General features: G+C 67.1%; 55 protein-coding genes, 1 tRNA gene and 1 pseudogene. 27 read left to right on the forward strand and 30 right to left on the reverse strand.

Going from position 1 to position 54,931, the window contains the following annotated elements; genetic code table 11:
- The 4 genes from AB2U09_RS03480 to AB2U09_RS03495 form a co-directional block, all read left to right on the forward strand.
- Positions 1-168 (forward strand): Fe-Mn family superoxide dismutase (locus AB2U09_RS03480; RefSeq protein WP_459191486.1); only part of this gene is annotated, 168 nt, incomplete at its 5' end.
- A 127-nt stretch (positions 169-295) separates the two neighbouring features.
- Positions 296-592: a DUF5827 family protein gene (locus AB2U09_RS03485; RefSeq protein WP_459191303.1), complete on the forward strand. Its 297-nt coding sequence runs from the start codon at positions 296-298 to the stop codon at positions 590-592.
- Complete coding sequence (locus AB2U09_RS03490) at positions 589-1,392, forward strand: ATPase (RefSeq protein ID WP_459191304.1); 804 nt, start codon at positions 589-591, stop codon at positions 1,390-1,392. Before AB2U09_RS03485 ends, AB2U09_RS03490 begins: the two co-directional genes overlap by 4 nt.
- Positions 1,393-1,889: 497 nt before the next feature.
- Positions 1,890-2,417, forward strand: a complete 528-nt coding sequence (locus AB2U09_RS03495) for a hypothetical protein (RefSeq protein ID WP_459191305.1) — start codon at positions 1,890-1,892, stop codon at positions 2,415-2,417.
- A gap of 22 nt (positions 2,418-2,439) precedes the next feature.
- Here AB2U09_RS03495 and AB2U09_RS03500 read toward each other — a convergent pair whose 3' ends face one another.
- Positions 2,440-3,015, reverse strand: coding sequence for an MBL fold metallo-hydrolase (locus tag AB2U09_RS03500; RefSeq protein ID WP_459191306.1), 576 nt, complete (start codon positions 3,013-3,015; stop codon positions 2,440-2,442).
- 223 nt (positions 3,016-3,238) lie between these two features.
- Here AB2U09_RS03500 and AB2U09_RS03505 point away from each other — a divergent pair, with 223 nt between their 5' ends.
- The 7 genes from AB2U09_RS03505 to AB2U09_RS03535 all read left to right on the forward strand — a co-directional run bounded on the left by AB2U09_RS03505 (position 3,239) and on the right by AB2U09_RS03535 (position 9,430).
- Positions 3,239-3,820 carry a HalX domain-containing protein gene (locus AB2U09_RS03505; RefSeq protein WP_459191307.1) on the forward strand — a complete coding sequence of 194 codons (582 nt, stop codon included), beginning with the start codon at positions 3,239-3,241 and terminating at the stop codon, positions 3,818-3,820.
- Positions 3,807-4,493, forward strand: coding sequence for an RAD55 family ATPase (locus tag AB2U09_RS03510; RefSeq protein ID WP_459191308.1), 687 nt, complete (start codon positions 3,807-3,809; stop codon positions 4,491-4,493). Before AB2U09_RS03505 ends, AB2U09_RS03510 begins: the two co-directional genes overlap by 14 nt.
- 523 nt (positions 4,494-5,016) lie before the next feature.
- On the forward strand, positions 5,017-8,172 hold the full coding sequence (locus tag AB2U09_RS03515) for an FAD-binding and (Fe-S)-binding domain-containing protein (RefSeq protein WP_459191309.1): 3,156 nt from the start codon (positions 5,017-5,019) through the stop codon (positions 8,170-8,172).
- Positions 8,173-8,235: 63 nt separating this feature from the next.
- On the forward strand, positions 8,236-8,430 hold the full coding sequence (locus tag AB2U09_RS03520) for a cold-shock protein (protein WP_006883802.1): 195 nt from the start codon (positions 8,236-8,238) through the stop codon (positions 8,428-8,430).
- Positions 8,431-8,432: 2 nt separating this feature from the next.
- Positions 8,433-8,627 carry a cold-shock protein gene (locus AB2U09_RS03525; RefSeq protein ID WP_123537499.1) on the forward strand — a complete coding sequence of 65 codons (195 nt, stop codon included), beginning with the start codon at positions 8,433-8,435 and terminating at the stop codon, positions 8,625-8,627.
- 2 nt (positions 8,628-8,629) lie between these two features.
- Complete coding sequence (locus AB2U09_RS03530) at positions 8,630-8,824, forward strand: cold-shock protein (RefSeq protein ID WP_123537499.1); 195 nt, start codon at positions 8,630-8,632, stop codon at positions 8,822-8,824.
- Between the two features lie 192 nt (positions 8,825-9,016).
- Positions 9,017-9,430 carry a DUF5778 family protein gene (locus AB2U09_RS03535; protein ID WP_459191310.1) on the forward strand — a complete coding sequence of 138 codons (414 nt, stop codon included), beginning with the start codon at positions 9,017-9,019 and terminating at the stop codon, positions 9,428-9,430.
- 44 nt (positions 9,431-9,474) lie between these two features.
- Here the strand turns inward: AB2U09_RS03535 and AB2U09_RS03540 are convergent, their stop codons facing one another.
- From AB2U09_RS03540 to AB2U09_RS03550, 3 genes are all read right to left on the reverse strand, one after another.
- Complete coding sequence (locus tag AB2U09_RS03540) at positions 9,475-9,771, reverse strand: hypothetical protein (RefSeq protein ID WP_459191311.1); 297 nt, start codon at positions 9,769-9,771, stop codon at positions 9,475-9,477.
- Between the two features lie 81 nt (positions 9,772-9,852).
- Positions 9,853-12,039, reverse strand: coding sequence for a ribosome rescue protein RqcH (gene rqcH, locus AB2U09_RS03545; protein ID WP_459191312.1), 2,187 nt, complete (start codon positions 12,037-12,039; stop codon positions 9,853-9,855).
- Positions 12,040-12,551: 512 nt separating this feature from the next.
- Positions 12,552-13,241: an MBL fold metallo-hydrolase gene (locus AB2U09_RS03550; protein ID WP_459191313.1), complete on the reverse strand. Its 690-nt coding sequence runs from the start codon at positions 13,239-13,241 to the stop codon at positions 12,552-12,554.
- Positions 13,242-13,400: 159 nt separating this feature from the next.
- On the opposite strand from AB2U09_RS03550, the gene AB2U09_RS03555 reads away from it, so the two are divergent.
- Complete coding sequence (locus AB2U09_RS03555) at positions 13,401-14,294, forward strand: hypothetical protein (protein ID WP_459191314.1); 894 nt, start codon at positions 13,401-13,403, stop codon at positions 14,292-14,294.
- Between the two features lie 33 nt (positions 14,295-14,327).
- On the opposite strand, the gene AB2U09_RS03560 is transcribed toward AB2U09_RS03555, so the two are convergent.
- Entirely contained in the window at positions 14,328-16,004 is a 1,677-nt protein-coding gene (locus tag AB2U09_RS03560; RefSeq protein WP_459191315.1) for a tRNA uridine(34) 5-carboxymethylaminomethyl modification radical SAM/GNAT enzyme Elp3, read from the reverse strand.
- A gap of 138 nt (positions 16,005-16,142) precedes the next feature.
- On the opposite strand from AB2U09_RS03560, the gene AB2U09_RS03565 reads away from it, so the two are divergent.
- Positions 16,143-16,538, forward strand: a complete 396-nt coding sequence (locus tag AB2U09_RS03565) for a cupin domain-containing protein (protein ID WP_459191316.1) — start codon at positions 16,143-16,145, stop codon at positions 16,536-16,538.
- 3 nt (positions 16,539-16,541) lie between these two features.
- On the opposite strand, the gene AB2U09_RS03570 is transcribed toward AB2U09_RS03565, so the two are convergent.
- The 5 genes from AB2U09_RS03570 to AB2U09_RS03590 all read right to left on the reverse strand — a co-directional run bounded on the left by AB2U09_RS03570 (position 16,542) and on the right by AB2U09_RS03590 (position 21,103).
- Positions 16,542-16,982, reverse strand: coding sequence for a cupin domain-containing protein (locus tag AB2U09_RS03570; RefSeq protein ID WP_459191487.1), 441 nt, complete (start codon positions 16,980-16,982; stop codon positions 16,542-16,544).
- Between the two features lie 197 nt (positions 16,983-17,179).
- Positions 17,180-17,737: a hypothetical protein gene (locus tag AB2U09_RS03575; RefSeq protein WP_459191317.1), complete on the reverse strand. Its 558-nt coding sequence runs from the start codon at positions 17,735-17,737 to the stop codon at positions 17,180-17,182.
- A gap of 67 nt (positions 17,738-17,804) precedes the next feature.
- Complete coding sequence (locus AB2U09_RS03580) at positions 17,805-20,015, reverse strand: DHH family phosphoesterase (RefSeq protein WP_459191318.1); 2,211 nt, start codon at positions 20,013-20,015, stop codon at positions 17,805-17,807.
- A 130-nt stretch (positions 20,016-20,145) separates the two neighbouring features.
- Positions 20,146-20,409, reverse strand: a complete 264-nt coding sequence (locus AB2U09_RS03585) for a hypothetical protein (RefSeq protein WP_459191319.1) — start codon at positions 20,407-20,409, stop codon at positions 20,146-20,148.
- Positions 20,410-20,482: 73 nt separating this feature from the next.
- The gene (locus tag AB2U09_RS03590) at positions 20,483-21,103 is read right to left on the reverse strand and encodes a YIP1 family protein (RefSeq protein ID WP_459191320.1); all 621 of its coding nucleotides are present in this window, start codon (positions 21,101-21,103) and stop codon (positions 20,483-20,485) included.
- A 104-nt stretch (positions 21,104-21,207) separates the two neighbouring features.
- On the opposite strand from AB2U09_RS03590, the gene AB2U09_RS03595 reads away from it, so the two are divergent.
- Positions 21,208-21,516: a transcription initiation factor IIB family protein gene (locus AB2U09_RS03595; protein WP_459191321.1), complete on the forward strand. Its 309-nt coding sequence runs from the start codon at positions 21,208-21,210 to the stop codon at positions 21,514-21,516.
- A 126-nt stretch (positions 21,517-21,642) separates the two neighbouring features.
- Here AB2U09_RS03595 and AB2U09_RS03600 read toward each other — a convergent pair.
- The 3 genes and pseudogenes from AB2U09_RS03600 to AB2U09_RS03610 form a co-directional block, all read right to left on the reverse strand.
- Positions 21,643-22,122 (reverse strand): annotated as a pseudogene (locus AB2U09_RS03600) (phosphopantetheine adenylyltransferase); the annotation flags it as partial.
- Between the two features lie 101 nt (positions 22,123-22,223).
- On the reverse strand, positions 22,224-22,910 hold the full coding sequence (locus tag AB2U09_RS03605) for a winged helix-turn-helix transcriptional regulator (RefSeq protein WP_459191322.1): 687 nt from the start codon (positions 22,908-22,910) through the stop codon (positions 22,224-22,226).
- A gap of 152 nt (positions 22,911-23,062) precedes the next feature.
- Positions 23,063-24,148 carry a glutamate--cysteine ligase gene (locus tag AB2U09_RS03610; protein ID WP_459191323.1) on the reverse strand — a complete coding sequence of 362 codons (1,086 nt, stop codon included), beginning with the start codon at positions 24,146-24,148 and terminating at the stop codon, positions 23,063-23,065.
- Between the two features lie 163 nt (positions 24,149-24,311).
- On the opposite strand from AB2U09_RS03610, the gene AB2U09_RS03615 reads away from it, so the two are divergent.
- Entirely contained in the window at positions 24,312-24,530 is a 219-nt protein-coding gene (locus tag AB2U09_RS03615) for a PLDc N-terminal domain-containing protein (RefSeq protein ID WP_459191324.1), read from the forward strand.
- A gap of 275 nt (positions 24,531-24,805) precedes the next feature.
- Here the strand turns inward: AB2U09_RS03615 and AB2U09_RS03620 are convergent, their stop codons facing one another.
- Together AB2U09_RS03620 and AB2U09_RS03625 are read right to left on the reverse strand one after the other, a co-directional pair.
- The gene (locus AB2U09_RS03620) at positions 24,806-25,435 is read right to left on the reverse strand and encodes a fibrillarin-like rRNA/tRNA 2'-O-methyltransferase (protein ID WP_459191325.1); all 630 of its coding nucleotides are present in this window, start codon (positions 25,433-25,435) and stop codon (positions 24,806-24,808) included.
- Positions 25,432-26,316, reverse strand: a complete 885-nt coding sequence (locus tag AB2U09_RS03625; protein ID WP_459191326.1) for an NOP5/NOP56 family protein — start codon at positions 26,314-26,316, stop codon at positions 25,432-25,434. Before AB2U09_RS03625 ends, AB2U09_RS03620 begins: the two co-directional genes overlap by 4 nt.
- Before the next feature lie 311 nt (positions 26,317-26,627).
- On the opposite strand from AB2U09_RS03625, the gene AB2U09_RS03630 reads away from it, so the two are divergent.
- The 3 genes from AB2U09_RS03630 to AB2U09_RS03640 all read left to right on the forward strand — a co-directional run bounded on the left by AB2U09_RS03630 (position 26,628) and on the right by AB2U09_RS03640 (position 30,827).
- Positions 26,628-28,619, forward strand: coding sequence for an AMP-dependent synthetase/ligase (locus AB2U09_RS03630; protein WP_459191327.1), 1,992 nt, complete (start codon positions 26,628-26,630; stop codon positions 28,617-28,619).
- 76 nt (positions 28,620-28,695) lie between these two features.
- Complete coding sequence (gene solA / locus AB2U09_RS03635) at positions 28,696-29,829, forward strand: N-methyl-L-tryptophan oxidase (RefSeq protein WP_459191328.1); 1,134 nt, start codon at positions 28,696-28,698, stop codon at positions 29,827-29,829.
- 401 nt (positions 29,830-30,230) lie between these two features.
- Positions 30,231-30,827 carry a hypothetical protein gene (locus AB2U09_RS03640; RefSeq protein ID WP_459191329.1) on the forward strand — a complete coding sequence of 199 codons (597 nt, stop codon included), beginning with the start codon at positions 30,231-30,233 and terminating at the stop codon, positions 30,825-30,827.
- 1 nt (position 30,828) lies between these two features.
- Here the strand turns inward: AB2U09_RS03640 and AB2U09_RS03645 are convergent, their stop codons facing one another.
- From AB2U09_RS03645 to AB2U09_RS03680, 8 genes are all read right to left on the reverse strand, one after another.
- Positions 30,829-31,194 (reverse strand): DUF5658 family protein, encoded by a 366-nt coding sequence (locus tag AB2U09_RS03645; RefSeq protein WP_459191330.1) that lies wholly within the window; start codon positions 31,192-31,194, stop codon positions 30,829-30,831.
- Between the two features lie 178 nt (positions 31,195-31,372).
- A complete protein-coding gene (locus AB2U09_RS03650; protein ID WP_459191331.1) occupies positions 31,373-32,323 on the reverse strand; it encodes a SipW-dependent-type signal peptide-containing protein in 951 nt (316 codons plus the stop codon).
- A complete protein-coding gene (locus AB2U09_RS03655) occupies positions 32,320-32,883 on the reverse strand; it encodes a signal peptidase I (RefSeq protein ID WP_459191332.1) in 564 nt (187 codons plus the stop codon). Before AB2U09_RS03655 ends, AB2U09_RS03650 begins: the two co-directional genes overlap by 4 nt.
- Positions 32,884-32,986: 103 nt before the next feature.
- Positions 32,987-33,553, reverse strand: coding sequence for a TasA family protein (locus AB2U09_RS03660; RefSeq protein WP_459191333.1), 567 nt, complete (start codon positions 33,551-33,553; stop codon positions 32,987-32,989).
- A 207-nt stretch (positions 33,554-33,760) separates the two neighbouring features.
- Complete coding sequence (locus tag AB2U09_RS03665) at positions 33,761-35,749, reverse strand: SpoVR family protein (RefSeq protein ID WP_459191488.1); 1,989 nt, start codon at positions 35,747-35,749, stop codon at positions 33,761-33,763.
- A 37-nt stretch (positions 35,750-35,786) separates the two neighbouring features.
- The gene (locus AB2U09_RS03670; RefSeq protein ID WP_459191334.1) at positions 35,787-37,097 is read right to left on the reverse strand and encodes a YeaH/YhbH family protein; all 1,311 of its coding nucleotides are present in this window, start codon (positions 37,095-37,097) and stop codon (positions 35,787-35,789) included.
- A gap of 16 nt (positions 37,098-37,113) precedes the next feature.
- Positions 37,114-39,396: a PrkA family serine protein kinase gene (locus tag AB2U09_RS03675; protein WP_459191335.1), complete on the reverse strand. Its 2,283-nt coding sequence runs from the start codon at positions 39,394-39,396 to the stop codon at positions 37,114-37,116.
- 1 nt (position 39,397) lies between these two features.
- Positions 39,398-41,464 (reverse strand): PrkA family serine protein kinase, encoded by a 2,067-nt coding sequence (locus tag AB2U09_RS03680; RefSeq protein ID WP_459191336.1) that lies wholly within the window; start codon positions 41,462-41,464, stop codon positions 39,398-39,400.
- A gap of 646 nt (positions 41,465-42,110) precedes the next feature.
- Here AB2U09_RS03680 and AB2U09_RS03685 point away from each other — a divergent pair.
- The 3 genes from AB2U09_RS03685 to AB2U09_RS03695 all read left to right on the forward strand — a co-directional run bounded on the left by AB2U09_RS03685 (position 42,111) and on the right by AB2U09_RS03695 (position 43,664).
- Positions 42,111-42,494: a DUF5820 family protein gene (locus tag AB2U09_RS03685; protein ID WP_459191337.1), complete on the forward strand. Its 384-nt coding sequence runs from the start codon at positions 42,111-42,113 to the stop codon at positions 42,492-42,494.
- A gap of 62 nt (positions 42,495-42,556) precedes the next feature.
- Positions 42,557-43,006, forward strand: a complete 450-nt coding sequence (locus tag AB2U09_RS03690) for a UPF0179 family protein (protein ID WP_459191338.1) — start codon at positions 42,557-42,559, stop codon at positions 43,004-43,006.
- A 10-nt stretch (positions 43,007-43,016) separates the two neighbouring features.
- Positions 43,017-43,664: a cupin domain-containing protein gene (locus tag AB2U09_RS03695; protein WP_459191339.1), complete on the forward strand. Its 648-nt coding sequence runs from the start codon at positions 43,017-43,019 to the stop codon at positions 43,662-43,664.
- A 56-nt stretch (positions 43,665-43,720) separates the two neighbouring features.
- Here AB2U09_RS03695 and AB2U09_RS03700 read toward each other — a convergent pair whose 3' ends face one another.
- Together AB2U09_RS03700 and AB2U09_RS03705 are read right to left on the reverse strand one after the other, a co-directional pair.
- Positions 43,721-44,509 carry a M14 family metallopeptidase gene (locus AB2U09_RS03700; protein WP_459191340.1) on the reverse strand — a complete coding sequence of 263 codons (789 nt, stop codon included), beginning with the start codon at positions 44,507-44,509 and terminating at the stop codon, positions 43,721-43,723.
- 94 nt (positions 44,510-44,603) lie between these two features.
- On the reverse strand, positions 44,604-45,101 hold the full coding sequence (locus AB2U09_RS03705; protein ID WP_459191341.1) for a DUF309 domain-containing protein: 498 nt from the start codon (positions 45,099-45,101) through the stop codon (positions 44,604-44,606).
- A 110-nt stretch (positions 45,102-45,211) separates the two neighbouring features.
- Here AB2U09_RS03705 and AB2U09_RS03710 point away from each other — a divergent pair, with 110 nt between their 5' ends.
- Positions 45,212-45,619 (forward strand): acyl-CoA thioesterase, encoded by a 408-nt coding sequence (locus AB2U09_RS03710; RefSeq protein WP_459191342.1) that lies wholly within the window; start codon positions 45,212-45,214, stop codon positions 45,617-45,619.
- A 48-nt stretch (positions 45,620-45,667) separates the two neighbouring features.
- Here the strand turns inward: AB2U09_RS03710 and AB2U09_RS03715 are convergent, their stop codons facing one another.
- Complete coding sequence (locus tag AB2U09_RS03715) at positions 45,668-46,807, reverse strand: S1C family serine protease (protein ID WP_459191343.1); 1,140 nt, start codon at positions 46,805-46,807, stop codon at positions 45,668-45,670.
- 207 nt (positions 46,808-47,014) lie between these two features.
- Here AB2U09_RS03715 and AB2U09_RS03720 point away from each other — a divergent pair.
- Both AB2U09_RS03720 and AB2U09_RS03725 read left to right on the forward strand, forming a co-directional pair.
- Positions 47,015-47,098 (forward strand) — tRNA-Leu (locus tag AB2U09_RS03720).
- A 208-nt stretch (positions 47,099-47,306) separates the two neighbouring features.
- A complete protein-coding gene (locus AB2U09_RS03725; RefSeq protein WP_459191344.1) occupies positions 47,307-47,507 on the forward strand; it encodes a hypothetical protein in 201 nt (66 codons plus the stop codon).
- Between the two features lie 139 nt (positions 47,508-47,646).
- On the opposite strand, the gene AB2U09_RS03730 is transcribed toward AB2U09_RS03725, so the two are convergent.
- The gene (locus AB2U09_RS03730) at positions 47,647-49,083 is read right to left on the reverse strand and encodes an FAD-dependent oxidoreductase (RefSeq protein ID WP_459191345.1); all 1,437 of its coding nucleotides are present in this window, start codon (positions 49,081-49,083) and stop codon (positions 47,647-47,649) included.
- A gap of 130 nt (positions 49,084-49,213) precedes the next feature.
- On the opposite strand from AB2U09_RS03730, the gene AB2U09_RS03735 reads away from it, so the two are divergent.
- Both AB2U09_RS03735 and AB2U09_RS03740 read left to right on the forward strand, forming a co-directional pair.
- Positions 49,214-50,041: an inositol monophosphatase family protein gene (locus tag AB2U09_RS03735; protein ID WP_459191346.1), complete on the forward strand. Its 828-nt coding sequence runs from the start codon at positions 49,214-49,216 to the stop codon at positions 50,039-50,041.
- Between the two features lie 89 nt (positions 50,042-50,130).
- A complete protein-coding gene (locus AB2U09_RS03740; RefSeq protein WP_459191347.1) occupies positions 50,131-51,270 on the forward strand; it encodes a DUF63 family protein in 1,140 nt (379 codons plus the stop codon).
- Positions 51,271-51,358: 88 nt separating this feature from the next.
- Here AB2U09_RS03740 and AB2U09_RS03745 read toward each other — a convergent pair whose 3' ends face one another.
- Positions 51,359-51,514 carry a hypothetical protein gene (locus AB2U09_RS03745; RefSeq protein WP_459191348.1) on the reverse strand — a complete coding sequence of 52 codons (156 nt, stop codon included), beginning with the start codon at positions 51,512-51,514 and terminating at the stop codon, positions 51,359-51,361.
- A gap of 224 nt (positions 51,515-51,738) precedes the next feature.
- Here AB2U09_RS03745 and AB2U09_RS03750 point away from each other — a divergent pair, with 224 nt between their 5' ends.
- A complete protein-coding gene (locus AB2U09_RS03750; protein WP_459191349.1) occupies positions 51,739-52,236 on the forward strand; it encodes a hypothetical protein in 498 nt (165 codons plus the stop codon).
- Between the two features lie 59 nt (positions 52,237-52,295).
- On the opposite strand, the gene AB2U09_RS03755 is transcribed toward AB2U09_RS03750, so the two are convergent.
- Positions 52,296-54,035, reverse strand: coding sequence for a SagD/YcaO family ATP-dependent cyclodehydratase (locus AB2U09_RS03755; protein WP_459191350.1), 1,740 nt, complete (start codon positions 54,033-54,035; stop codon positions 52,296-52,298).
- Between the two features lie 40 nt (positions 54,036-54,075).
- Positions 54,076-54,894, reverse strand: coding sequence for a transcriptional regulator TbsP (tbsP, locus tag AB2U09_RS03760; protein ID WP_459191351.1), 819 nt, complete (start codon positions 54,892-54,894; stop codon positions 54,076-54,078).
- Between the last annotated feature and the right edge of the window lie 37 nt (positions 54,895-54,931).

Genomic DNA, 54,931 nt, shown 5'->3' on the forward strand with positions numbered 1-54,931 from the left:
GGCGCGCTGTGGGGCGCACACCCCATCCTCGCGCTGGACGTCTGGGAACACTCCTACTACTACGACTACGGCCCCGACCGCGGCAGCTTCATCGACGCCTTCTTCGAAGTCGTCGACTGGGACGAAGTCGCCGACCAGTACCAGACCGCCGTCGGCCACTTCGAGTAACGACGAGTCAGTTCACCACCGACATTTTTTCGCCGCTGACCGACCAGCCGTGGGTCCGCCAGGGCAGGTGGGTGCGCGGCGAGCGTCTTTCGAGGGGTTTAGGCGCGGAGGGAGAGTATCCCGGTCCATGCCACGACCGAAATCGGAGTTCGACGACCTGCGGCCGCTGGAGTTCCGGGAGCCGGCCGAAGTGCTCGACGCCGACGAGATGTACACCATCTACGAGGTGGGCCGCCTGCTGCAGGGGGTCGACCCGGACGCGGAACTGGACATCGAGACGGAGAACGTCCTGCTCGACTGGGCCATCCCGTGGATGATGTCCCACAGCGAGAAGTTCGTCTTCGCCGAGCCCGAGGCCGACAGCGACCCCGGCTACTACGGACTCGCGCCGGGCGTCGACGCCGCCGACACCGCCGAGCAATGAGGCTCCTGGTCGCGGGTGGCGCCCGCGTCGACGCCGGGAAGACGACGTTCTCGACGGGACTGGTCGCGCGGACCGACGCGGTCGGGTTCAAGCCCCGGGCCGGCAACGACTACTGGTTCGACCACGACGACGTCCGCACCGCCACGGCCGACGGGCGCCTCTACGGCAAGGACGCTCGGAAGCTCGCGGCCGCCAGCGCCGCCCCGGTCGAGCCCGAGGATATCAACGCAGTCCACCGGCTCTGGCGGCCGTCGCCCGGCGGTGGGACCGGACTGCTGGGCAAGGAGGACCGCGAGTTCCTCGTCGACCGCCTGGGTGACGAGTACGTCGTCAACGGGACCGTGGAACTCCCCGAGTGGCTTCGCGAGGCGCTGGCGCTTTCCGACGCGCCGCGGGTCTCCTCGGTCGACGCGTTCAACGATCTGATGGCCGAGCGCCACCTGCCCGCCCAGCGCGATCTGCACGTCGACGTCGAGGCCGCCGAGCGGGCGGTCGTCGAGTCCTACGCGGACGTGGCCCGGCCGTTTCGGGAGATCGACCCCGACGCGGTGGCCGTCGTCGAACCGGGACACGTCCGGATCTACGACGGCGAGCGATACGCGAAGGGCTGTGCCGTCGCCAGCGGCGGCCCCGACGCCGGCCAGCTCGAAGAGCGAGTCGGCGACGTGACCGACCTCGTCGACCCGGAGACCGAAGTGCGACTGCCCCCGCTCCCTGCCGAGGCTCGGAGTGACCCGAAGTCGGTCGCCGACGCCTACGACCACGCCTACGACGCCGTCCTCGCGACGGCGTTCGAGTAGCGTGACGGCGTGAGGGTGTCGATTCACGGCACCTCTCTTATCGGTCGATGTAGCGGACAGTGAACGAAATGTGGTGGCGCGCGCTGTCGCGGCGTTCATGCCGCGACAGCATCGTGCGAGGGATGAGCATCGCAGGCCGTAGGCCGAGAAGCACAATCGGTTGGGGAGGCGTGTGGCCGTCTGCGGTACCGTGCGGTCACGGGTGCGGTCCTGGCGGACTGAAAGGGCGAAGCGCGCTCGCGTTCACTTTAGTCGCCTGAGCGGGCACTATCCGCGCGGGCGGTGCGGAGAGCGCGGATATCCCGCGCAGCGACCGCGAGCGCGCCGAGGGCTTTCATCTCCCAGCAGTACCTACTGTCTCTGCGGATCATGCGGTTGTAGCCACTCCTAGCGAGCGCGCCGAGGGCTTTCAACTCTCAGAATATCCTGCGGTTGCAGTCACTACAACTGCTAGCGAGCGTCGTAGCCCATACCCGTCCGCGTCCCCTACTCGATCCGTGGTCAACGCGTTCTGGCTGGACGAGGACCTCAAACAGACCGTCGCCTGGCTCGTCGACAGGCACGTGACCAGCAGCGTCTTCGAGTGTTCGATGGTGCTGACGACGGCGGTGCAGTTGCGCGGCTACGACGATGACCTCTCCTTCACGCACGCCGACAACCCGCTGACACAGTGGGCCGCCAAGTCGTTCGAGAACTGGCAGTACCTGCGGGCGTACACCGACGCCGCTCACGAGGAGTGGCGCTACCGCTGGGACCACACCCCGGAGGAGTCACACGGCTCGTGGGAGCAGGTCGCCGGCCTCGACCTCGATGCGATCCGGGCCCTCGACTGGCCGTCGGACGATCTCACCGACCCGCCGCAACTCACCGGCGAGTGGGCGACGGAGGACTACGTCGACGCCTACCGCTACTACTACGCGAACGACAAACGGCACCTCTTCTCGTGGGCGAAAGACCGCTCCGAACCTCCGTGGATCGACGAGTACACGGTCGAGAGGGCGGACGCGGACGACGAATTCGAGTAACCGAGCGGCGCCGCTCGCCGGTTCAGAACTGTGCGGCCCGGAGCGCGGTCTCGATGTGTTCGTATGGATTTCCGGTGACGCTCTGGCCGTGGCCGGTGTGCATCTCGGTGAGACTCGGCGAGACGGTGTCGCGGACGTACTCGATGCTGTCGATCAGCACCTCGCGGTCGCCCTCGGGCAGGTCGGTCCGGCCGAAGCTCCCGTTGGCGAACACGAGGTCGCCGGCGAAAAGGACCTCCGGCTCGGCGGCGTAGAAACAGAGGTGGTCGTCCTTGTGGCCGGGCGTGTGAAGCGCCGCGTAGCTGTGGTCGCCCAGTTCGACCGATTCGCCGTCGGCGATGGCGTGGTCGACCAGGTCGTGGTCGGGGTCGAACCCCCAGACGTCGCAGTCGAAGGCGTCGGCGAGCGCCGCCGTGTTGCCGACGTGGTCCGGGTGGGTGTGGGTGAGGACGACGGCGTCGAGGGGGGCGTCGCGCTCGCGGACCTCGGCGGCGGCGTCGAACTCGCTGCCCGCGTCGACGAGGACGGTGCGGTCGCCGGTGACGAGGAAGGTGTTGCTGGTGAAGACCTGCTGTCCCTCGGCCACGTTGGTGATCATGGGCCTCGCTTCGCCCGCTGGGCGTTAGAGCGTGTCGTTTCACGGATATCGGACCGGGAGATGTCCGAGTACGAACGCGCGTTCGGGGGATCAGACGGTGGTCCAGTCCGGGGCCGGCGCTCAGGCCGTGAAACTGGCGAAAATCGTGCGTTCTACCCATCACACGGGGACTGCGACCCACAGGGCTATGTGTGATGAACAACAACCACGCCGTAGAGAGCAGATGTCAGGATCGGACACGCCAGTCGTACTCATCGTCGAGGACGAGCCCGACGTCGCCGAGACGTACAACCTCTGGCTCGACGAGGAGTACGAGGTGCGAATGGCCAGGAGTGGGGACGAGGGGCTGGCCCAGCTGGACGACGCGGTGGACGTCGTCCTGCTCGACCGGATGATGCCCGGTCTCTCGGGCGACGAGGTACTAAAGCGGATCCGCGAGCGGGAGCTGGAGTGTCGCGTCGCGATGGTCACGGCGGTCGAGCCGGACTTCGACATCCTCGAGATGGGATTCGACGCGTACCTCTGCAAGCCGATCCGGAGCGAGCAGCTCCACGAGACCGTCGAGAACCTGCTGGAGCGCTCGGCGTACGACGACCTCCTCCAGGAGTACTACTCGCTCGTCGAAAAGCAGGCGACGCTCGAAGCGACCAAGAGCGGCACCGAACTGAATGATAACGACGAGTACGCGCAGTTGCAGGAGCGAATCGAGACCGTCCAGGACGACCTCAGCGAGTCGCTCGGCGGCGTCTCGGGCGACGAGGATTTCATCGCGACGATCCGGGGGTTGAGCGATGGCGAGGAGTAGCGACTCGGAAGCGGCCTACGACCTGACCGACGTGCTGGAGTTCGACGCCCTCGAATCCGTTCGGCCGGGATCGAACATCCTCATCTCCGGGCCGGCGATGAGCGGTAAGGAGGACGTCGCGCTGTCGATGCTCGCCGACGGCGCTCGGGAGGGGCAGGGGTCGCTCGTCGTCACGACCGGCGACCGCGCCGAGGGGGTCCTCGACGGGTTCCTCGACCGCGCCCCGGACGCCGACCCGTCGCTGGTCAGCGTCGTCGACTGCCGCGGGGACGGCAGCCGGCGCGGCGAGGCGACGGCATCGGGCAGTTACGTCTACCACGTCTCCTCGCCGGGCGACCTGACCGGCATCGGCATCGGGATCACCGAGTGCCTGGAGTATCTCCACAACAACGGCGCCGACAGCGGCCGATTCGCCCTGACGTCGCTGTCGACGATGCTCACCTACACCGACCGCAAGACCGTCTTCAAGTTCTGCCACGTCCTCTCCTCGCGGTTCGACTCCGCCGGGTATCTGGGCCTGTTCACCATCGACTCCAGCGCCCACGACGACCAGACGCTGCAGGTCATCAAGCAAGCGTTCGACGGCATGATCGAGATCCGCGATGAAGACGGCCGCCGCGAGGCCCGCGTTCTCGGACTCGCCGGCCAGCCGACCGAGTGGCGCGAGTTCTGACCGCGCCCGGGTTTCGACGCTCTCACGTGTTTCGTCTACCCCCTCCAGCGATTCGTGTCCCACCCAGCAGCGCCGCTCGAATCGTATTGAATCCATTCCAGACTGTGTGATAATCCCAGGTGTTACCAGACGTACTACCGATACTGTTTCCTTAAATTGTCCTTATGGACAACGTTTATCCACAAATCTAGCCAATCAGCAATTGCGACGTTCGGGCGTGCGGACGCCCGGGCGAAAGGCAAACAGTACCGCTCCGGGCGACCGAGCCCGGATCAGGCCGTGACGTATCGTGCGCGAACCAGCCACTGCCAGCCACCGACGCCACACTGCACGCTGTGGTGCTGTCATCGGACGTGCTACTCGGCCCCGAGTAGCCGGATCTCGCATTCTGTTTCGCGCGGGCGGCGACTCCGTCGAGGTCGCTCGCCCCGCACTCGTCTCGAAATCGACCAGCGGTGGCGGGACCGCGACGCCGCCCGGCGAAGGCAGAACTTTAATCGGCGGTGACGCGTAGCTCTCGGCCATGGGAACGAGCGACCGGCCGGAGTCCGACCCCGCGCGGGACCCGCGGGCGGACTACGACTACGCGGCCGACGCGGTGGCGCGACCGGGACTGGTCGCCGACCTCGACGAGCGGGTCGCCGGCGAGGTCAGGTTCGACGACTACTCGCGACAGCTCTACGCGACGGACGCGAGCATCTACGAGGTGACGCCCGTCGGCGTCGTCTACCCGAAATCGACGGCCGACGTGGCCGCCGTCGTCTCCTACTGCGCCCAGCGGTCGATCCCCGTCCTCCCGCGGGGCGGCGGCACCTCGCTTGCCGGGCAGGCCGTCAACGAGGCCGTCGTCCTCGACTTCACGCGACACATGGACGCGGTACTCTCGGTCGACCCCGAGGCGGGGGTGGCGCGGGCCGAGCCGGGCGCGATCCTCGCGGAACTGAACGCCGAACTGGCGCCTCACGGGCTGAAGTTCGCGCCCGACCCCGCGTGGGGCGACAAGTCCGCGCTCGGCGGCGCCATCGGCAACAACTCGACGGGCGCCCACTCGCTGCAGTACGGCAAGACCGACGCCTACGTCGAGGAGTGTGAAGTGGTCCTCGCCGACGGGACCGTCACCCGATTCGGCGAGGTGACGCTCGACGAAATCAGTGACCGTGCGGATCTCGATGGCGACCTGGAGGGGCGCATCTACGCCGAACTGGCCCGGATCGTGGACGAAGAGGTCGAGACCGTCGAGTCGGCCTTCCCCGAACTCAAGCGCAACGTCTCGGGGTACAATCTCGACGCGTGCGTCGCGGAAGCCCGCGAGGTCCTCGACGGCGACCGCGAAACCGTCAACGTCGCGCGACTGCTCGCCGGCAGCGAGGGGACGCTGGGGGTCGTCACCGAGGCGACCGTCTCGCTGGAGCCGGTCCCGAAGACGAAGGGACTGGCGCTTCTGACCTACGACTCGCTGCTCGACGCGCTCGAAGACGTTCAGCCGATCCTCGAACACGACCCGGCGGCCGTCGAGGTGCTCGACGACGTGCTCCTCGACCTCGCCGAGGAGACAGAGGAGTTCGGCGAACTGGTCGACTCCGTGCTCCCTGAGGGGACGGGCTCTGTCCTCCTCGTCGAGTTCTACGCGGAGACCGACGCCGAGGGGAAACAGCGCGTCGCCGACCTGATCGCCGACCGGCTGGGCAACACCGGCGGGACTGGCGACAGCGGCAATGCAGCCGGCGAAGTCGTGACGGAGTTCGATCCCGCCGAGGACGCCGCGGCGACGACCGCCGCGCCGGTCCGGGCGTTCGCCGCTCGCGAGGCCCACGAGGCCGACGAGCGCGCGCGGTTCTGGAAGCTCCGCAAGAGCGGCCTGCCCATCCTGCTCTCGCGGACCACCGACGACAAGCACGGGAGCTTCATCGAGGACACGGCCGTCCCGCCCGAGAACCTCCCCGAGTTCGTCGCGGACTTCCAGACCGTCCTCGACGACCACGACACCTACGCGAGCTTCTACGCCCACGCCGGCCCGGGCTGCCTGCACATCCGGCCGCTGATCAACACGAAGACGACCGCGGGCGTCGAATCGATGGAGTCGCTCGCCGACGACGTGACCGACCTCGTCGTCGAGTACGGCGGGAGCGTCTCCGGCGAACACGGCGACGGCCGCGCGCGGACTCAGTGGAACCGCAAGCTCTACGGCGAGGAGGTCTGGGGCCTCTTCCAGAGACTCAAGGCGACGTTCGACCCGGACTGGCTGCTCAATCCCGGACAGGTCGTCGGCGTCGACTCCGCAGCGGTCGAATCGGGTGAGGCGCCCGACCGCGCCCGCACCGTCGATATGACCGAGAACCTCCGGTTCGATCCCGACTACGAGTTCGACGCGGGGTTCGAGCCGACGCTGGAGTGGGACAACGACAACGGATTCCAGGGGATGGTCGAACTCTGTCACGGCTGCGGCGGCTGTCGCGGCGGGCAGGACGCGACCGGCGGCGTGATGTGTCCGACCTACCGCGCGGCCGACGAGGAGGTCACGGCGACCCGCGGCCGAGCGAACATGCTCCGGCAGGCGATGAGCGGTGACCTCCCTGACGACCCCACCGACGACGAGTTCGTGAGCGAGGTGATGGACCTGTGCATCGGCTGCAAGGGCTGCGCTCGCGACTGTCCGAGCGAGGTCGACATGGCGAAGCTCAAGGCCGAAGTTGAGCACGCCCACCACGAGGAACACGGCCCCTCGCTGCGCGAGCGGCTGTTCGCCAACGTGGACACGCTGAGCGCGCTCGGGAGCGCGACGGCGCCCGTCTCGAACTGGCTCCAGAAGCTGCCCGGCAGCGGCCTCGTCGCCGAGCGCCTGCTCGGGATCGCCCGCGAGCGCACGCTCCCCACCTTCGAGCGGGAGTCGTTCGTCGATTGGTTCGCCGGCAGGGAACCCGCCGTCCCCGAGAACGAGGCCGAAGGGAAGGCGCTGGTCTTCCCGGACACCTACACGAACTACAGTCACCCCGAGGCGGGGAAGGCCGCCGTACGCGTGCTCGAAGCCGCGGGCGTCCACGTGGACGTCCCTGACGACGTGACAGCGAGCGGCCGGGCCGCCCACTCGAAGGGATTCCTCGACGCGGCCCGCGAGCGCGCCCAGCAAAACGTCGAGGCGCTCGCACCCCGGGTGGCCGACGGCTGGGACGTGGTCGTCGTCGAACCGTCGGACGCGGTGATGTTCCAGCACGACTACCGCGACTTGCTGACGGGCGCGGCCGTCGAGACGGTCGCCGCGAACACGTACGGCGTCTGCGAGTACGCCGACCGCAACCGCCTCGACGAGGCCATCGACTTCGACGCACCCGCGGAGACGCTCACCTACCACGGTCACTGCCACCAGAAGGCGACCAAGAAGGACCACCACGCCGTCGGCGTCCTCCGGCGCGCGGGCTACGAGGTGGACGCGCTCGACTCGGGCTGCTGCGGCATGGCGGGCAGTTTCGGCTACGAGGCCGAGCACCACTCGATGAGCAAGGCGATCGGCGAGATTCTCTTCGATCAGGTCGAAGACAGCCCCGGTGAGACCGTCGTCGCCCCGGGTGCGTCCTGCCGGTCGCAACTCGGTGACCGCGACGACGCCGACGGGGACGAACGGCCGCCGCACCCGGTCGAACGGCTCGCTGACGCGCTCGCGGGTTCCCATGGGTGTGGGTAGTGCTATCAAATATCGCGTCAACCCGCCAGACTTTAATAGGGTCATCACCTCTGGCTAGTTGCAATGGCGACCGGTACGGTTGACTTCTTCAACGACACTGGCGGTTACGGTTTCATCGATACTGACGATGCCGACGAGGACGTGTTCTTCCACATGGAGGACATCGGCGGTCCTGACCTCGAGGAGGGGCAGGAGGTCGAATTCGACATCGTTCAGGCAGACAAAGGCCCGCGCGCCGAGAACCTGGAGCGCCTGTAACCATGGCGAAAGGTAAGGTCGACTTCTTCAACGACACTGGCGGCTACGGCTTCATCGACACCGACGACGCGGACGAGGACGTGTTCTTCCACATGGAAGACGTCGGCGGCCCGGACCTCGAAGAGGGTCAGGAAGTGGAGTTCGACATCGAGCAGGCGGACAAGGGTCCGCGTGCGACCAACCTGGAGCGTCTCTAACGATGGCGAAAGGGAAAGTCGACTTCTTCAACGACACGGGCGGCTACGGCTTCATCGATACGGACGATGCCGACGAGGACGTGTTCTTCCACATGGAGGACGTCGGCGGTCCTGACCTCGAGGAGGGGCAGGAAGTCGAGTTCGACATCGAGCAGGCCGACAAAGGCCCGCGCGCGACGAACCTCGAGCGCCTGTAAGGCGACTCGCCGGCGGATTCTGCCGCATCCGCGGCACTGTCCGTTTCGACGGCCAGCGGCTGCGGCGTCAACTCGAGCGTCCCTGAGTTCCATCGGACGCTCGCGAATATATTCGGCGAACAGCCTCGCTCGTCGCAATTTTTACGACAGGAGACCGTGGGACACAAGAGCCAGCGGTTCGACTTACAAGTAATGAGCGACGCCGACGCCGTCGACACGGACCTGCACAAGCGCGCCCAGGCACTTCTCGAACCCGGCGAGATAGAACTCGTCGGCCTGATCGTGCACACGGATATCTCGGGCGACCAGGAGCCGACGCTCCACGAAGCCACCCTCGAGATCGGCAACCACATCGCCGAGCACGCCGGTATCGAGCCGACCGACACGTACGTCTACTCCGGCAACGACGACCCGGAGTTCGGCGTCAACCAGCACCAGGGGCTCACCCTCGACGGCGACGAGTTCATCTGGGAGTGCCAGCAGCTCCTCCGCGAAGGCACCTTCGACGTCGTCTTCTACTACGAGGCGGACGTCGACCAGGACGGGCTCGTCGAGTCAGTCCGCGAAGCCGGCTACGACGCCGTCGGCGTCGAAGCGCGCGAATAATCGACGCGAACTGTTTCTGCCCACGGGCCTAGCGCGCCAGTTTTTTAGGGTAGCTCAGCCAGACAGTTCCAGCAGTAGTCGGCGTGATCCCAGTTGTCCGCCTCGCAGGCCGTACAGACGACGCGCTCGTCCGACGGCGGCGCTCGGTTCGGTGCGCGGTCGGGCCGGTCCCCGGCGTTTTGACCCGTCGGCGATACCGACTGGACCTCCCCGTTCTGGACGCGTGCGACGAGTTCGTCGTGCGCGACGTAGTCGATCAGGCGGAACAGCGCGACGAACGACAGTGCGGGCAGGAGGATGAGTACCAGCAGTCCGAGGAGCATCACCACCTCAGATACCATGGTGAACGTTAGCACCACACGATAAATACGCTTCGGGGAGGAGAACCGGGTTCGACACCGCTCCACTCGTCGCGGGCCCGCTCAGTCGTCGCTCATCCGACTGCCGCCGGGGGGGAGGAACTCCTGGATCTGGTCGGGGCTGGCGACCTTCCGGAGGAACGTGTCGTCGGCGAAGCGCTCCTTGAACTCTCTGTAGAGTCGCTTGGCGATGTCGTTCTGGGCGTAGCGGCCGGGCTCGACGCGGATGGCCGTCTCGGTCGCGGGTTCGATGGCGCTCGGTGGCCCCCCGATGACGCGCGTCTCGGGTTCGCAGGTGATCCCGACGGCGACGCCGACCTCCGTGTTCTCGTAGTAGGTGCGGTCGCCGCGGATGGCGAACCCGCCCTTCTCCAGGAACTCGCCGCTCTCGGGCGTCTTCGACACCTGGTCCGGACTGACCTCGTACACGTCGCCGGCGAACTTGCCGTCCTTCCAGACCGACGAGTACGAGACGGCGAACTGGGCGGCCTCGCGCTTGCTCGACTCCGGGATCTCCACGTCGCCGTCGTAGGACTCGCTGGGGCCGGTGGCCTTGAGGATGGTCGCCGGGCCGCCGTGGGCTTGCGCGTGGAAGAAGCGGTCGCCGCGGTCGAGGTACTTCTTCACGAGGTCCTCGTTGTCCTCGGCGTCGCGGCCGCCGATGACGAGGAACCCGTCGCTGGTGTGGAACCACCGGAAGTCCTCGTACCAGTGCTCGGACTGGCGGACCGGGATCGACGGCTCCGAGAGCCAGTCGACCTCCTCGTCTTCCTCGTCGTCGGATTCGTCCTCGTCGGCGCTACCGCCGACGTCGCCGGCCTCGGCGGCTTCCCACTCGTCGCGGCGTGCTTTGACTTCCTCCAGTTCTGTCCGGGTCTGCGCGATGGCTTCCTCGGCGCCTTCCTTCTTGCCCTCAATGCGTTTGGCTTCCTTGTACAGGCGGTCGGCGTTCTTCTCGACGCCCTCGTTCGCGAGCAGCGTGACGCGCTCGCCGTCGATTTCGACCGTCACCGTTCCCTCGCTCCCGTCCAGTGAAACGACGGCCTCGGCCGCATCGATGCCCTGCTCGGCTCCCTCGGCGAATCGCTCCTCGATGTCGTCCCACGAGTGGTCGGCCGCCCGCGCCTCGCGGATCGTCGAGAGGATGTCGTCGACCAGATCGTAGTTGGCGTACAGCGCCTCGGCGTTCTCCCGCTCGCGCTCGGCCTGGGCCTCGAAGTCCTCGATGGCGCCCTGTTGCTGCTGGATGATCCGCTCGTTTTTCTCGATCTCCGCCTCGAAGTCCGGGCGCTGGCGGCCCCCGCCAGCGTTCTCGCCACCGGCCTCGTCGCCGTCGTCGCCGGCGTACGCGAAGTAGTCGTCGAGCGCCTCGTTGAACGACTCGAAGGGTTCGCCGTAGCGCTGGTCGTACTCCGCCAGCGGGATGGGCGTCACGTCGACTCGCTGGCCGTCGATCTCCCCCTCGTCGTCGGTCGGGTCTTCGGCGTCGGGGTTCGAGAGTTCGTAGTAGACCCGCGGGTCCAGATCGCTGTTGGCCAGCCGGTCGGCGAGCCGACGCAGGGCGTCGTACAGCGCCCGCAGTTGCTCGTCGGTCGCCTCCTCGATTGGGACGTTGTAGTCGACGCCAGCGAGCGTGCATAGTTCCTCGCCGTAGAGCCCGCCGAAGTTGAGCTGCGTCGCCAGCGTCCGCACCAGGTCGGAGTCGGAATCGCGCATCCGCGCCGCGAAGGCGTCGTAGTCGACGCCAAGCGGGTTGAACCGCGCGCTCGGGAACTCGTACTGGCTCCCCGGCGCGACGGTCCGCGACTTCAGCCGCACGGTTTCGAGACAGTCGATTACCTCGCCCGTCCCGTCCAAAATGGCGACGTTCCCGTCGCCGAACAGCTCGGCGACGACCCGTGTCGTCTCCTCGTCCCGTTCGAAAGTCAGCTCCAGAATCCGGTCGAACTCGTACTGGGAGACGTCGACCAGTTCGGCGCCCTGCATCCGGTTGCGCAGCATCATCGCAAAGTTCGGCGGCCGCTCGGGCGCCTCGGGAACGTGGTCCGGTTCCGCGACGTTCACCCGCTTGTTCTCGCCGACTTCGACGAGCAACTCCGTGCGACCCCGGTCGTAGTGGCGCATCCGAAACCGCAGCAGGTCGGCGTCGGGATAGAGATACACCTTGCCGACGCCCGCCCCCTCGTAGGCCGACAGCTCGCCTTCCAGCGCCGCGAGGTCGACGCTCGTTAGCTCCCGCTTTCTGTCCATATCCCAACGTCCGCCCTCGGGAGCAAAGGCCTGTCGCACCACCTTTTTGGCGAAGGGGTGGGCGCGGTTTGCCCACCCCTTCGCCAAAAAGGTGGGGCAAAAAGGCCGAACTCGCGCTCCGCGCGAGTTCGGTGAACCGGCGCCGCAGGCGCCGGATGCTTACAGCAGGGGATCAACTGAACCGCTGTGGCGCGCGCTGTCGCGCGCTTTCATGCGCGCGACCGTAGTCGTGCGAGGGATGAGCGAGCCAACGGCGAGCGAATCGGCTGGGGAGGCGTGTGGCTGTTCGCAGTGCTGTGTAGCTTTGCTGTTCCTGGTGGACTGAAAGGGCGAGGCGGGCTCGCGTTTATACAGTCGTCTGAGCGACCCCTACCCGAGTGTAACGAGGGTATGTCGCTCAGCGACCGCGAGCGTGCCGAGGGCTTTCAACTCCCAGTGTACGCTGCGGTCACGGCGGACCCTGCGGTTGCGGTCACTCATAGCGAGCACGACGTAGATATTCAACTACCAACTCACAGTCGAGCAGCACACTCCAGCAACTTGGTCCGGCCGTCCCGGATCAGTGGTGTTCCGTGGGCGACTGCGGCGATTTCGAAGGGAGGGATCCGCTCTGACAGTCGGCGGATGCTGTCGTCGATCTGGCGCATGTCGTAGGAGTCGAACCAGATCGGCGGCGTGAGCCGGCCCTCGCTCTCCCAGACGAGGTCGCCGAGGAACGCGACGCCGGAGTCGTGGACGAAGACGGTGTGGCCGGGGTTATGTCCGGGCGTGTGAAACGCCGTGAATCGGCCGATCTCCTCGCCGTCCTCGACGCCGCGGAGGTCCATGTGACTCGGGAGCGGGAACAGCCGGCGGACCGCCCGGTGGAACAGTCCCTTGTGGTGGACGAGCTTCGGGTGTTGCTCCCGGCGAACCATCGCGAGGTCGTCCGCGCCGATGTAGACGGGGCCATCGAACGATTCGTCGAGCGCCCGCAGCCCGCCGGTGTGGTCCAGATCGTAGTGGGTCAGGAAGACCCGGTCGATGTCTGCGACCTCGTAGCCGATGTCGTTCAGTTCCGACCCGAGCGACGGGCGGTTCCAGAACAGCCCCGGGTCGATCAGCGTGACCGTGCCGTCGTCGACGAGGTAGCCGTTGGTCGCGAACGGCGGGAACAGTCCGAGATCCAGCATCCACACCCCGTCCGCGAGTTCCGTCGGCATGTACACCCACAGTAGTCGATCGAGCGGGAAAACGGTACTGGCCCCGGTGGGTTCGGTGACCGCACTCACTGCGGGACCTGAAGGCCATTCGCTCGCCGAAGGTCAAACTCCGATTTGGGCATGCACAAGACATTCATACAGTAACTGCGACGATCCGATATGAGACGGAAGACGGTCTTCGCGATCGTGCTCCTCGGGCTCCTCGCGGGACTGAGTGGGTGTTCGGCGAACGGGTCGCTCTCCATGAACCCCGTCAACGACACCGAACTCGCCGAGGAAGCGAGCCACCCCGCGCCCACCGACACGTCGGCAGACGGCGACGACGCGCTGATACGGAACGCCATCGAGAACGGTACCGCCACGGTGGCTGACGACGACCCGCCGGTCGACCAGCAACTCCCCTTCCGCCACGACGGGCGGTTCTACGCGCTCGAATACACCGAAAACGGGACCGAACCGGGTTACGACGTCGAGATCCGGATCGATCTCAACGCCTCGTCGGTCGACGGCACTGTCGTCGACTACGAGGAGTTGCCGGCCGTCGACAGGGCGACGCTGGAGTCCTCGCTCTCGTTCAACCACTCCGACGCGATCCTCGAACCGGGGTACGACATCGGGGCTGGAGCCACCTACACCGAGGCCGACGTCGAGTCGTCGGTGTTGGTCCGGATACAGGAGTACGACGCGGTCAGATACGAGGGGAAGGTCTACCCCATCGACGCGAACACGGAACAGGAGACGCTGACCGTCTACCGCTACGAGGCGCGGGAGGTGGCCGAGAGCCACGGAGCCTACGCGGCGTCGCTCCGCGAGCGCTACGAGTTCGAACTGACCAACCTCTCGCAGGACGAACGGGATATCGTCGACGAGTCCATCGACGACACCTACTGGGTGGAGGACGGCGACAACGAGGCGTTCGACTCGCTGGTCGACCGCTTCCGTGACCACGAGGCCGTCGAGGAGACTGACCACGACGGATCCTACGTCGTCCGGTACGACGGTGACCTCTACTGGACCGAAGTCGACTACGGGAGTTACGCGGGCGAGGAGTAGCTGAGAGCGGCGAGCCGGTCCGGCACGTTCCGATTACAACCGCTTGCTCACGTACGGGCCGTCCTGCCGATAGCCGAGCTTCTCGCGGTAGTACTGCCGGACGCCGATACCCGAGAGGACGGCAAGCTTGCCGTAGCCCGCGTCGGCGGCCAGCCGCTCGGCCTCGTGGAGGAGTCGCTTGCCGTAGCCGCGGTGCTGGTGGCCGTCGTCGTCGGCCGACTTCCCGACGCCGACCTCGCTCCCGTAGACGTGGAGTTCTCGGACGACGGCGGCGCCGTCCAGTTCGCGGCGGACCGGATCGTTCGGGAACCGCAGTCGGCAGAAGCCGACGAGGACGTCCTTCTCGCGGTCCTCGAAGCTGATGAAGTGTTCCGTGCCGCCGGCGACCTCGTACACCTGCGTGTCGAGGGTGATCTCCTCGGGCGTCTCGTCGTGGTGGCCGACCTCGCGACAGCGGATGCAGTCGCAGGTCCAGCCGTGCTCGTCCATGCGCTTTCGGGCCAGCTGGCGGAGATTGGACTTCCAGACGCCGCCCTCGATGAAGTCCGCGGGGATGTCCCGCTGGACGCGCTGGAGGCGCGTGTACTCGGGGATCATCGACTTGATCTCCGCGACGAGTTCGGCGGCCTCGTCGTTGTCGAGCGGCTCGAACTCCTCGTTGCGCCACCAGTCGTAGGTGACGGTCCCTTCGACGACGAGCGTCGGGTAAATCTTCAGGAAGTCAGGCCGCCAGTCGGTGTTCTCGAAGATGCGCCGGAAGTCTTCGAGGCACATCTCCTTGGACATCCCGGGCTGGCCGGGCATCATGTGGAAGCCGACCTTGAATCCCGAGTCACGCAGCCGGCGGTTGGCGTCGATGGCGTCCTGCGTGCCGTGGCCGCGGTGCATCTCCCGATTGATTCGCTCGAAGGTGGTCTGGACGCCCACTTCGACCTTCGTCGCGCCGAGGTCGAGCATCCGGTCGATCTGCTCGGGGTCACACCAGTCGGGCTTGGTCTCGAACGTGGTGGCGACGTTGCGCACGTCGGCCGTCTCGTTCTCGGCGATCACGTCCTCGACGTAGCTGAAGTCGTACGCCTCGGGGTCCTGCGCGAAGCTCTCGTCCTCTGCGGGCTCGGGCGTCCCCTCGGGGTCGTACTCGTTCATCGCCTCTAAGGCGCGCTTGACGAACCACTCCTGGTAGTCGTGGCTCCGGGCGGTCATCGTCCCGCCCATCAGGATGAGTTCGACCTTGTCGACGGGGTGACCGATCTGCCGGAGCTGTTCGAGCCGCAGGCGCACCTGTCCGTACGGGTCGTAGTCGTTCTGCACGCCGCGGGCCGCCGCCGGCTCGTGGCCGGTGTACGACTGCGAGGAGGAGAACTCCGAGTCCGGGCCGCCGGGACAGTAGAGGCACTTCCCGTGCGGACAGCGCTCGGGCGAGGTCATGATCGCCACCGGTGAGACGCCCGAAGCGGTCCGGACGGGCTTGCGCTGGAGGACCTCTTCGAGTTCCTCGCGGCGCTCCTCGGGGCCGAAGTCGATCAGATCGGAGTTGCGCGGGACCTTCGGCGAGGAGTACTTCCCGCAGACCTCCTTTTTGGCCGTCTCCACGTCGTCTTTCTCGATCTCGCCGGCGAGGATGCGGTCGACCAGCTCCCGACAGGCCTCAAGGAAGGCCTCGGGCTCGTCGGGCTCGGCCTCTGTCGCGTCCGGCGTCTCGGTGCTCATCGCGTTGTGTGTTTTCGTCGCCTGCCGCGAATAAGCGTGTCGCTACCGTGTAGGAGCGTTCAGCCCGATACCGGTCGCTGCCCGCAGACGAACACGTTCGGGACCACTCGCATTCGGTCGCCGGTCGTCAGTTCAGGTATGCCAGCGACGGACTTCGACGCCGAGCGGGAGTACGACGACGACCAGTTCTCGGCGCAGGGGATCTTCAAGAGCGACCACATGAAGGTGGTCTGCGGGTACTTCGAGCCGGGACAGTTCATCCCCGTCCACGCGCCTGGGAGCGACGTTGCCATCCACGTCCGCGAGGGGACCGGCGTCGTCCGCGAGGGCGACACGGACCACGAGGTGGTACCCGGCGACGTGGTAGTCGTCCCCGCCGACGTGGACCGCGGGATCAGAGCCGACGAGGACGGCCGGCTGGAGGCACTGCTCGTGACTGCGCCGCCGCCGACCGACGCCGAACACGACCCTGTTCGCGAAGGGCTTCGTCGCGGCGTCTTCGATCCGAAGGCGGAGCCGGCTGCGGACGACTGACCGTTACTCGTCCCAGTAGTCGACTTCGGCGTCCAGATCGACCGTCTTCGAGATGTACCGGTCGTCGTAGTTCCCCGGCGCGCCGCCCGCGAACAGCATCGCCGCGTCGCGCTCGACCAGCACCGACAGGTCCGGCTCGTTCATCGTCGAGATCACGAGGAAACGCGCGGTCTCGTCGCCCCGCGCTTCGACCTCGTGGGCGTGGTCAGGCCCGCTCGGGAGCGCGACGTAGTCGCCGGGTTCGAGCGCGTGTTCGGTCTCCCCGGTACTGCCCGCTCCGGCATCGGCCGCTTCGTCGCTGCCGAGCCACAGCGTCAACTCGCCGCCGAGGACGTAGATGGCTTCCTCGTTGCCGGCGTGGTAGTGCCGGGGCCACGTCCGCTTGCCGGGTTCGAGTTCGTAGAGACTGGTCCCCAGTTCCTCGCCGCCGGCCGCGACACCCAGTTGCTTGCGGCGGAACTGTCTGTCGCCGTGGTCGTACTCGTCTCAGTCGAGGTCCGACGCTGTGACAAGGGGATCGCCGTGTCGGTCGCTATCGGGTTCGTCTGCCATATCGACGGGACGTCCAGCGAGTGGAAAAGTCCACGTGCCGGTCGTTTCGCGACTCCGTTCGGCGGTGACCGCGAGACCGCCCGCCGCGGTCACTCTACGGTCACCGAACAGGCGACCATCGTGCTGCTTTCGACGTACTGCACGTCCCCGGTCGGTGCGACGCGGACCTGCGTGGTGTGACTGTTACAGTCGAACCTGTCGGCGGGGATCCGAAACTCGTGGCGGGCGCGGTCGGCGGCCTGAATCTGGACCGTGTACGTGTCCGCTTCGAACAGGCGGACGCTGTGATGGGCGTTCGGTGGCAACTCGACGGTCTTCGCGAGTGCCTGACCCAGCGACGCGCCGAACACGCTCACCGTGATAGACCGCGCCTCGTCGGCGTCGTTCCAGACGAGGACGTACCACGGGAGACTCGCGTCGGCGTCGGTCGCCGCCGCTTTCGACCCGACCGCCGACCCACCCGTCGACTCCGACTCCGTGTGGTCGAACTCGAACGACTGCTGGATGGCTTTCCGGGCCGGCTTCGGCGTCAGCTCCGAGGACGAGTCTCTCGGCTCGGCCGTATCGGTGGTCCCGACGGCGTCCGAGCAACCCGAGAGGGCGAGTGCCGCGGTAGGGAGGGCGGCGAGGACCGTTCTGCGTCGCATATGTGGAGGTATTACTATCGCTACAAGTGTCTTGTGTCAGACGGCGGAAGAAACGACGGACGGCCGTTCAGGCGACTTCGTCGGCGACGACGTCGATGACCGTGTCGAGGACAGCCGAGCGCTCGCCGGCGATGTACTCCAGTTTGCCGTCGCGGGCCGAGGTCGCGGTCAGCCCGGCGTTGGGTACCCACTCGCGGGCGCGGTCGGCGACGTCGCGCACGTCGATGGGGTAGTCGCTGCGGATGTGGAGTTCGTCGTCGGAGACGCCGACGACCGCGGCCGCGTCGTCGCGGTGGCGGCGGTGGAGTTCGTCGAGCAGCAGTTCCGTCGGCGGGAACTCGTAGCGGTGCGTGAACGCGTCCGTGTCGAGCACCGCGACGTCCGTCCCGTCGACGGTCTCGGTGTCGAGGTTGGCCTCCGCGGTCTCGATCTCTGCGTCGAGCTTCTCGCGGAACTGCGTGCTGACGTGGCCCGCGAGGCCGCCGGGGCCCTCGCCCTCGCCGAACAGCAGGTCGGTGATCAGCTCGCGCTTGTCCTCGTAGGACTGGTAGAACGCCTCCAGCGCGACCGCCTCGCGGACCTCGCGGACCGCGTCGGCGTCGTAGCCCGCGTCGTTCGCGGCTTCGGCGTAGGCCTCGGGCGTGTCCTCCCAGAAGCTCACGGCCGGGAGGTGTCGCAGGTCGTCGCGGACGTCGTCGTTGACGTGCGCGGCGACGTTGGCGGCCAGCGTCGTCGAGGTGGTGTCGGCGACGTCGCTGGCCTCGGGCGTGACGAGCGCGCCGACGGTCTCGGCGACCTCGGGGTCGGCCTGGATGTCGTCGACGAGCGCGCGGTTCGCGCCGTACAGGTCGAGCAACTCGAAACCGTCGAGCGACTCGCGGGTGGCGCCGGCGGCGACGAAGACGAACAGCGGGAGCTTCTCGTCGTGGCGCTCGCGCGCTTCGAGCATCCGCGTCACGTCCTTCGTCGCGTCGTCCATGTCGTAGACGCCGCCCTCCAGCGGTCGGCGGTCGAAGTAGTGATAGACCGCGTCGTGCTGGTCGTGCTGCTCGCGCACGAGCGGGAGCGTCGCCCGCTCCAGTGCAACACCGGCGACGTAGCCGTCCGCGGTCGCGCTGTGGCGAACCACGACCGGCCGCTCTTCGAGGACCGCTTTCCGGACGGCCGTCGCGACCTCGCGGACGTCGGCGGTCAGCCCGGCGACGACCTCGTCGTCGGCGATGGGGTCGACCGTCTCGGGCTCGGCCTGCGAACGCAGCGCGCTGTCCAGTCGGTCCTCGACGGTCTGGCGCTCGTCGCCTTCCAGTTTGACGAGCGCCTCGGTCTCGACCTGCAGTTCGCCGCGTCGTTCACGGACCTCCCCGTCCAGTCGGACTACGTCGTCGCCGCCGATCTCGGGGTAGGCGCGGACGCCCGCTTCCTTGAACGCGGCGCACTCGACGCTGTCCGTCTCGTCGCGGACTTCGAAGACCGTCGGGCCGCTGGTCTGGCGCGCGCTCTCGACGACGCCTTCGAGGCGGACCGTCTCGCCGACGCGGTCCGACAGCGTCTCGATGGCGACGTGCGTCGGCTCCTCGGCGGTCGCGCCGGCGCTGGAACCGCTGCTCGCGGCGGTCGCCCCACCGTCGCTGTCGCCGCCGGATCCGGCGTCGGTCCCGGCGGTCGAGGCCGTGGACTCCGTGGACGCCGTCGCCGTCCGCTCGGCGGACTGGTCGGCGCTCGCGTCCGCGTCGCTCTCCTCGTGACCTGCGGTCTCGGTGCCGCTCTCGTCGCGGCTCGCAGACCCGGCGTCGCTGGTTACCTCGGCGTCGGTCTCGTCGCCGGACTGTTCGTCCTCGGACGCGTCGGCAGCCGAATCGTCGCCGGCTGCCGCGTCTTCATTTCCCGATTCGTCCTCTTTGAGATACGGTGCGCCGTTCTCGGGGTCGTCGACGAGCGTGCCGCGGAACTCCGCTTCGGACTGGCGGATGGACCAGCCGAGGTCGATGTTCCCGTTGTCACGCACCTGCTGGACCTGCACGAAGACGGTGTCGCCGGGCTCCCACTCGAGACTCTCCAGTCGTCGGTCGAGCTCGCTTCGGTGGAGCAGTCCGGTGACGCTGTCGCCGATGTCGACGAACACGCCGAACTCGGCGTAGCCGTCGACCGTCCCGCGGTAGTAGCGATCGACCGTCAGCTGGTCGGGCTGGTTGCCCCGGAACTCGAAGACGACGTCTTCCTCGTGAAGGTCGCAGATGCGACCGTCGACAGACTTTCCGCAGATGATACACGAACCCATTGGCAGGAAGAAACGGCCCGACCCTAAAACGGTTGTCGAAACGCGCTCGCTATCGATTCGGGCCCCGGACGGGCGCCTCGATACCGTGAACCGACCGATATCTCCGGATCCGTGCTATTCGCCCCCGCACTCACTCGAAAACCGCGCTATCGTCTTCGAGCACTTCGATACCGCGCGCGACTTCCCGGGCTTGCTCCGGGAACAGCGCCACCTCGACCTCGTTACCGTCCTCGTCCTCGAAGGCGAGTTTGACCCGTTTGTCACCGAACTCCCGGACGTCGACGCCCTCGACGTCGTAGAGTTTCGCCGTCGCGTCCTTGTTCGAAGGACCGACGTGCTTGATCGCACCGTCCTTCAACTCGAACATGAAATCGTCCAGATCGAGGCTGAGCATACCTCCGATCCAGCCGGCGCGCGCTTAAACTGCCATGGTCCGCCCGACCGCACCGGACAGCGCCGACGGCGATTCAAAAGAGGAACGCGAGCACGTTCGCCCAGGCCAACCCGGTTAACTCAGAGAGCGCCGCGAATCCCCGGAAACCGTACCCGAAGACGAGCGCGGCGGGGATCGCCGCGAGCGCGCAGGCCCTCGGGAGCGAGACGTTGTGGACGTCGCTTATTCCGACGGCGAGCAGGACGCTCCCGTAGGCGGTGGCGGCCACGCGCACGCCCGGGTAGGGGAGGCCCGCGAAGACGCAGGGCGCCGTCGCGTAGGCGATCACTTGCACCGTCTCGCTGACGCCCGCGCGGTCCGGTGCGGTCGGAACCAGGATCAGCGTCTGGAGCGCCGCCGTCAGGTGCAGCGCCGCCGGCGCCACGAAGACCACCGCGAGCGCGAGCACCAGCGCGGTCGATACCAGCGGCCGTCCGTCGAAGACCGGGTACGACGCCGCACCGGTGAGCACCCGCGTCAGTTCCTCGACGAGCACGACCGTCCCCGCGAACACCAGCCCCGGCGCCTGATCGCCCGGCGCGACGCCCGACCGGAAGACCCGGCGTGGCCGCACGAGCACCTCCGCCCACGCGCGAGCGAGTGCACTCGGCCCCCGGTCGCGCCCCCCCGTCGGGTTCTCGACCCACTGTGTCACGACCCGAGTTTCGGCCGGTGCGCTCAAGGCCGTTGCGGGTTCGACCCGTTGGCGGTCGCCACCCCGTCGTGGATTTAAGTACGCGGAACGGCTACGGAGGATCGATGTACAGCGCCCGCGACCAGGTCGAGAACGCCGAGTGGCTCGACGAGATCGAGGCGATCGCCGAGCGACTCGACCTCGACCACGCGGTCCGCTCGCGTGCGGCCGACCTCTTTCTCTCGAACGTCCCCGAGACCGACCGCTCGAAGCGGGCGGTGATGGCGGCCAGCCTCTACGTCGCTGGGCTGGTCGAGGGCGACCGCCGGAGCCAGAAGGCCATCGCCGACGCCGCCGAGGTGTCGAGACTCACGATACAGCAGCGCTGGAAGGACATTCTCGAAGGCGAAGGGCTGGACGCGCCGGGCTGGTAGGTTCGCAACGCCAGCAGAAACGGCAGCGAAACCTCAGGCGTCGTCGGATTCGGCGTCGGACGACCCGGCGTCAGTCGGACCGGACGCCGACGCCGCGGTGGCGGTGTCGACGTCGGCCTCGGTGGGCGCGTCGCGACCGTCGCGCTCGGGCGTCAAGTTACCGTATTCGTCGATTTCGCCGCGAACGATCCGCGTCGAGGAGATGATCTCGTCGTCTTCGGCGTAGACGTGGTCGACGACCTCGATGTCGAGGGGGTCGACGCCGTCGTCGCGGCGGATCTCGTTGATGCGCTTGCCGCCGGTCTTCGTCTCCGGAGAGACGACGAGAACGTCGAACTGCGGTTCGGGAGCGAAGCCGGTCGGGTCGTCGATCTTCCGGATCTCGTACTCGCGGTCGAACTCCTCGGCGAGGGCGGCGAGTTCGTCGTCGAGGTCCCGCTCACGCTGGTCGTACGGGCGGACGTAGCGGTCGTCGTGGCGCGTCTTCGGCGCGAGATCGTCGCTCGTCAGCCCGACGGTCACGTCGCCCAGCTCGAACGCGCGCTCGAACAGCGCGCGGTGTCCGTCGTGGACCGGATCGAACGTCCCGCCCAGCGCGACCTTCATGCACTCTCGGTTGGGGGGTCTCCGGTAAAGTGCCTTCGGCTTCCCCCGAATGCCGTCGGTACGACCGCCAACGGAGAACAACAGCCCGCCCGTTGATACGGTCAGTAGTCGTCCGGATCTTCGTCGCCGTCCGGACTGTCCCCGTCCGTGTCCGCGTCGTCCCCCGCCTCGTCCACGTCGATATCGATAGCGCCCGTCTCCCCGTTCGTGCTGTCCGCGTCGGCTTCCGCCCTCCCGTCCGCGTCGGTCGTCTCGTCCGCATCCCCCGTGCCGTCGGTCTGGTCGTCGACCGTGATCGTGACCGGTTCGGAGTCGAGCGTCGGCTCGTCACCGTCGCTCCCGAGGATCGTATCGAGGTTGAAGACGGTGTTGAGCTCCTCCTGAACGTCGTCGACGACGTTCCCGACGAGTTCGCTCGGCGCCATCGCGCTGTACTCGTAGGGGTTGTTGCCGGCGCCGTCGTTCTCGCGCTTCTGTCGCATGACCTTCCCCTCGTCGTGCAGCTCGGCGAGCGCTTCCCGTACTGTGGAGGGATAGAGTCCGGTCCCGTCGGCGATCTCGTCGCTGGTGCTGTCGGGGTTCTGCCGCAGGAAGACGTAGATCCGCGCCCGCGTCTCGGTCTCGAGCACCCACGAGAGCATGTCGACGATCCCCTCGTCGAACTGCGTCACCGCCTTGTCGGCCTCCTGTTCGAGCCGTTCGCGTACGTTCCCGCCTTCACCGTCCGATATATCCGCGTCGGGCTGGTCGGTCCCCTCACCGTCGTCCGATGGATCGTCTGTAGACATACGTCGCTTCTATGAGGACGAAAGCTCCTGTCGGGTAAAAATCTTGCCGACGTTTCCGCTCGCCGGGAATCACGGGAGCACGAGGGGGCCCGACCCCGAATCGCTGTACTCGAACGCTTCCGCGGTGGCCCCTCACTCGCCCCGGTGTGTTTTCACTCGTACTGGAGCCGGAGCGCGTCGCAGAGCGCGTCGACGCCTTCCTCGTCGCGGAGTCGCCGCTGGCGCCGGGCGCCGCTCTCGGCGTCGTAGAGGTCGGCGATGCCGTCGATCCCGAGGCGGCTGGCCTCGCGGTCGACGATCTCTCCGAGGTCGATCGTCGACTCGAACTCCCGGTTGAGCAGCGCAGCGTCGTGACCGTGGCGCATCGCGCGCCACTTGTTCTCGTCGTACAGCTCGCGGCGGAAGTCGCTCCCCGACTCGCCGTCCTCGTAGCGGGCGGCGAGGTCTTCGACGAGCGCGTGGGTGTACTCGACGAACGCGAGCACGCGGTCGGGGTCGGCCTGCCCGTCCGGGGTACGTACTTCGACGGTCCCGTGGCCGGAGTGAGGGCGCACGTCGAACCACAGTTCGCCGCGGTCGTCGATGCTGTCAGTTTCCAGCATCCGGCGCTCGAAGTCGTCGAACGCCTCGTAGTCCTCGTAGGCGGTGGGCATCCCGGTGTTGGGTAGCCCCTCGAATATCTTCGCACGCGCGGACTGGAGTCCGGTGTCGAAGCCGTTCCAGTACGGCGAGTTGGCCGACAGCGCGAGCATCACCGGCAGGTGCCAGCGGATCTCGTTGGCGATCCAGACGGCCTTGTCCGCGTCGTCGACGCCGACGTGGACGTGCAGCCCCGCCGTCGTATTCCGGTGCTGGGGGTACTGGATGCGGTCGAGCTGGGACTTGTATCGCGGCTTCTCCGCGTGTTCGAGCTCGCGCCACTTCGCCAGCGGGTGGAGCCCGGCCGCGGCGATGTCGAACCCGTGGGCCGTCGCGTGGTCGACGAGCGCCTCCCTGACCGACAGCAGCGACTCCCGGGCCTCGCCGAGGCTCTCGATGACCGGCGTCTGGGACTCGATGACGCATTTGAACAGCTCGTGGTCGAGCCGCCCCTCCAGTAACTCGGGCGGGTCGGACTCGTAGACGAGTTCGTCCGTGCCCGAGGTGGGACGGCCGTCCTCGTCGACGACGTAGTACTCCTCCTCGATGCCGATCGTACCCATCCGGCCGAAGGCGTCGCGCGAACCCCGCTCGTCCATCGACCCGTACGTCGGGCCGCGCGCGCTAAAAATTTCCCTTCTCCGGAATGCACCGCGACGGCGGGCTCCAGCGACTGTGAGCCCGGAAATTCCCGTGGAGGCTTTCCTCACGTCTGTGAACGAACACAAAGCATATGCCAGACTGACAGAATTCTCGGCTGTGATGCCCTCCACAGTCGCGTTACAGCAAGGCGGCGCAGCGGCGTTTCTCATCCTGTTCGCGTTCCTGATCCTGATCGTCACGATCGGGATGATATTCTGGGTCTACCAGGACGCACAGACCAACAGCGACCAGCCCGCGTTCCTCTGGGCGCTGGTCGTCTTCCTGGCGCCCCTGCTGGGAATCGTCCTGTACTTCCTCGTCGGCCGGAACAGGTACTGAACCACGCGCTCGTCGGATCGACCTCCGAAAATCCCCGTTTCTATCGCCAACGCGTCCGTTCGAGGCTCGAATCCGTCTCTCTTCGAGGACACGGCGGCCGCTCAGGAGTATTAGAGAGACGGTTTAGGCCAGTCAGCGATAACCCACGTGGAAACCACGCGAGCCGAAAGGTGCTGCTGACCGTGCCGTCTACCAGTCTCTCACGTCCGTCGACGGATAACACCTCCGGAACACCGATCGGCCGTCGCGCCCGCTGCGATAGAACGCGAAAACGGCTAGCGCGGCGTCGCGACGACGCCGAGGTGGTCGTCGTGGTGCGGCGTGAGCCGCTCGGTCTCCAGCACCTCGTAGGCCGATTCCAGTTCGTCGAGCACGTCTGAGAACACGTCTTCGGGGTCCCGGGTCACGTCTTCGCTCCGGGCCTTGATCGCGATCAGGAGCCGACCGTCCTGGCTGAGGAACTCGGCGTTGGCGGTCGCGACCGCCGCCTGCCCGCGCGTGGCGACGTCCTGCACGATCACGTCGACGGGCTCGACCACGTGTGCGTACGTCTCCGGCTTCCGGGCGTCTTTCAGCAGGGGGAAGAGGTTGCCCCGCGGCTCGGCGGCGTCGAGCAGGTCACGGACGGGTCGGGCCGCGAACTCCACGCCGTAGGTCGGGCCGGCGAAGTCGGCGACGTGGCTCGCGGTCGTGCCGGCCGCGGCGCCGAGGTAGAGGACCGTCTCGCCGCCGACCAGCCCGGTCTCCATCCCGAGTTCGAGCATGGCGCCGAGCTTCGATCGGTCCGGATTCCACGCGCGCCAGCCGCCGTCGGTCGGTTCGCCGTAGACCGGCTCACCCTGCGTCGCAAGCCGTTCGACCCCGTCGAACCCCCGTCGTTCGACGCCGTCGGGGAGGTCGCTCACGAGTCGTCACCCCCGTTACCGTCGTCGCTGCCGTCGGGTTCGGTCCGCGCGCGGATAGTCGCGATGCGCTCGTCGAGTTCGGCGTCGAGTTCGGGCTTGCGTTCGCCGCTGTAGTGGTCGATCCGCGCGGCGATCGTGAGCTTCCCGGCGAGCGCGCGGGCGGCGGATCCCCGCTCGTCCGGGTGCGTTCCGCGGACGTACTCGTGGGTGAAGATGACGCCGTGTTTCGGCGAACTCGCCGACCCGCGGAGGTGGGCGAACAGGGCGTCCTCCGCGCCGAGGACCTGGACGGTACTCGACGGCTTCTTCGCGAGGCTGTCGAGGCCACCGGCCAGCGAGATCAACCGCGCCGTGAGTACCGGCCCGGCCATCGCCGCGAGGTTCGGTGCGACGCTCGGCGTCGCCTCCTCGACGTAGGATCGCAACTCGTCGGCCTCGTCGGCCAGCGCGGCGGTCCGCTCGGCGAGCGCGACGAGTCGGGCCGCTCCGGGGTCGCCCGCCTCGCGATCTTCGAACTCCGCGGCGAGTTCGCGGGCGTACTCGACGCCCGTGCCCGCATCGTCGAACCGGGTGCCGGCCCACTCGGCGACGCGCTCGGCGAGTTCGTTCGCGGTCCGCTCGCAGTCGTCCATGGCGCGGACCGCGTGGATGAGCTGCTTGTCGTCCGCGCGCTCACGTTCGTGGACGCCCTCTCGAGCGGCCTCCATCGTCGCGTCGTGGAGGCGCTCGTAGTAGTCGTCGGCGTCGTCGGCGAACCCCGATTCGACGGCGAGTGCCGACCACTCCGCCGGTTGTGCGGCCGACCCGGTGCGGATCCGCTCGACCGCCGCGTCCGCGTCGCCGGGCTCGATCCCCGCGAACCAGCCGTCGTGTTCGGTCATACTCCGGATTCGCCCCGCCGTCGGGAAAAGGACCCCGGTCGGCCGGCCGTGTCCAACTCCGATCGGGCGCCCGCCAGTCGCCTCGCGGCCGCATTCGTGGGCTGGCTGAGCCGGGTCGGGGTGAGTCCTGACTCCCCGCGGCGGGGACTCGACATGTAGGGGAAGTCACACTCCCGGCCGGCGGGATTACGACCGCACTGCCAGACCGAGGATTCGATCGGAAACCCACACTCCGTTTGTACCCGTTCAACGAGCGCTGATCCATCGCATGTTCGATAACATATATCATGCAGCGAGACTTACGGCGTGCCATGGCTTCTCCTGAGCCCTCGGGCCAGTGGTGGGCCGCAGAGCAGTCCTACACCGACGACGTCGTCGGGATGGACACGCTCGCGGCCATGTACGAGGACGCGGTCGACCGGTACGCCGGGGCAGCGGCCCAGCGCTACAAAGGCAACGTCTACGACCGCTCGCTCGCGCCCGACGTCGTTCCCAGGGCTCCCCCGGGCGAGTACGCGTCGCTCACGTACGCGGAGATGCGGAAGATCGTCCGGCGGCTCGCGACCGGCTTCCGCGAGCTCGGCATCGAATCGGGCGACCGCGTGGCTATCTTCGCGGAGACGCGGATGGAGTGGGCGCTCGCGGACTTCGCGGTGCTGGCCGCCGGGGGCGTCGTGACGACGGTGTACACCGACTCCTCGCCCAGACAGGTCCGCTACCTGCTCGACGACCCGAACGCGATGGGCGTCGTCGCCGGCAGCGAATCCCTCCTCGAACGGGTTCACGAGGTCGAAGACGACATCGACCTGTCCTTCTCGGTCGTGATGGACGATGCCGCTACCGACGGCCCGGTCGCGGCCCGCGACGACGCGCTGACCATGGCCGAGCTGTACGACCGCGGCGACGCGAACTTCGACCAGGAGACCTACGAAGGCTGGATCGACGAGCGCGACCCCGACGACCTCGCGAGCATCATCTACACCTCCGGGACGACCGGCCAGCCCAAGGGCGTCCGACTCACTCACCGCAACTTCCGGGCGAACGTGAACCAGTGCCGCAAGCGGATGGGGCCGCGCCCGGACAAGGGCGACACCCCTGTCCTCGACGAGCACTCCCGGACCATCTCCTTCCTCCCGCTGGCCCACGTTTTCGAACGCCTCGCGGGGCATTTCCTGATGTTCGCCTCGGGCGCGACGGTCGGCTACGCCGAGAGCCCGGACACGCTCCCCGAGGACCTCGAACTGCTCCAGCCGACCACGGGGGCGAGCGTCCCCCGCGTCTACGAGCGTATCTTCGACAACATGCGCGAGCAGGCGAGCGAGTCGGACGCGAAACAGCGGATCTTCGAGTGGGCGATCGACGTCGCGCGTGACTACGCCCGCACAGACGACCCCGGAATCGGGCTCCGGATCAAGCACACCGTCGCGGACCGGCTCGTCTACTCGACGGTCCGCGAGCGCCTCGGCGGCGAGATCGACTTCCTCGTCAGCGGCGGCGGCAGCCTCAGCGAGGACCTCGCACGGCTGTTCCTCGGCATGGACATCCCGATCGTCGAGGGGTACGGCCTCACCGAGACCTCGCCCGTCATCTCGACCAACCCGCCGGAGGCGATTCAGCCGGGGACGATGGGGCCGCCGGTCGTGGACATCGACGCCCGCCTCGACGAGTCCGTGGTCGGCCCCGACCAGTTCCCCGAAGCCGACGGGAAGGTCGGCGAACTGGAGGTCACGGGGCCGAACGTCACCGACGGTTACTGGAGCGAGTCGGCCGAGACCGAGACGGCGTTCACCGAGGACGGCTACTTCCAGACGGGGGACATCGTCGAGATCACGCCCGACGGATACCTGCGCTACAAGGACCGCCTGAAGCAGCTGATCGTCCTCTCGACGGGAAAGAACGTCGCGCCGGAACCGATCGAGGAGCGCTTCGCTACCAGCGACCGCGTCGACCAGGTGATGGTGGTCGGCGACGAGCGCAAGTTCATCGGCGCCGTCGTGGTCCCGAACTTCGAGGCGCTGCGCCGCTGGGCCGACCGCGAAGGGGTCGACCTGCCGGAGGACGACGAGGCGCTCTGCCGCGACGATCGCGCCCGCGAGTGGGTCGGCGAGGCGATCGAGGAGGTCAACGCCGACCTCGAACGCATCGAACGGATCAAGCGGTTCGAACTGGTTCCCCGCGAGTGGACCGCCGAGAACGACCTGCTGACGCCCTCGATGAAGAAGAAACGGCGGAACATCCGCAACGTCCACGACGACGCCATCGAGCGGATCTACGAGGAGGCGCCGCGAGCGGAAGCCGACTGATCGGCGAGCGGTGGCGTGGTCGCGAGCGCCGGCCGATGACGTAACCGATTTGCCTGATGCCCGCCCACTCACCGGTATGACACCGAGCGGCGGGCGATACGACGCGATCGTCCTGGGGGTCGGAGGGGTCGGGAGCGCCGCGACGTACCATCTCGCGCGCCGGGGCGCCGACGTGCTGGGACTCGAACGGTTCGACGTTCCCCACGCCCGCGGTTCGTCACACGGCCGGACGAGACTGCTCCAGCGACTGCTCGACGCCGACCCGGCCGCGATGGCGCTGGCCGACCGCGCGCACGAGGGCTGGCGTGATCTCGAACGGGAGACGGAGACCGAACTGCTCGCGGAGACCGGGTCGCTGGCGGTCGCGGTCGGGGGCGAGGAGCCGGTGGCCAGCGCCCGTCGCGCCTGCGAGCGCCACGACCTGTCGTTCGACTCGCTGGACAGCGCCGAACTGGCCGACCGCTTCCCTGCCTACGACTTCCCGGAGGATGCCGAGGCGCTCTACCAGCCGGACGGCGCGGTCGTCGCGTCCGAGCGCGGCGTGGTTGCCCACGTCGCTGCCGCACTCTCCGAGGGCGCGACGGTACAGGCCCGCGAGCGCGTCGTCGACTGGTCGCGGACCGGCGACGGCGTCCGCGTCGACACGGACCGGGACTCGTATCTGGCCGACCAGCTCGTCGTCACCGCCGGGTCCTGGGCCGCAGAGACGGTCGACACCCTCGACGGCGTCCTCGAACCGTGCCGTCACGCGACGGCGTGGTTCGCTCCCGCTAGTCCATCCGGTGAGACCGCAGACGACGGGGACCTGCCCCCGTTCGTCGCGACCGTCGACGGCGAGAACTACTACGGCGTCCCCGGCATGGCCCTGCCCGGTATGAAGTTCGGCCGGGCGGACTTCCGCCCGACCGACCCGGACAACCTCGCCGGCCCGACGCAGGCCGACGAGCGCCCGCTCCGGGCGTTCGCGGACACCTACGTGCCCGGTGCGGCCGGGTCAACGCTCCGCCTCGACACTGGACTGGTCACGAACTCGCCCGACGGGCAGTTCGTCGTCGACACGCTCCCGGACGGCCGAGTGACGGTCGCCGCCGGGCTCTCCGGGCGCGGGTACAAGTTCGCTCCCGCGCTCGGCGAGGTGCTCGCGGACCTGACCCTCGACGGCGAGACGGACGCCGACGTCTCCGCGTACGCTATCGACCGGTTCGAGTGATACGACAGTTTTAACCGGTAATCTCCCCACCAGTATTCGTAACTCCGGGAGCCGCGGCGGCCGTCTGGCGGGTGGGTTCCGTCGCCGACGGGCGGCTCCCGGTCGGGCGCGGGCGGACGGGCGAGGTGTGAGATTCGTGTACGACACCGAACGAGCCGTCGGGTGGGCCGGTCCGGGCAGCGACGCTTCGGATTTCGATCGGGCGAGCGGCCGTCACTTCCCGTCCGAACCGCTATCGTCTCGAAACGCGGGGGGTGAGGATGGGCGACACCGATGATTCGCCGGATTCCGGCCAGAGGGACCCAGCCGGAACCGACCCTGGGGAAGCTTCGTCGCCAGGTCCAGACGGGCAACCCCCAGACGACGGAGAACAGAGACGACGCCGGCGAGTGCTGTGGCTGGTGGTATTGCTGTTGCTCGCACTCGTCGGCGGAGGTATCGGGACGTTCGTCCTCGACGATACACCGGGCGTCTCACCCGGCGTCCAGACGCCCGAATCGACCCCGACTGCCCCACCCGCTCCTGTCGAGGACGTAGCGCTCACGACTCCCGCGGACGCGACGTTGCTCCGTGCTTCCGGCGTCGTCCCGGGCGAGGGCGGCACCTCGCGACTCGTGCTCCGCAACGAGGGGAGCGCCGCCGGTCGACTCGGGATCGCGAACTTCTCCCACGCCGACGAGGAGAACGGCATCACGAGTGCTGAAGCAGCGGTCGACGACTCCCCCGACGAGGGCGAGCTGTCCGAGGCGGTCCGTGTACGGCTCTCGATGCAGTTCTCCGATGGACGGACGGTCCGAGTAGTCGGTCGTGACCGGTTCGTGCCGCTGGCAGACGTCGAAGCGTCGAATCGGACGTACGGGACGATTCAGCCCGGCGAAGCGGCCACTGTCGTACTGGAGTGGCGAGTGCCCGCTGAGGCCGGCAACGAGATCCAGTCCGACGGGCTACGGTTCGACATCGCGTTCGGCCTTCGTCCGATCAACGGGACGGCGGCGTGAGTCAGGCGAACAGGATACCGAGGTTGTGAACCGTGACGTAGAGACCGACCGCCGCGAGGACGAGCGGGGGCGCGTAGAACATGAGCCCGTCATCATCTGCAACGCCAGCCCAGAGGCTGACGCCGATACAGCCGTAGAAGACCAGCAGCTTGAGCCCGAGGAACCCGCCGCCGCCGAAGGCCATGATCGCCTGTCGGATGAGCGGATTCGCCTCCGTGTGCAGCGGACTGAAGTAGACGAGCGCGATCGTCGTCACGACGTCGCCGACGCCGTACGTCGTGAGTGCGAGGAGCCAGACCCGCGAGAACGACACCTTATCGAAGGAACTGCGATCGAAGGTGTACCAGTCCGGCGCCGCTGTTGCCATTACTACTGACACGTCGCTGGATGGGGTTATACTCTCCCACCCAGAAATCAGAATTGATACTCGCGGCGATCGATACTCGATAGTTTGGGTGCCGGTACGTGAAGCGGCCGCTAGAGACTGGTTCCCGACACCGAAAGGAACGTCGCTCGAGAGGAGATTGCAGAATTAGGAGGGAGCCTCAGCTACTCACGGCGCCATTATCGGGATCTTCGGTGACGGTAGACGGAGCATACGTGAGTGTTCCGTCTCTGTCGTTCACGGAGATGTTCTCTACGTGGATCGTCGTCTCGGGGCTATCGACGTTGAGATCTGCCGTCGCCTGACCGTTGGTCGAGGTGAGAGTCGCCCCGTCGAGGTACATATCTCCGACGGACTCCAGCGTGATACCGCCATTCCCACCGCCGCTGACGGCGAGTGACCCACCGGTGGCGTCTAATTCCCCGCCGCTGTTTCGGGTCGCTGAGAGCGAGATCCCACCGGTGTTCGTCTCCATCTCGCTGTTTCGGGCCGAGATACGTTCGGCGTCGAGTTCGATCCCACCGTTGCCGCCGTCGACGGTGATGGTCGAATCGTCCAGGTTCAGCTCGCCGTCCGTCGAAATACTCACCGCTCCCGTGTTCGTCGTTATCGACGACGAGGAGAGATCGATATCGCCCGTTGCAGAAATATCGACGGTGCCACTCCCACCCGATATCGAGACGCCTTTGCCCCCGAGATCGATTCCACCGTCCGTGGCGGTTAAGCTCACGTCTCTCGTCTTCGAAGCGATATCAACGTTCGACGTGATGCTTCCCGCGGTAATACTGACGTCCCGGTTGCCGGCGTCGATCGCTCCGGTTTCTTCGGGGATCACGAGGTTCGCCGACTCGTCGTCGAAATTCTCCAGTTCGCCCGCGGAGTAGGTGGTCTCACCCTCGTCGTACCGTCCGTTTCCATTGGCGTCGTTCCAGCCGGCGGCCCCTTCTGGAGGGGATCCGCTGCCGAACGAACTGGCCGCACTGACCGACCCGTCGGCTGTCTCCGTATCTGACAGGTATCCGTATGTCACCGACGAGCCGAGTCCCATCGATAGAACCACGAATACGAGGAGCGTGAGCGCGGCGACCTGAGCGCTGATCGACCGATTCATGCGTTCCTCCCGTCCTCTTTGTCACTGCCAGTTGCTGTCGCCTGATAGAGATCCCATAATTCAGAGATAGCGAGGAGCGATGCAGGCCCGATCACCAGCACGATCAACCCCACATCTGAATTCGCGAAACTCACCGCGTACCCGATCAGGGGGAGGCTAAAGACGACTACACCGATGACGTTGTCCGCAGGAACCCAGTCGCGGTCCGGCTGTGCGTTCGCGTCCCCTCTCGTTTTAAATTCCCTGTCGGTATCCTCACCTCGTATTTCGACAATTCGATGGGTTACCCGTACCTGATCGGCTCTATCGCCGGACGTCCGGTAGGTGATGACGTCGTTTTTGGCCAGTTGATCGGAAGGGACCTGCTCGACGAACACCACGGATCCGGCTCCGATCGCAGGTGACATGCTGTCGGAAGTGACGACGTAACTCTCGCTGGCGCCCACAATCTGTGGAAAGGCCACTGCGATGAACAGACTGACAATCAGGACGATAGCGAGAAGGCCACCGGCATGGAAGATGCGACGGATGTCGATGTCATCTGTGGTCGGAGATTGCATTCGTTCTCGTCGAGCTGGTGCGTCTGTTTTCCGCCGCTATCGCGGTCCCATCGAGCGATCCGAATCAGTTCGGACGGGTAGTCTCCGCCAGTAACACTCGCAGTTACGACTGGTCCGTGTTCTGGTAGAGCGTGAACGTATGGCTGATATCGACCGAGGCACCCTGGTAATCGTTTCCGGCGCCTTCGTTAAACGTTCCGTTGAGGGTCAGCGTTCCGGTCGATCCATCGTTGAGTGGCGTCGCATCGAGCACGATGTCTGTCTGGGACATCGCAGTCACGTCACTTGGAGATCCGCCTGATTTGACGCTCCCAACGTCCCAATCGATCGAATCCACGATCAACTGGTCCGCTAGATTGGACGAACTACCTCCCGCGTCCGTAGACGTGGAGATGACGATCTCCTCGGCGTCGATCCCGGACTTCGAGATCTCGACGGATACGGAAAATGTATCGCCGGGTGCAAGATTACCAGCGCTGTAGCTGAAGTCGTTTCCTTGCCCGACAGTCAGGTCTAGCTCCCCGGCTGTGATCGTATTTCCGTCGCTCGATTCCGTGTCACTGAAGGCTGCGAACGTCCCCGCACCCGCGGCAGCCGCAGCCGCGCCCACAGTAACTATACCACCCAGTACTCGCCGTCGATTGAGTTCGATCTTGCTGTCGTCGGTCATGATTACACCCGTCAGGAGAACGGACACGAATCCGCGTGTCCGACCCACCCCTGACACTGCTTGTAGTCGGTACGTATCTTCTGAGTGTTTCCCAATAAAAGCCTAGCGGCTTTCTCTGGCTCTGAAACTGCTAGATTCGCTACACCTGGTAGTATCGTAGAAAAATGGTTATCGGGCTATAATATCGGTGAAAAAGGATTATCGCCCTCAGGCCAGCCACTCGTCGGGCTTGGTGTCGTAGTCGATGTCGTCGGCGGCGAGGTGGTCGACGGCGTCCCACGGGAGTTCCTCGACGGTCACCTCGTCGCCGTCGTAGCGGACGAGCCGCCCGACTTCCTCGGGTTCGGGTTCACGGTCGCGCCGTTTCGCCACTTCGACGTCGTGCTCGTCGAACTCCTTGACGATGGTCTTCAGGTTCACAGGTCGGCCCCACAGTTCGAACACCCGCCTGAGGACGTCCTTGGCCTGACCGATGTCGATCATGACGCCGTTGTACTGGTGGGACAGCAGCAGTTCGTTGCGGTTGTTGTAGTTGCCGTCCTCGACGACGACGGTGGGCTTGCCGAAGTTGGTGAACTGCAACATCAACTTCTTCTTCACGTCGCGGTAGTCGGTCGAGGTGACGCGGTAGTCGCCGGTGGACTGGGTGTACTCGTAGGTGAAGTACTCGTTCTCGTCGACGAACTCCTGGGTGAGGAACTCGTCGAGGAAGGTGACGTCGTTGTGGCTCTCGCGGATCTCGCGCATCCGGTCCCAGCCGCGGGCGTAGTCGATCTCGGCGAGCGCCTCCTCGACCGAGGCGTACCGCGAGTCGTCGAACATGTACCGCGAGGTCCGCTCCAGTTCCTCCTGGCTGACCCGCGAGACGAACCCGCGGTTCTGGGGCTTGGTCAGCGAGTAGTGGCGCTCGGCGAGCCCCTCGTAGGTCAGCACTTTCCACGGGTAGGCCTCCACGTCAATCTCGCCGGACCTGGCGCGTTCGAGCGCCTCGGCGTCGATCCGCGGGTCGTCGGGGTCAAGGCTGTCGAGGTGGGTGACTACCGACGCGACTTCGGGGTCGGGTTCGATCAAATCGAGCACCTGCTCGAAGTCGACGGTGTCGTGGAAGTTGCGCCACGTCACGCCCTCGACGCGGAGCAGTCGCTCGACGACCTCCCGGCGGTTGGTCGAGTTCTCGACGTACTGCCAGATCTCCAGGCCGAGCTTGTAGGGGTTGAGCCCGGAGGAGCCGAGCACCTTCGCCATGTGGTCGGCGTAGAGGACGAACTCGTCGTCGCCGGCAAACGTCTCGCCGGTCATCATCGCCGACTCCCAGTAGGCGGCCCAGCCCTCGTTCATCACCTTCGTCATCTTCTGGGGGGCGAAGTAGTACGCTTCCCGGCGGAGGATCTCGAGGATCTCCTTCTGCCAGTCGGTCATCTCGTCGGCTCTGGCGGCGTCGTCGTCGTACTGCATCCCGTGTTTGCGGAGAAAGCCGAGCACGTCTTTATCGGGCTCGGCGGGGAAGGTCGCTCCCTCCTCGTCGTCGCTCTGGGCCTCCAGCCACTCCTCGGTGAACACCTGCCCTTTCACCTCGTCGGAGAGGTCGAGCTCTTCGAGTTGCTCGGCGACGTCGGCGGTGTCGCGCTCGTCGATCAGGTCGATCCGGGTGTCGATCGGCTCGTAGGGGGCGTGCTGGTCGATGTTGTCCTCCAGCGTGAGGACGTGGTCGATCCACTTCTCGACCTCGCTGCGGTCGATCTCGGGATCGGTCATGAACGACTCGATGGCGTCGGCGTGTCGCGCGAGCATGGCCGCGGCGTTGGGGTTCTCCGCGAACATGCCGAACCACTCGTTGTTCGCGAAGAAGTCGGCGTGCGCCTCGACGTGGGTGATGACCGCCTTCTGGTCCGACAGGGTGTTCGACTCCTGGAGGAAGGCGTGGCTCGGGTCGTCGTTGTTGACGATCTCGAAGGCCTTGCCGCCGAGGAACTGCCCCTGTTTCTGCTGGCGGTCGTACTGCATGCCCCACCGCCAGTGGGGGTAACGCTGCTGGAACCCGCCGTAGGCGATGAGCTCGTTCATCTCGTCGTAGTCGACGATCCAGTAGTTCACCTCGTACGGATCGAGTCCGAACTTGCGGGCGAGGTTGCCCGCCTCGTCGACGGGCTCCTCCAGGTCGGCGGCGATGCGCTGGGCCTCGATGCGGTCGTCCATCGGTCTGCTCATGCGTGGTCCTCCGTGGTCGGTCGGATCATTGGTCGTCCTCCGTGCTGAGGATCTCGTAGATGGCGTCGACCACGTCCTCCGGACTGGAGACGTAGGCGACCGCCACGTCGTCGGCGTCGCGGAAGTTCCGCTCGACCTCCTCGGCGTGGGTCGCGTTGATGGCGTTGCCGCTCGGTTGCGTCTCCACGTAGGCGTGGAGATTCGCCGGGATCTGCCGCATCAGCGGGACGACGTGCTCCTCGGTGTCGTTGGAGGAGTTCTCGGAGTCGCCCGCCGCGAAGACGTAGCGGTTCCACTCGCTCCAGGGGTACTCTTCCAGCAGTTCCGCGGCCAGTTCGTAGGCGCTGGAGATGCGCGTCCCGCCGCCGCTGCGGATGCCGAAGAACTCGTCGCGCTCGACTTCCCACGCGTCGGCGTCGTGGGCGATGTAGACGAACTCGGCGTTGTCGTACTTGCCCTGGAGGTACCAGTCCAGCGGCGTGAACGTCCGCTCGACGAGTTCGCGCTTCTTCTGGCGCATCGACCCCGACACGTCGCGGATGTTGACGACGACGACGTTCTTCTCGCGCTCCTCGATGATCTCGGGGTAGCGGTAGCGCTCGTCCTCGCGGCGGAAGGGCACCTCGTCGATGCCCTCCCGACGGATGCGCTGGGCGGTGTCGACCCGCTCGGTGTTTTCCTGCATCTCGTCGAGGCTGCCCCACGTCGTCTTCTCGCCAGCGGGGATCTCGTCGTAGGCGTCGTCGATCCACGCCCGCGAGACCGGCATGTTCTCGCCGCGGGCCCACTCGAAGACCTTCGCCGGCCCCCAGCCGTCGATCTTCAGGGCCTCGCGGACGTAGTCGCGGTCGAAGTCCATCGCGAGCTTGCGCTTGAGTCCCTGCTTGAACAGCCGCTCGAAGTCAAGCGTCGAGGTGGGGCCCGAGCGGGTGATGTCCGTGAAGTCGCCCTCGGTCTCCTCGATGACCTTCTTGCCCTTGGGGTCCAGGTCGAGGCCGAGCCGCTCGTCGAGTTCCTGGGCGAACTCCTCGGGGTCCATCTCGTAGTACTCGTGCTCGCCGCCCTCCTCGCCGGGGTCGCCGTCCTCGCCGTCGTCGCCGTCGCCGGGTTGCGGTTCGGCGTCGACGGGGTCGCCCTCTTCGGCGTCGCCCTGCCCGACCCCGCCCTGGTCGCGCTGGTCGTAGGCGAACTCGGGGAGGTCGACGATCTTGATGGGCACGCGGACGGAGTCGGGGCGGCTCTGCCCCAGGTCGCCGTACTGGATGAACTCCGAGAGGTCCTGCCGGCGGTTCTCGCCGACCTCCCGGTAGCGCTCTAAGTCGTCTCTCAGTCCCATCGTTCACCTCGGACGCTCAGTCCCATTTGTAACTCACCTGGCTCATGACGTGGCGGCTGGTCAACTCGGCCGAGGCCTCGCTGTAGTCGAACATGTCCTGCATGTTCTCGACGGTCTTCTCCTTGAGGTCGGCCGTCTGGGTGCCGCTCGGCGGCTCGTCCCACTGGCGCGGGTCGAAGTCCTCGTAGGTCCGCTTCACGTCGTCCCACGAGTGGCTGCCGAGCACCGTCTGGATGACCGGAATCTCCTTGGGGGAGACGTCCTCGACGCGGAACTCCTCGTCGCGGCGCTGCCAGGCGTGGCGGTTGAGGGCGGTGATTATCTTGTCCTCGCGGAACGCCTCGACGGCGTCGCCCGGGCGGTCGCCGGCGTAGTCGCTCTCGTCGAAGCGGCCGAGGTGCTCGACCTCGAAGACCTTCATCTTCAGCGGGTCGGGGTCGACGTACTCGCCGCGCTCGTTCTCGATCTGCTCGTCGGTCGACCACGCGTAGACGTGTTCGATGTACTCCTCGACGGTCTCCTCGTCGACGCGCTTGTCGCGCATCATCGCGTCGAGGACGTCGTCCTCCTGCTGGCCGAAGACGTGGTTTTTCACGGGCACGACGCGCTCCTCGAAGTCCGCGGCCTCGGCGTTCGAGAACACCGGCGCGGTCGACAGGTCTTCGGCCATCGCGTTGAGGATGTCCCGTGGCATCACGACGTGTTCCACGTCGAGGTCGCCGTGGTGGCGGTCCTGTTCGCGGTGGAACAGGTCGGCGATGACGTCCCGGGTGAACGTCACCGGGATGCCGTGGCTCCCGTCGGAGCTCTCGTCGGTGAAGTCGAACTCGTCGGCCTCGATGCGTTCGTCGCCCTCCTGGAGATAGCCCCGGTCGAACAGCAGGGCCTTGTCCACGAGGTCGTGGCCGTTCGGCAGGTCGCTGACGTCGAGTCGGGTTACGACCGCGTAGAGCGCGGCCGCTTCGAGCGCGTGGGGCGCCAGTTCCTTCGCGTTCACGTCGTCGTTCTCGTCGCGGACGTGGACGGTCAGCGGCTCCTGGATCCACTCCTCGAGTTCGCCCCACGAGTCGGCGTCCCAGACCTCGGTCTCGTCGGTCAGCTCCCGCCGCAGGAGCTCGGTCTCCAGCGAGAGGTTGGTGAGGTAGGTAAACTCGTGTTTGTCGAGGCGGCGCTTGAGCGCCTTCAGCGGGTCCTGACCCTCGCGGTCGGCGTGCTGGTTGAGCTGGGCCTCCAGATCGGGGTTGGAGATGATGATCATCTGGGTGTCGATGTCCATCCCGATGCCCTTGTCCAGCTTCACCGACTTCTCGTCGGGGACGTTCAGCAGTTTCTGCAGCAAGTCGGCGTGCTGGGCGGCGTCCTCGACGACGGTGAGCAGGCCGTTACCCTGCGAGAGGACGCCGTCGTAGCTGAACGCCTGCGGGTTCTTGCGCCCGCGGGAGTCCAGTTCCTGCAACATTCCGCGCATCCACGAGCCGACGAGTCGCTCCTTGGGCGGGCCGTCGTCCTCGGAGTGGAGGACGCCGATGCCCTGGCCCACGTCGACGACGTAGTTCTTCACGCGCAGGTGTTGCGGGTCCGTGATCGCCGAGAACAGCTCCTCGACGCCCTCGCGACGGTAGTTCTCCTCGAGGTACTCGTAGGCCTCGCGGCAGAACGGGTCGAGGCGGCCCTCGACGCGGACCGGGATGTGGTCGTCGGTCTCGTCGTTCAGCCGGGCGACCAGGTCCTCGCGCACGTCTTCGGGGAAGACCGTGAGCGGGTGAACCTGCACGGGGCTCTCGTACCAGTCGTCCTCGTCGGCGACCGGCTCGTCGGCGTAGGTCAGGCCGGCGCCGTCGCTGCCGGCGCCGGCGACGTTCCACTCGACGGTGTAGCGCCGTCCCTCGTCGGTCTTGGAGTACTCGCGCAGCCCGTTGATGAGACAGCGCTTGAGCTCCGACTTCCCGGTCGCGGTGGGGCCGTCGAGCCAGACGATCTTCTCGTCTTTGCCGCGGCCCGCGGCGATCGAGCGCAGGTCGTCGACGAAGGAGTTGAGTACCTCCGTGTTCCCGAGGATGGCGTGCTCGCCGTCGTTGTGCGGGTCGTCGAAGAAGCGGTAGCGCTCCTTCTGTTCGCCCTCCTCGATGACGGTCCTGGTGCCGGCGGCCTCGATGGCGTCGAGCAGGTACTTCGAGGCGTGGGCGGCCAGTTCCGGCCGGTCGAGGACCAGGTCGACGTACTCCGCGAGGCTGCGGGGCGCCTCGTAGGTGCGGTCGAGCGACCGGTCGGCGTCGTCGATGAACTCGCTGCCGCTCATATCAGCCTTCCATCTCGCTCTTTGCGACCTCCGCGCCGGCGAACTCCAGCACCTCCCGCGCGCCCTCTTCGGAGTAGCCCTGCTCGATGAGCGCGTCGATCCACTCGTTGCGCTCGTCGTCGTCCATGTCGCCGGACGAAACCAGCGCCGAGAAGTTGATGTTGTGCTTCTTGTCCTCCCAGAGCTTCCGTTCGAGCGCGCGGCGCAGGCGGTCGTTGTCCTGCGGGTTGAACGTGTCCCCCTCGCGTGCGCGCCGGGACACCCAGTTCGACACTTCCTGTCGGAAGTCGTCCTTTCGGTCCTCGGGCAGGTCGAGCTTCTCCTCGACGCTGCGGAGGAACTGCTCGTCCGGTTCCTGCTCGCGGCCCGTGATCTCGTCCTCGACGGTGTCGTCGTCGATGTAGGCCATCACGTGGTCCATGTACTTCTCGCCCTGGCGCTGGATCTCGTCGACGTCGTAGGCCAGCGCGTGGCGCACGTCCTCGATGGCCCGCTCCTTGTACTCCTCGCGGACGAGTTCGAGGTAGCGGTGGTAGGTCTCGAACCGGTCTTCGGGGATCGAGCCGTGGTTCTCGATGTTGGCTTCGAGGTGATTGAACGTCGTTAGCGGCGAGAGGAAATCGCGGCTTCGGTGCATCGAATCCATGATGGCCTCGGCGATCTCGTCGCCGATGAACCGCGGTGAGACGCCCTCCATGCCCTCGCCGATCTCGGCCTTCTCGGCGGCCTCGTCGCGGAGCTTCTTGACGTCGATGTCCTCGGCCTCGTCGATCTCACCGTTGTAGGCCTTGGCCTTCTGGATGAGGCTGACGTTGCCGGTGTCGGGCTCTTCGATGCGGGTGAGGACGCCGAAGAGGCCGGCCATCTCCAGGGTGTGGGGCTCGACGATGATGTCGGGGAGGTCGGCGTTGTTGAGCATCTTCTCGTAGATGCGCGCCTCCTCCTCGTACTGGAGGACGTACGGGAAGTCGATCCGTTTCGTCCTGTCGTTGAACGCCTCCATCTTCTCGTCGCCCTTCTTGTCCTTGTACTCGGGCATGTTCGTCCGCCCGACGATCACCTGGTCGATGTCGATCCGGGGGTTGTTCTTCGGCTTGATCGTCTGTTCCTGGGTCGCGTGCAGGAAGTCGTAGAGGAACTCCCGCTGCAACTTGAGGAGTTCCTCGCCGGAGAAGATGCCCCGGTTGGCGTTACAGAACGCCCCCGAGTAGTCGAACGCCCGGGGGTCCGATTCGCCGTAGACGGCGATCTTCGAGTAGTTGACGTCCCCCGTGAGCTCGGTCTCGTCCTGATTTTTCTTGTCCTTGGGCTCGAACGTCTCGATGGCCTGTCGCATGTTCTCGTCGGCGACGAGACGGACGATCTCGATGTGGTTCTCCAGCACCTGCTGGAGGTCGTCGTCGTAGTGGGCGAGCAGGCGGTCCATGTAGAACTCGCTGGCCGGATCCAGCGCCTGCTCGTTGCGGATGGTGTAGGGGGCGTCCAGTTCCTCGTTGATGTCCTCGATGACCTGGTCGCGCTGCTCCTGGGGAAGCAGGACCATGGGGTCCTGGTTCATCGGGGAGCGGACGGTGTCGTCCGAGGGGTCCTGGTCCGGGATGACGTCGCAGAGGTTCGTCCACCGGAAGGTGTACATCCGCCCCTCGTTGGAGCGGGTGTAGTCCTCGTAGTAGCGGCGGACCTGCCGGTCGAAGTCGGACTTACCGGACCCGACCGGGCCGAGGAGGAGCTTGATGCGTTTCTGCGGGCCGAGCCCGCGAGCGCCGGATTTCACCTTGTTCACGAACTCGTGGATCGACTCGTGGACGATCCGACCGTAGAAGGTGTTCTCGCCGTCGTTGATCGGGTCTTCCGAGGCGAGTTTGTACTCGACGACGCCGGCGTCCTCGTCGTACTCGGTGCCGTAGTAGTCGAACATGTCGGCAACGCGCTGGTGTGCGTTGCGGGCGATCTTGGGCTCGTCGTAGAGCTGGTCGAGGTACGCCGAGAACGACCGGTACTCCCGGAGGTCCGCGGGGATCGTGTCTCTGTACTCTCGGCTCAGCTCTTCGAGGGTTTCCTGTGTCATGCTATCACGGACAGTTCGCGTCGAACTGTTCTGGCGCCAGCGCGCTTCGGCTGACGGGTGCGACCGGCGTACGGCCGCGGTTTGCTGCTCGGCGCATCGCTCCCGGGACCGTTCGCCCGGCCTCTCGTCGCCGCTGAACAACAGGGGACCGCCGGAACCGCCGGGACGAGTGTTCGATTGGCATGTGTGAACACGCAACTCCCGTGAATCGCGCGGGGCGACCCTCGGGCAGTAGCGACAGCGTACCGTGGAGCAACCACCGATACTATTTATTATATGAGGCTTGAGGACTGATAAGCCTTTCCGCGGTACGGGCCCACACGGATATTTATTTCGTGGAAATTTTACCGAAAACTGTAGTAAGTAGCCGGATCCGTGGGGATCTCGGATCAGGGGGTTGCTTGCAATATAAACGCCGGCCGATCCGTGGGGATCTACGGCGTCTCGGTGGCCGTCTCGTGTGAGTGAAGGTACCAATTAACGCAATCCGTCACTCGAGTCACGGTCACTGTATCGCCGCGTGCCGTGCGCGCGAGCGGCCCGGAAGGTCGTCGAGACGAGTCATCTACCCGGTGACGGCGGCCTCCGGTCGCTGCCTTGCACCGCCGACCGCGACACTCTTGGTCGGGGAACGACCAGTCAGAGTATGGCATTCGAGGGGCTCGACGACGACTGGGTCGTCTGGTCGGACGAGCGCGAGAAGGCGGTGCTGGCGTATCGACCCGACGTCTTCGACAGCGACGCGTTCCCGGCCCCGTGTCTCCCGACCATCTATCTCACGAAGGGCCGGCGCAGTCGCCACCCCGGCGACCAGACGCGTCCGAGCGACCCGTGGGTGGTCACGCTCTACCTCGAACCCGAGGTCAACCGCTCGCCCGACCAGTACGATACCCGTGAGGAGGCACGGGCCGGCGCGGTCGACATCGCCGGCCGGTTCGCCGACGGCGAGGTCGACTATCGGGACCTCTACCAGGTCCCGCGGGAGGAATACTTCGAGCGGCTCGACGAGCTGACCGGTCGGGGAGAGTAGCCCGATCGCTCCGCGACGGCCGAGCCGGGCAACTTAATCCGCGTCGCCGACAACTCGCAGGTATGTCGACGCTCACGCTCGTCGGGTCGCGGCTGGCCGACCCCGGCCAGGAGTTCGTCTACCGCGGCGAGTCGAGCGCCTGCGAGGGCTGTCCGTACCGCGACCAGTGTCTCAATCTCACCGAAGGGCGACGGTACCGCGTGGATTCGGTTCGCGAGAACGGGAGCACGCTCGACTGCAATGTCCACGATAGCGGCGTCGTGGCCGTCGAGGTCGAACCGGCGACGGTCCGTGCGAACGTCCCGAGTTCCAGCGCCTACGCCGGCAGTAACGTCTCCCTCGAAGGCTCCTGCCCGCACACGGACTGCCCGAGTCACGAGCTGTGCGAACCGGCAGGTATCGATTTCGACGACGAACGGACCATCCAGACGGTCGTCGGCGACCCGCCCCACGACTTCTGCGCGCTCGACCGTGACCTGACGACCGTCGTGTTCGAAGCCGACGAGGACTGAGGGCCGACGGATGGACGGGTCGAGCGACGACCGCTGGACGTGCGGTTCGGGGGAGGACCGACGGAGGGACGGGCCGAGAGACAGACCGACGGGAACGTCGTACGTCGACGACGACTGGGTGGCGAGCCCGCCCGCCGGGAAGACGGTCGCGTTCACCGAGCGCCCGGCCGACCCGGACTCGGACCCGCTGCTGTTCGAGATGTGGCTCGACGCCGACGGCTCGCACGGCCCGATGCGTCACGTCCACCCCGAACAGGACGAGTTCTTCGAGGTCATCGCCGGCACCCTGGGCGTCTTCCACGAGGGCGAGACGGCCGAGTACGGGGCGGGCGAGTCGGTGACGATCCCGGCCGGGGACGTCCACAGGTTCTGGAACGCGGGCTCGTCGGAACTGCACGTCCGCGGCGGGGTCGATCCCGGCTTGCGGACGGAGACGTTCATGCGCGTCACCTACGGACTGGCGCGGGACGGCCACCCGGTCACGCCGTCAGGGATGCCGCTGAACGTCCTGCTACTGGCGGTACTCCTCGCCGAGTTCGACGACATGCTGTACCTCGCCGCGGTACCGACGTGGCTCCAGCGCCTCGGCGTCGGCCTCGTGGCGCCACTCGGCCGCCTCGCCGGGTACGACAACGACTATCCCGAGTTCCGTCCCTGACGACGGGTCGCGCGACGCGCTCGTCGCTCGACAGGGCTCTCGGCCAGACAGGGCACTCAGCCCGACAGCGTCCCGATCCGCTCGGCCGTGTAGCCGAACACGTCCTCGTAGCCGTACGCCGAGAGGAGGACGGGGTGAAAGTCCGTGTCGGCGAGGACCGCTTCGCCGTCGGCGGCCGCGATCTTCTCGCCCGCGAGGACCTCCTCGAAGTTGTCGACGAAGACCTCGTAGCGCTCGGCGTCGTCCTTCGGCACCGGGTCGCCCAGCCGGAAGACCGGCAGGTCGGTCTGGTGTGGCGTCTGTTCGTCGGGGAGCGCCCCCGTCGCCGCGAGAAACTCGCGGGTGACCTGCCGAGCGTTGCGCGCTGCCTGGTCCGAGCCCTGGTAGCCGCACTCGACCTCGATGGTGTCGGGCGCGACCTCGAAGATCCGTCCCTCGGCGTGGCCCGTCTCGACGACCGCGTCGACCGATAACCGCGGACAGACCTCGCGGGCGAGACCACGGATCTCGTCGACGAGGGCGAACATCCCCTCGTAGGAGTGGGTCGTGTGGAGCGCCAGCGTCAGGCAGTCCCCGACTTCCTCGCCGAGGGCGTGGGCGAGACGCACCTCGTGGCTCTCCCCGTCCGCGCGTCCCGGGAACGAGCGGTTCAGGTCAGCCTCGACGTAGCGAACGCCCCGCTCGATCGCCTCCTCGTTGGCGACGACGAGCTTCACCGGCCTCGCCACGTCCGGTCGCGCTTCCATGAAGTGTTCGACCGCCTCGACCCCGGCCGGTTCGTCGCCGTGGATCCCACCGACGACGGCGATCTCGGGCTCGCCGTCGCCCAGCGTCTCGACTCGCATCGATCCGTGATACCGGATTCGACCCTATAGAAGGACCGCTTTCTCCCCGAGGCGGACGACGAGGGATCGATTCGCAGGGACGGGTCCCTGCGGCTCACTCCTCCAGCGAGTCCGCGTACGCGAGGTCCAGTTCGGTGGCGACCGGTCGCTCGCCGTCGAGCGGGATCTGCCAGCCGCGGAGGGCGGTCGGGTCCTCGAGCGCGTCCATCAACGTGTTGCGCACTTCCCGGAGGTCGACGCCGTAGTAGTCGTCGGGGACGCCCTGCAGGTACTGCAGGGCCGTCCGGAACAGCGAGCGCATGCCGTCGTCGTTCTCGAAGTCGAAGTGCTTGTACGCCCCGGCGGCGACCTGCACCATCCCGTGGAGGAACTTGCTCTCGGTCGTCCCCTGCCCGTAGTTGTACCACTCAGCCTCGAAGCAGTCGTGGGATTCGTGGTACTCGCCGGCGTTGAACAGGGCGACGCCGTGGACGACCGCGCGTCTGAGCGTCCCGTGTTCCCAGCCGTTTGACGCGCCGCGGTCGGCCCGCCACCCGGTGGGATCCCCGGACGTCGGCGGCCCGACGTCGTAGTCCTGGGTGTGTTCGTCCATTGTTCACCTCTCTGTCCCCCCGGTCCGTAATCCCGTCGGTCACTCCGGTCAAGTGCTGGCCGACATCGTGTTCCGCGACTGTTAACATCGGCCCCGTCCACACCTGAGCTATGGACGCAACGTTCGAACACGAAGTCGACGTTCGCTACCGGGACCTCGACACGTTCGGTCACGTCAACAACGTCGTCTACGGGACCTACTGCGAACAGGCCCGCGTCGCGTACGTCGAAGAGGTGCTGGGCATCGACGACATCGACGAGTTCTCGGCCGTCGTCGTCTCGCTGAACATGGACTTCCGGTCGTCGGTCACCGAGATCACGACCGTCGACGTGGGCGTCGCGGTGACCCACCTCGGGGAGTCGAGCTTCACGATGGCCTACGAGCTCCGGCAAGACGGCGACCTCGTCGTCGAGGCCGAGACGACGCAGGTGTTCGTCGATCCCGCCACCCGCGAGTCACGGTCCATCCCGTCGGAGATCCGCGAACGGGTCGCCGACTTCGAAGGCCTGGACGAGTGACGACGGAGGGTCACCCCCTCGGTAGCGGAGCCGTTCGCGCCTCGCTGTTCAGGCCCCCTGCGGATCGGGTCGCTCGCCGATGGTCACGTCGATCTGCTGGCGTTCGCCGTCGCGCAGGACGGTCATCTGGACGGTGTCGCCCGGTGACGTCTCGAGGACGAGGTAGGTCCCCAGGTCCTCGCCGGTGTCGACCTCCGTGCCATCGACCGACAGGATCACGTCGCCGCCGATCGGGATCTGCTGTCCGTCCTGCATCTCGGCGCCGGAGGCGCCCTGCAGCACGCCGCTGGCCGGTCCGCCGTCGGCGGTGGCGACGACCATGACGCCGCCGGTGCGGTTGAGGTCGTTCGCCTCGGCGACGGAGGGGCTGACGGGCGTCGTCCGCACGCCGAGGTAGGGGTAGGCGAACTCGCCGTCGTCGAGGAGTTCCGGGACGACCCGGTCGACGACCGACGCGGAGACGGCGAAGCCGATGTTCTCGGCGCCCTGCTGGGCGATCCCGGCGGTGTTGACGCCGACGACGGTCCCGTCACAGGCGATCAGGGGGCCGCCGGAGTTGCCGGGGCTGATCGGCGCGTCCATCTGTACGACGTTGGGGATCGAGAAGCTCCTGTCCGTCGGCAGCGTCCGGTTCGTGCCGCTGACGATGCCGTGGGTGATGGTCTCTTCGAGGCCGAGCGGGTTGCCGAGCGCGGCCACCTTCGAGCCGTGGTCGGGGTCGCTGGAGGCGACCGACAGTCCCTCCACGTAGTCGGGCGCGTCGGAGACGTTCACGACGGCGAGGTCGGCGTAGGTGCTCCGCCCGACGACCGTGCCGGTCCGGTACTCGCCGTCCTCGAACTGGATCTCGACGGTGTCCGCACCGCTCACCACGTGCGCGTTCGTGACGACGTGGGCGCTCCCGTTAGAACTCGCGCCGTCGGTGGCGGTCGCGTTCGCTCCGCCACCGTCACCGACCTGATAGACGAAGCCGGACCCCTGTCCGGATCCGGTCCGGACCGAGACCACCGAGCCGATGGTCTCGTCGAACAGCGACTCGTAGTCACAGCCCGACTGTTGCTGGGCGGCCTGTCCCGGGTTCGACTGGGCAGCCAGATCGCCGGTTGGCGCACCGAGCGCCATCACGGCACCGGCGCTGGTTACCGTGAGCAATGCGGTCAAAACCACTGCAACAGTTGTCCGTTGCATCAAATCGGGCTTGCCGCGTCCGACGGAAGACCCCCGTAATCGTTTCGTCGGGTTGCCGAGGTCAAACGTCGGCCCGACTTCGTTCAGCATCGGCTACCGACGCTGATAGCCTGACTGAACGCGATAAGTCTGGCGTACTCCCGGGAAGGCGCGGTGACGGCGATACCGTAGCCTATTCAAACGTATCGGTCGAACCGATTCGTGCGTGCGAGGGTAGCCAAGCCTGGAAACGGCGGCGGACTCAAGATCCGCTCCCGTAGGGGTCCAAGGGTTCAAATCCCTTCCCTCGCACTGCACGGACCCACGCGGTCCCTCGCCAGTGCGGAAGACTGTGCGAGGCCGACCGAGTCGGCCTCGATGCGAACGGGGCGGTCCCGCCCCGTGCGCGGAGCGGTCTTCCCTCGCAAACTTCTACGGCACGACTCGCCCAGGTATTCGACCGTCCAGAAATTTCCGGGTCGGGGGCAAGTTTATTGGAATCAAGTCCGAACCGTGATGTATGGCAACGGATAACACGGCCAACAACCCACTGGACGTGCCACCGCTGGAACACACCGCCTTCTTCGACATCGACACTAAAGACGGGTACGTCCACATCGACCAGTCGTGGGGCGACCAGACGCTCTACACGCCGGAGGAAGCCCGCGACATCGCCGAGTCTATCCTGGAGATGGCCGACGAGGCGCAGAAGACGGAGTAACTGGCTCGAACCGGACGTCCGCACCCAGCAGTACGCGGATCGACCGCTCGGCCCCCTAACGGAGAGCGACGCAGCCACGTTCGTCTCTTCCGGACTCTCTTTCGCTCCCGTCTGGAGAACGGCAGCCGTCTCCGCGCGGTCAGTCGGTATCGCCCTGTACCGCCTTCGCCGCCGTCAGCACGGGATCCCAGCCCGGGCCGAACGGCGGCGAGTAGCCGAGGTCGAGGTCGGCGACCTCGCCGACGGTCATCCCCGCGTGCAGCGCCGTCGCGACCGAGTTGACGCGGTGGGCACACCCCTCCTCGCCGACCAACCCGGCGCCGAGGAGACGGCCCGTCTCCCGGTCAGCGGCCATCTCGACGGTGATCCGCGACCACCCGGGGTAGTAGTGCGCTCGCGAGATCGTCGTGATCGTCTCGACGACCGGGTCGAACCCCGCCTCGCGGGCCAGGTCCGGGTCGAGAACCCCCGAAGCGGCCACCTCCAGGTCGAATATCTTCATCGTGACCGTGCCGACGACCGGGCCCTGTGGGGTCGGCGTACCGATGACCGTCGAGCCGACCGCCCGACCTCCGCGGTTCGCCGCGAGGCCGAGCGGTAGATGGACCGGCCGGTCGAGGACGAGGTGGTGCTTCTCGGCGCAGTCGCCGGCGGCGTACACGTTTTCGGCGCTCGTCCGGCCGTACTCGTCGACAGCGACGGCGCCGGTGGATCCGAGGTCGATACCCCCATTCGCGGCGAGTTCGACGTTCGGCTGGACGCCCTCGTCGAGCAGCACGGCGTCTGCGTCCACGCGGCCCCGGACAGTCTCGACCGCCGTCACGCGATCGCCCTCGCCGACGAATCGTTCGACCGGTGCGTCGAGATGCAGTGTGACACCCTGCTCGCGGAGGTGTTTCTCGACGAGGCCCGCGGCGGCGGCGCCGAACGACGGCAGTGTGAGCGGCCCCGTCTCGAAGACGTGTTCGCCGTCGTCGACGAGGTGGACGTCGAGCCCTCGGGCGGCGAACGCTTCGCCGAGTTCGAGGCCGATCTTGTTCGCACCGACGACTGCGACCCGCTCGACCGCCTCGTGGAGGTGGTCGCGGAACTCCTCGGCTTCCGGGATCGCAGCGTCGGGATGGTGGGCTTCTCCCGGCGTCAGGTACTCGCGGAGCGCACGGCCTTCTTCGAGGCTCCGGATCGTGAACACGCCACCGAGGTCCGCGCCCGGGACGTCGACGTCGGCGCCCGCGCCGCCCGTCGCCAGCAGGAGATCCCGGTATTCCAGTTCGTACCGCCCGTCCTCGCCGTCGACGGTCACGGTTCGGTCCGCGGGGTCGACGGCGACCGCCTCGTGGCGCCGTCGGAGGTCGATGCCGTACTTCCCGACGAGTTTCTCCGGGTCGGTCACGACCAGGTCCCCGACGTCCGGAATCTCGCCTTTCACGTAGTAGGGGATGCCGCAGGCGCCGTAGGACACCCACTCGCCCCGTTCGAGGACGACCACCTCCCGGTCGGGGTCCGCCCGACGAGCTTTCGCCGCGGCGCTGAGCCCGGCCGCGTCTCCACCGACGACGACGAAGCGATCGCTCATACGCGGGATACGCCCGACGGCAAGTTGTAGGACCCGATCTCCGGGGGTAACTGGTAACAGAGTGGGGTCTTCGGGGGACGAACGGACCGCATCCACAGCGGCTTTTTGCGCGGCGCTCGGAGGGCGAACCGTGACTGACGCACATCGGCGAGTGGCGGTGGCCGAGCGCGCGGCGAGAGCGGGCGGCGCCGTCGCGCGCCAGGCCTTCCGCGGGGAGTTCGACGTCGAGACGAAAGCCGACAAGAACGATCTGGTGACCGATGCCGACGAGGACGCCCAGCGGCAGGTCGTCGCGACGATCCGCGGCGAGTTCCCGAACGACGCCATCGTCGGGGAGGAAGACGCCGCGCCGCTCGGGTCGCCGGGCGAGGACGTCGAGATCCGCTCGACGGTGCCCGAGACCGGGGACGCGTGGGTCGTCGACCCGATCGACGGGACCGCCAACTTCGCGCGGGGGAACCGCTCGTGGGCGACGGCGGTCTCGGCGGTGACAGACGGCGAGATCGTCGCGGCTGCGACGTATCTGCCGGCGACCGAGGACATGTACGCCGCGGCGGGGACCGGGACGCGCAACGGGAACGCGCTGGCGGTCAGCGGCCGGACCGACCCGGAGACGTTCGCGGCGGCGTCGGTCGGCCGATTCCAGCGTGGGGAGGGCGCGGGGCTCGGCGCCATCGCGGAGGCGACCGTCGACCGACTGGGTGACTTCCGCCGGTTCGGGAGCATGCAGTCGACGCTGGCGTTCCTGGCCGGTGGCGAACTCGACGCGGCGTTCTCGACGTACACGCCCGACCCGTGGGACTCGCTCGCAGGGATCCACCTCGTCCGGCGCGCCGGCGGGACGGTGACCGATCTGGACGGCGAGCCGTGGACACCGGATCGAGAGGGGATCGTCGCGAGCAACGGCGAGGCCCACGAGGAAGTCTGCGAGGTCGCGCAGGCCGCGACGACGCGGTAGCTCCCGGTGAGGCTCTCCCACGGATCAGACAGCTACCCGAGCCGGCCGGGACCGGAAGGCTAAACAGCCAGACGTGAGGGACTGTGGGCATGGAAAGCGAGCAGACGCTGTCCGAGCGGGGCTGGCTCGCGACGTTCGTCGCAGCGCTGGTCGCGCTGGTCGGCGGGTCTATCGTCGCCACCGAGCGGGTCTACGACCGGTTCGTCTGGCAGTACTTCTGGGGCCCGATCTACTCGGACGCCAACAACGCCCGCTGTGCGGTCAAGACCGGCGACGGCGTCGAGCTGCTCGGCACCGTCGCGGACTGCCGGGCCGCCGAAGCCACCGGCGTCGTCGCCGAAACCGGCTACAGCACCGTCTCGACGGTCGGCTACATGATCGTGCTGATCTTCATGATCGCCGGGGTCTACTTCCTGCTCGACCGGCTGGACGTCGGCGAGGACAGGCGACTCTTTCTCTCGCTGGTCCCGTTCATGCTGTTCGGCGGGGCGGTTCGGGTCGTCGAGGACGTGACCGACGCGGCCGTCGGCGCCGGCGTCGAACCGATCATCAGTTACCCGCTGAACGTGCTGTTCATCAGCCCTATCATCTACGTGACGGTGTTCGTGATCACGCTAGGCGCGCTGCTCGTGAGCCTGCGGCTCGAATCGAGCGGGATCGCACACAACCGCTACAGAGCGATGGCCGGCATCGGGCTGGGCGTCCTCGTACTCACGCTCGCGTACCTGTTTTTCGTCGCGGCGACCAGGGAGTACGCGGCGTTCTACCCGCAGATCCTCGTGGTCGACCTCGGACTCGCCTCGGTGCTCGCGTACGGGATCTACGTCGCCGCCGACCGCTACGAACCGGCGATAAACATGGGAACGGGCGTCGTCGGACTCGGGATCCTCTGGGCGCACGCGGTCGACGGCGTCGCGAACGTGGTCGCGGCCGACTGGCTCCCGGAACTCGGCCACCCCATCGACGCCTACGGCGCGAAACACGTCGCCAACCGCGCTATCATCGGCATCACGGAGTCGATCCAGCCCGATTCGCTCTCGGCCGTGATCGGCACCTCGTGGCCGTTCCTGTTCGTCAAACTCGCCGTCGCGCTGGGCATCGTCTGGCTCTTCGACGAGCAGATCTTCGAGGAGAGCCCGCGCTACGCCGTCCTGCTGCTCGTCGCGGCCGCAGCCGTCGGTCTCGGTCCCGGGACGCGCGACATGCTCCGCGTCACGCTCGCCATCTGAGCGGGCGTCGAACCCCCAGCGCGGAGAGGACGAGAACCGGCGACCGGTCGCGAGTCTACGGAACGCGAAATCAGCGAGGATACAGCCGTCAGACCTGTTCGAGCGCCGCTTCGGGATAGTAGCGGCTCCCGCAGGTCGGACACTCGGCGACGGTCAACTCGTCGCCCGTCGACGGTGACGTGACGACGGTCCGCACCAGTTGCTGATCGCAGTCTGCACACGGGAGGTCGAACTCGGATACCATGATGCGCTCCTCTGCGGAACTACCTCGGGCGTCCAGAAGCGACGCCGTGTTCCGTGTGATACGTCTGCACACCACCGCATAAACCCTCGTATTAGTCGGTTTCGTTGCATATTCCGCGTCGTCCGGGGATCGAGAAAACCGACCGCCGACCGAGTCAGTGGGGCGCACCGAATATCGACAGCGCGATACCAGTTATTATTCGTTGAGGGGACCATCCCCAGACGATGTCTCACCGGATCGCCTGGGTGCTGGCGTTCGCAACTGCTGTCGGCTTCCTTGGATGGATTACCGCCGCAGTCCGCCGTGACCGCCTCCGGTCGGCATTCCTGGGCAGGGGGCGAGGCTCCCTCGTCGGTGGGATCGCCGTCGGTGCTGCGCTCGCGCTCCCGACCGCGCTTCTCCTCACCGGGTTGCCGGTCTCCGTGAACCTGCCCGCGACCGGTGGATTCCTCGCGATCGTTGTGGCTTGCTTCGCCGTGCTCGACAGGGGATATGTGTCGACTTTAGTCGCGATCGCTATTCCGGTCGCCCTGTTGCGGTTTGCGTCGCTCGGCTGTGACACGCCGACCGGGGTGGCAGCCACCTGTGTCCCACCGTCGCCGGAAGTAGCGGCGGCCCAAGCCGCCGCAGGCGCCCTGGCCGTCAGCGCCCTGGGCTATCTCGTCGGGCGCGGGGTGCTCGCTGTGCGGCAATTGCTCGCCTCCAAGCCGCCTGCGGCGTAACTGTCGCCTCGCTTCGTGAGTCGGAACCCTACCGATCCAGTCTGAACCCGGACCGATTGTCAGGGATAGGGGTGGTGGTCGCGGTCGAGTGCTGGTTCGAAGCCCATGTCCGCCGGAACGGTCCGGGCGCGTTCGCCGAAGTAGGGATCGCCGAAGAACAGCGGTTGAGACTCGGGAACGACCACGCGGACCGCTTCGAACCCGATTTTCTGGACGTCGCGCGTCGTCGTCCGCGCGCCGTAGACGGACATCCCGGCCGCGACGACGCGGTCGAGGACGGCATCGAGGTGGTCGCCGCCCTCCGGGACCTGATCCGGGCCCACCGAGTCGGCGGGCACGCTCGTTTCGGGTCTGACGAACTCGTCGGCGACCGGCGGTCGATCGGCGTACCGGCCGATGGCACCGCTGGCGTCCATCGCTCCCTCGCGGCCCATGCCGTCGAGTTCGACCCAGTTCTGGACGGCCTCGGCGAGGGCGTTTCTCGCGGCGCGGCCCGCGTCGAGGTGCGCGGCGGTGCCGAAGGCGAGTTCCGGCCACTCGTCGCGAGTCACTGCGACGGCGACGACCGGGACGTCGACGTCCTGCGTGAGGAGCAGCGCGGTCGCGTCGAGCCCCTCGGCACCGGCGCGGGCGGCCAGTCGCTCGTAGCCCTCGTCGTCCACGTCGAGGCCGAGCGGGTCGAACGTCGAGTACCAGGCGATGGTCGTCGCGTCGCGCTCGATTACCTCGTAGAGGCCCGACAGCAGCGCCTCCACCGAGGAGTTGCCGAGTCCGAGTCCCGTGGTGATCGCCGGTCGGATCGTCCGCTCTGGGGGAGGGTAGTGGACGAGTTCGGCGGGGAGCGACACCGGCTGTTCGGTCACGAGGTCGGTCCCGCGGACCCACGGCCGCTCGGCGCGGTCGCCGCCGGCGTCGACGCCGTCCTCGCCGCTTTCGGTCCAGCCGTCGGGACGGACGAACGACGACGGTTCGATGGCGTCGGCGAGATCAGTCGCGGCGGCGCGTTTGAACTCCGCGGTGCGGTAGACGCCCGCGCAGTAGCGCTCGTAGGCCTCGCCGAGGGCCTTCATGAACGCGGCGTCCCAGCCGGGGTCGACGCCGGCGGCCTGCCGGGACGCCGTCGCGTCCGCGAACGCGCTCGTGTCGCAGATCTGCGCGAGGTAGTAGGGCGCGGGGTACGACTCCGCCTCGCCGACCTGCTGGACGACGCCGACCCGGTCGTCGAGGCCCTGCTCGGCGCGAGTGAGCGCGCGCTCCACGTCGCGGTCCAGATAGCCCCTGTCGAGTACGCGGTCGCGGCCCTCGCCGCAGGCACAGTCCGGGACCGGCAGGAACGCCCGTTCGGCGTGGGGGAGTTCGACGACGGTCCCGAGCGGGTCCGACTCGGCGGGATCGAGGAACTGGACGGCGCGCCGGCCGGCGATGGCACCGGCAAATCGCGCGGTCGAATCGGACGGGGCGGCCGTCGGCTCGGCGTCGGCCTCGACGTTCGATTCGACGCGGGCGGAGAGACACCGGTAGCAGGCCCCCTCGGGATCGAAGCCGGCGACCGAAGCGTCCACCACGGGGACGCTCCCGACGGCGCCGAGTTCGACCGCGAACCACGGGACCCCGGCGTCGCGCGCGCGGTCGTTCGCTCGCTCGAACGTCGTCGCGCCGGCCTGATCGACGACGACGGCGAGGCGGGTCCCCGGGTCGAGGTCGTCGACACCGGCGCGCTCGACGGATTCGTTCGCGTCGCCCAGCGCCGCCTCGACGGCCGCGGCGGCCGGTCCCGATCCGACGACTCGGACTGTCATGCGTGCCGTGAGGGCGCGACGGGTAGAAAAGCCCGGTGGGTCATTCCGCGAGTCGCTCCTGGGCGAGCGCGGCTAGCTCGGGGAAGTCGGCTTCGGCGATCTCGTCGTCGCCGGGCCGGAGGCGCAGGCGCGGCCGTCCGACGTCGATCGGGACCTTCTCCGTCTTCACGAGGCCGCTGTCTTCGAGGCGCGTTTTCATCCGCGAGAAGGTGGCCTTGCTGGCGAGACCGACGTCCTCGCCCCACTTGCTCATGTCGTAGAGCAACTGGCCGTTGCGGGCGGCGACGAGCAGGGCGATCGCGACCTCGTCCAGCCCCTCGCCGTCGCCCTTCGCGACCGACAGGGAGCCGAGCAGCCCGTCGAAGTCCTCGGCGGTGTCGGTCCCGATGTCCGCCGCCAGCGTCTCGCGGACGCGCGACAGCGGCGGCGTCCGCAGCGAGAACGGCTCGGCCTCGTCCCACTCGGCGGCGTAGCGGTCGCGCATCGCGTCGACGAACGCCTCGTCGGTCGCGGTCAGCCCGCCGACCTGATCGCCGGCCGAGACGAGCGAGACGACGGACGATTCGGTGACGAGCAGCGAGGCCGCCGGCGTCTCGTCGAGGACGCGGAGCCCGAGCGTGTCCGCGTCCACGAGGTCGGCGGCGTGGCCGGCGACGATGAAGTCTGCCATCACGTCCTTGATGGGGTCGCCCGGCGCGAGCAACCGGACCGTCGGAGGGTCTTCGACGTCGTGCAGTCGGAATATCAGCTCGGTGAGAGTCTCCCGTGTCGGATTGACCGCGTATACGAGGCCGCTACTGTCCCGAAAGACGCCAGCGAGAACGGCGCCGACGTCGTCGGCCAGAAAGTTCGAACTCATCTGATAGGCCCGGTATTTCGGATTATCACACTTAATT

This window comes from Halosimplex yunnanense (assembly GCF_054504345.1).

Excerpts from the sequence above, each read along its gene's own strand:
- AB2U09_RS03650 (WP_459191331.1), bottom strand. The coding sequence starts at position 32,323 with ATGAATCGGTCGATCAGCGCTCAGGTCGCCGCGCTCACGCTCCTCGTA.
- rqcH (WP_459191312.1), bottom strand. The coding sequence starts at position 12,039 with ATGGACAGAAAGCGGGAGCTAACGAGCGTCGACCTCGCGGCGCTGGAA.
- AB2U09_RS03645 (WP_459191330.1), bottom strand. The coding sequence starts at position 31,194 with ATGGCAACAGCGGCGCCGGACTGGTACACCTTCGATCGCAGTTCCTTC.
- AB2U09_RS03675 (WP_459191335.1), bottom strand. The coding sequence starts at position 39,396 with ATGAGCGGCAGCGAGTTCATCGACGACGCCGACCGGTCGCTCGACCGC.
- AB2U09_RS03730 (WP_459191345.1), bottom strand. The coding sequence starts at position 49,083 with ATGAGCGATCGCTTCGTCGTCGTCGGTGGAGACGCGGCCGGGCTCAGC.
- AB2U09_RS03695 (WP_459191339.1), top strand. The coding sequence starts at position 43,017 with ATGGACGGGTCGAGCGACGACCGCTGGACGTGCGGTTCGGGGGAGGAC.
- AB2U09_RS03655 (WP_459191332.1), bottom strand. The coding sequence starts at position 32,883 with ATGCAATCTCCGACCACAGATGACATCGACATCCGTCGCATCTTCCAT.
- AB2U09_RS03690 (WP_459191338.1), top strand. The coding sequence starts at position 42,557 with ATGTCGACGCTCACGCTCGTCGGGTCGCGGCTGGCCGACCCCGGCCAG.
- AB2U09_RS03580 (WP_459191318.1), bottom strand. The coding sequence starts at position 20,015 with ATGGGTTCGTGTATCATCTGCGGAAAGTCTGTCGACGGTCGCATCTGC.
- AB2U09_RS03625 (WP_459191326.1), bottom strand. The coding sequence starts at position 26,316 with ATGACCGAACACGACGGCTGGTTCGCGGGGATCGAGCCCGGCGACGCG.
- AB2U09_RS03525 (WP_123537499.1), top strand. The coding sequence starts at position 8,433 with ATGGCGAAAGGTAAGGTCGACTTCTTCAACGACACTGGCGGCTACGGC.
- AB2U09_RS03750 (WP_459191349.1), top strand. The coding sequence starts at position 51,739 with ATGTCTCACCGGATCGCCTGGGTGCTGGCGTTCGCAACTGCTGTCGGC.
- tbsP (WP_459191351.1), bottom strand. The coding sequence starts at position 54,894 with ATGAGTTCGAACTTTCTGGCCGACGACGTCGGCGCCGTTCTCGCTGGC.
- solA (WP_459191328.1), top strand. The coding sequence starts at position 28,696 with ATGACACCGAGCGGCGGGCGATACGACGCGATCGTCCTGGGGGTCGGA.
- AB2U09_RS03670 (WP_459191334.1), bottom strand. The coding sequence starts at position 37,097 with ATGGGACTGAGAGACGACTTAGAGCGCTACCGGGAGGTCGGCGAGAAC.
- AB2U09_RS03585 (WP_459191319.1), bottom strand. The coding sequence starts at position 20,409 with ATGCTCAGCCTCGATCTGGACGATTTCATGTTCGAGTTGAAGGACGGT.
- AB2U09_RS03560 (WP_459191315.1), bottom strand. The coding sequence starts at position 16,004 with ATGAGCACCGAGACGCCGGACGCGACAGAGGCCGAGCCCGACGAGCCC.
- AB2U09_RS03725 (WP_459191344.1), top strand. The coding sequence starts at position 47,307 with ATGGCAACGGATAACACGGCCAACAACCCACTGGACGTGCCACCGCTG.
- AB2U09_RS03555 (WP_459191314.1), top strand. The coding sequence starts at position 13,401 with ATGAGACGGAAGACGGTCTTCGCGATCGTGCTCCTCGGGCTCCTCGCG.
- AB2U09_RS03500 (WP_459191306.1), bottom strand. The coding sequence starts at position 3,015 with ATGATCACCAACGTGGCCGAGGGACAGCAGGTCTTCACCAGCAACACC.
- AB2U09_RS03535 (WP_459191310.1), top strand. The coding sequence starts at position 9,017 with ATGAGCGACGCCGACGCCGTCGACACGGACCTGCACAAGCGCGCCCAG.
- AB2U09_RS03605 (WP_459191322.1), bottom strand. The coding sequence starts at position 22,910 with ATGTCTACAGACGATCCATCGGACGACGGTGAGGGGACCGACCAGCCC.
- AB2U09_RS03615 (WP_459191324.1), top strand. The coding sequence starts at position 24,312 with ATGCCCTCCACAGTCGCGTTACAGCAAGGCGGCGCAGCGGCGTTTCTC.
- AB2U09_RS03665 (WP_459191488.1), bottom strand. The coding sequence starts at position 35,749 with ATGGACGACCGCATCGAGGCCCAGCGCATCGCCGCCGACCTGGAGGAG.
- AB2U09_RS03505 (WP_459191307.1), top strand. The coding sequence starts at position 3,239 with ATGTCAGGATCGGACACGCCAGTCGTACTCATCGTCGAGGACGAGCCC.
- AB2U09_RS03610 (WP_459191323.1), bottom strand. The coding sequence starts at position 24,148 with ATGGACGAGCGGGGTTCGCGCGACGCCTTCGGCCGGATGGGTACGATC.
- AB2U09_RS03520 (WP_006883802.1), top strand. The coding sequence starts at position 8,236 with ATGGCGACCGGTACGGTTGACTTCTTCAACGACACTGGCGGTTACGGT.
- AB2U09_RS03705 (WP_459191341.1), bottom strand. The coding sequence starts at position 45,101 with ATGGACGAACACACCCAGGACTACGACGTCGGGCCGCCGACGTCCGGG.
- AB2U09_RS03550 (WP_459191313.1), bottom strand. The coding sequence starts at position 13,241 with ATGCCGACGGAACTCGCGGACGGGGTGTGGATGCTGGATCTCGGACTG.
- AB2U09_RS03485 (WP_459191303.1), top strand. The coding sequence starts at position 296 with ATGCCACGACCGAAATCGGAGTTCGACGACCTGCGGCCGCTGGAGTTC.
- AB2U09_RS03660 (WP_459191333.1), bottom strand. The coding sequence starts at position 33,553 with ATGACCGACGACAGCAAGATCGAACTCAATCGACGGCGAGTACTGGGT.
- AB2U09_RS03575 (WP_459191317.1), bottom strand. The coding sequence starts at position 17,737 with ATGCGACGCAGAACGGTCCTCGCCGCCCTCCCTACCGCGGCACTCGCC.
- AB2U09_RS03565 (WP_459191316.1), top strand. The coding sequence starts at position 16,143 with ATGCCAGCGACGGACTTCGACGCCGAGCGGGAGTACGACGACGACCAG.
- AB2U09_RS03540 (WP_459191311.1), bottom strand. The coding sequence starts at position 9,771 with ATGGTATCTGAGGTGGTGATGCTCCTCGGACTGCTGGTACTCATCCTC.
- AB2U09_RS03715 (WP_459191343.1), bottom strand. The coding sequence starts at position 46,807 with ATGCAACGGACAACTGTTGCAGTGGTTTTGACCGCATTGCTCACGGTA.
- AB2U09_RS03490 (WP_459191304.1), top strand. The coding sequence starts at position 589 with ATGAGGCTCCTGGTCGCGGGTGGCGCCCGCGTCGACGCCGGGAAGACG.
- AB2U09_RS03595 (WP_459191321.1), top strand. The coding sequence starts at position 21,208 with ATGTACAGCGCCCGCGACCAGGTCGAGAACGCCGAGTGGCTCGACGAG.
- AB2U09_RS03530 (WP_123537499.1), top strand. The coding sequence starts at position 8,630 with ATGGCGAAAGGGAAAGTCGACTTCTTCAACGACACGGGCGGCTACGGC.
- AB2U09_RS03755 (WP_459191350.1), bottom strand. The coding sequence starts at position 54,035 with ATGACAGTCCGAGTCGTCGGATCGGGACCGGCCGCCGCGGCCGTCGAG.
- AB2U09_RS03630 (WP_459191327.1), top strand. The coding sequence starts at position 26,628 with ATGGCTTCTCCTGAGCCCTCGGGCCAGTGGTGGGCCGCAGAGCAGTCC.
- AB2U09_RS03745 (WP_459191348.1), bottom strand. The coding sequence starts at position 51,514 with ATGGTATCCGAGTTCGACCTCCCGTGTGCAGACTGCGATCAGCAACTG.
- AB2U09_RS03700 (WP_459191340.1), bottom strand. The coding sequence starts at position 44,509 with ATGCGAGTCGAGACGCTGGGCGACGGCGAGCCCGAGATCGCCGTCGTC.
- AB2U09_RS03515 (WP_459191309.1), top strand. The coding sequence starts at position 5,017 with ATGGGAACGAGCGACCGGCCGGAGTCCGACCCCGCGCGGGACCCGCGG.
- AB2U09_RS03685 (WP_459191337.1), top strand. The coding sequence starts at position 42,111 with ATGGCATTCGAGGGGCTCGACGACGACTGGGTCGTCTGGTCGGACGAG.
- AB2U09_RS03710 (WP_459191342.1), top strand. The coding sequence starts at position 45,212 with ATGGACGCAACGTTCGAACACGAAGTCGACGTTCGCTACCGGGACCTC.
- AB2U09_RS03680 (WP_459191336.1), bottom strand. The coding sequence starts at position 41,464 with ATGACACAGGAAACCCTCGAAGAGCTGAGCCGAGAGTACAGAGACACG.
- AB2U09_RS03740 (WP_459191347.1), top strand. The coding sequence starts at position 50,131 with ATGGAAAGCGAGCAGACGCTGTCCGAGCGGGGCTGGCTCGCGACGTTC.
- AB2U09_RS03510 (WP_459191308.1), top strand. The coding sequence starts at position 3,807 with ATGGCGAGGAGTAGCGACTCGGAAGCGGCCTACGACCTGACCGACGTG.